Here is a 55,111-nt window from a genome sequence, read left to right as displayed (position 1 = left end):
CGCCATGTCCAGGCCCGCGATGATGGTGGCCGGGCAATCTGTGGTGGTGCAGCCCTTGACCTGTCCATGACCATTCCAGTCACCTACCACGAAGCCACCGAAGTTCATGCGGCCCTTGAGCACATCGGTGAGGTAATGCCGGTGCCCATGCATCTTTTCGCCGTTGACGCTGTTGAACGACGCCATCGCGGTCTGCGCGCCGGCGGCGATTGCCGGCGGATATCCGGCGGCGTGGATGCGCACCAGGTCTGACTCGCTGATGCGGGTGTCGCCCTGGTCCTTGCCGTCGGTGGTGCCCCCATCGCCCAGGAAGTGCTTCACCGAGGCGATCACATGGCGGCCATCGAGGAACTCCGGTGTTCCCACCCTGCCCTGCAACCCCTCCACCATGGCGGCGGCATAGCTGGCCACCACGTCCGGCGATTCGGAGTAGCCTTCGTAGGTGCGTCCCCAGCGATCATCCTGGGGTACGGCAACGGTCGGCGCGAACGTCCATTCCATGCCGGTAACGCGGGTCTCCAGCGCGGTGATGCCACCGATCTGCCGCAGCAGCTCCGGATTGCGCGTGGCGCCCAGCCCGATATTGTGCGGGAACAACGTGGCGCCAATGATGTTGCTCTGCCCGTGCACGGCATCGATGCCGAACAGCAGCGGAATGGCCTTGCCGCCTTTCGAGGTGTCCATGGAGGCGTCGTAGAAGGCGTCGGCCAGCGCCAGCCATTCGGCCGGCGAGGCGTCATAGCGGCCGCCGGGATCGGAGTTGCCTCCGGCCAGGATCGAGCCGAGCCGGTAGCGGCGCACATCATCGGGGGTGACGCTGGCGATGTCGCCCTGCACCAGCTGGCCGACCTTCTCCTCCACCGTCATGCCCGCCATCAGGTCGGTGATGCGCTTCTCCAGTGCCGGATCCGCAGCCAGCGGCCAGGTGACCTCCGGCCAGGGATCCTTGTCGGTGGTTGCGGCGGCGGCAGCCCGGTCCTGGCCGCGGCAGCCAAGCAATCCCAGCATCAGTGCGGCGACCAGCGCGCCGCTGCGGTTTACGAAGGTCTGCGATGTCATGGCGCTCATCCTTCCATCTGCTCCAGTTCCTTGCCCTTGGTCTCGTGCACATGCCGGACGACGAAGATCACCGAGATCACGGCAGCAACCAGGTAGATGCCGTAGGTGGCCGCCAGCCCTGCCGCGGCCAGCAGCATCGGGAACGTTACCGTGACCACGAAGTTGGAGGTCCATTGCGCTGCGCCAGCGACCGCCAATGCCGAACCGCGGATCTGGTTCGGGAACATCTCGCCCAGCATCACCCACATCACCGGCCCCCAGGACAGATTGAAGAACACGACGTAGGCGTTGGCCGCCACCAGCGCCAGCGTGCCCATGCGGCCGGGCAGCTGCAGATGCCCGTCGGCCAGCGAACCACTGGCGAAGGCCACCACCACCAGTGCAAGCGACAGCGACATCCCGGCCGAGCCGAACCACAGCAGGGGCTTGCGGCCGATCCGGTCAATCAGCAGTACGGTGACCACGCAGGCACCGATGCTCAGCGCGCCGGACAGCACGTTGATCAGCAGCGCGTCGTTTTCGGAAAAGCCGACCGCCTGCCACAACACGGCGCCGTAATAGAACACCACGTTGATGCCGACCAGCTGCTGGAAGCAGGCCAGCCCGACGCCGACCCAGACAATCGGGCGGATCCGCCCGGTCCCCCTGCTCTTCAGGTCGGACAGGCGCGGGCGATGGTGGTCGTTGGACAGCGAGGCATCGATCTCCTCGAGCGTGGTCCTGGCCTTGTCGCTGCCCAGCAGCCGGGTCAGCACCTGCAGGGCGTCGTCCTTGCGCCGTTTCACCACCAGGTAGCGCGGGCTCTCCGGAATGGTCAGCAACAGCAGCAGGAACAGCAGCGATGGCGCGGCCTGCATCCAGAACATCCAGCGCCAGGCGGCCTGCCCGCCCCACAGTGGCTCGGTCGACGCCCCCGCTGCGGCCGCCAGCAGGTAGTTGGACAGGAAGGCAGCGGTGAGCCCGGTGATGATGGCGATCTGCTGCACCGTGGCCAGGCGGCCGCGATAGCGGGCCGGAGCGACCTCGGCGATGTAGGCCGGCGAGATCACGCTCGCCGCGCCGACCGCGAATCCGCCCACCACCCGCGCCGCAATGAACCAGCCCGACGAGACCGCCGCCCCCGCACCGAGTGCCGACAGCAGGAACATCACCGCCGACAGGATCAGCACGTTGCGACGGCCGAGGCGGTCGGCCAGGCGGCCGGCACTGAACGCGCCCACCGCACAGCCCAGCAGCATCGACGCGATCTCGAACCCCTGCATCCATTCGCCGGACCGGAACGTCTGGTGCAGGCCGTCCTGGGTGCCATTGATCACGCCGCTGTCGAAGCCGAACAGAAAACCGCCAATCGTCGCTACCACGCTGATCAGTACGATCAGCCGGGTGTTCTCGCCGCTGCCTGCTGCCTGGTTCATCCCCGTCCCCTTGAGTGCACCGTTGCCGCCGTTGGCCTGCCTGCTGCGCTCAGCGCAGCAGGTACTGGTTGAGCAGGTTTTCGTAACGCTCCTGCTTGCCGCTGGCCTGGCGCGGTTCGCCGAGGCGGGCGGCCAGGCCCGCCAGGTCCGGCAGGCTGAGCGTGCCACGCTCGAAATCCTGTCCGGCGCCGGAATCGAAGCTTGCGTAGCGTTGCGCACGCCATTGCTCCCACGGCGACTCGGTCAGCAGTGCATGGGCAACCTCCAGCCCGCGTGCGAACGCATCCATGCCGCCGATATGGGCAATGAACAGATCCTCCAGGTCGGTCGACTCGCGGCGCACCTTGGCATCGAAGTTCAACCCGCCCTCCAGCCCGCCCTGGCGCAGCACGACCAGCATCGCACCCACGGTGTCGTACAGATCACTGGGGAACTGGTCGGTGTCCCAGCCGTTCTGCGCGTTGCCGCGGTTGGCATCGATGCTGCCGAGCAGGCCATGATCGGACGCGACCTGCAGATCGTGCTCGAAGGTGTGCCCGGACAACGTGGCGTGGTTGGCCTCGATGTTGAGCTTGAAGTCCTTGTCCAGCCCATGCTCCTTCAGGAAGCCCACCACCGTGGCACTGTCGAAGTCGTACTGGTGCTTCATCGGCTCCATCGGCTTGGGCTCGATCAGGAAGTTGCCCTTCAGCCCGATGCTGCGGCCATAGTCGCGTGCCATGGTCAGGAAGCGCGCGAAATGCTCGATCTCCCGCTTCATCTGGGTATTGGCCAGCGACGCATAGCCTTCGCGCCCGCCCCAGAACACGTAGTGCTCGCCACCGAGTTCGACCGTGGCCTCGAGGGCGGCCTTGACCTGCACGGCTGCACGCGCGACCACCGCGAAGTCGGGATTGGTCGATGCGCCGTTCATGTAGCGCGGGTGCGAGAACAGGTTGGCCGTGCCCCACAGCAGCTTGACGCCGGTGGCCTCCTGGCGCGCCTTGGCCAGGCCCACCATATGCGAGAGGTTCTTCTGGTACTGGCCGATGTCGTCGGCATCCGGCGCCAGGTCGATATCGTGGAAGCACCAGTACGGCACGCCCAGCTTGGTGAAGAACTCGAACGCTGCGTCCACCTTTGCTTCGGCCGTGGCCAGTGGCGAGGCGGCCTCCCACGGGAACTGCCGGGTGCCCGGGCCGAACGGATCGTGCCCGGCATTGCAGAAGGTGTGCCAGTAGCACACGGCGAAGCGCAGATGCTCCTGCATGGTCTTGCCACCGATGACCCGGTTGGCATCGTAGACCTTGAAGGCAAGCGGATTGTCCGAGCCCTTGCCCTCGAACGGAATGCGGCCGACGCCGGGGAAGTATTCCTTGGCGCCGATGAAGGGCTGCGTGCTCATGGTGCGTGCTCCTGTCGTGGTACGGGGTGTCGTGGAGGAGTCATCAGCCGCGCTGCAGCGGCGTGATGGCATCGAGATGACTGAGGAAGCGTGCGTAGGCCCGTGCATAGGCATCGCTGCGGGCCGGATCCGGCCGTGCGGACAGCGCGGGATCGACGGTGACGTGGCGCGCGGTGATGTCGCTGATCGAGGTGGCGTCTCCCTGCGCCCGGGCGAGCGCCCACAGCGCCTGCAGCGCTGCGCCGAACGCCGCACCTTCGGCCTGCACCGGGACGTCCACCGGCAGGCCGAACACATCAGCCACCAGCTGACGCCAGGCAGCGCTGTTGCTGCCACCGCCGGTGAGCACGATGCGATCGAACTGCATGCCCGCGCGGACGAAGGCGTCGTAGCCGTACTTCAGGCTGTAGGTCGCGCCCTCCATGGCGGCGCGGTAGATATGCGCGGGAGTGAAATTGGCAATGTCCAGGCCAGCCAGCACGCCCTTGCCCAGCGGCAGGTCAGGGGTACGTTCGCCATTGAGGAACGGCAGCATCACCAGGCCCCCTGCCCCCGGCGGCGTTGCGCGAAGATGCGCGTCACCGTCGCGGCTGCTGAAACCGAAGGCGGTGGCCACGCGTTCGGTGGCCACGGTGCAGTTCATGGTGCAGATCAGCGGCAGCCAGCCCCCCGTGGACGAGCAGAACGCCGCCCACGCGCCGTCCGGATCGATCACTGGCGAGCCGGAATAGGCAAACAGCGTTCCGGAGGTTCCCAGGCTCATCGCCAGCCGCCCTTCCGTGACGCAGCCGGTGCCGATTGCCGCCATCATGTTGTCGCCGCCACCCACGGCAATCTTCACGGCCGCCGGCAGCCCGAACTCGGCGGCTGCCTTCGGCGCGATATCGAACAGGGCATCGGGCGCAGCGATCGGCGGCAGGCAGGCAGCAAGATCACGATCAGGATCGGTTGCGCGCAGCAGTTCCTGCGACCATGTGCGTGTGCGCACGTCCAGCCAGCCGGTGCCGGACGCATCGCCAAGCTCGCAGAACCGCTGCCCGGTCAACACGAAATTCAGGTAGTCGTGTGGCAGCAGGATGGTCGCCAGCCGCGCATAGGCGTCGGCACGGTGGGTCCGGGTCCAGGGCAGCTTGGAGGCCGTGTAGCCGGCCAGGATCGGATTGCCCGCCAGCGCGATGGTCCGTTGGAACCCACCCACGGCGTCCATGATCTGGATGCATTCGGCCGAGGTGCTGGTGTCGCACCACAGCTTGGCCGGCGCCAGTACCTCGCCAGCATCATCGACCGGCACGAACCCATGCTGCTGGCCCGATACCGCCAGCGCGACGATGCGTGCGCGCAGCGAGGGATCGACCCGGGCAAAGCAGTCGCGCAGGGCCGACACCCAGTCGGCCGGCGCCTGTTCACGGCTGCCATCGGCACCGCTGTCCAGCGCGAGCGGCGCGCTGGCCGAGGCCACCACCGCCTGCTTCCGCGGGTCATAGACCAGCACCTTCAGGCTCTGCGTCCCTGCATCGATCCCTGCAACCAGACCCATCGAAACCGCCTCCGATCGACAAAAAGGTAGCGCTAACATTCCGTGGACTCAAAAAGGGGGCGTGGTGTCCGGCCCCCTCGTTGCCACCGCGCGCGTCATCGCCCGCGGTGTTGCCGCACTGTAACCAGCTGCAGCGGAAAAAGCGTGCTGCAACGCAAAACCCTGCTACGTGCTCGCCGTCGTCGAACGCCATACGTCCACGCCGGACCTGCAGTACTGCGCGATGAACTCCGCCTGCGCCGGCATCTGCGCGGCGGCCTGCTGCACAGGCCCTTGGATGCCCTTCAACAAGGTGCGCAGATCGACATCACTCACGGCCCGCGCCAGCGGGTGGGCAGGACCGGGCGCGATGCCCTGCCCGAGCAGCACGCTGGTCCAGGATTCGACACGGAACAGCTCGCCGGGGTCCTGCCACGCATGTGCACGCTCGCGCCACGCCTGCAGCCGCTGCTGCAGCGATTCCGGCACGCGCATCTCGCGACAGGCCTTCCACATCGGTTCGCTGCGCTGCGTGGCGTGGTAGTGCAGGATGATGAAGTCGCGCACGTGCTCCATTTCCTGCCGGCTGACATCGTTGTACAGCTGCACCAGCGACGCACTGATGCCGTCGAACGGGAACAACTGGATCAGGCGCACCACTGCGCTGATCGTCAGATGGATGCTGGTCGACTCCAGCGGTTCGATGAAACCGCTGGCCAGCCCGAGCGACACCACGTTCCTGTTCCACGCCTTCAGCCGGCGTCCACTGCGGAACGGCACCTTCCATGGATCGCGCAGGGGTGGAGCCCCGGCATCGCGCAGCAGTTTCGCGGCGGCCTCGTCATCGGACAGATGGCGGCTGTCATACACCAGCCCACAGCCGACACGGTGCTGCAGCGCGATGTGCCAGCGCCACCCCGCCTCGTGGGCGATCGCCCGGGTATAGGGCACCGGCGGTGCCACCGCCTCGGTCTGCACCGCCACGGCACGGTCGCACGGCAGCCATTCGTGCCAGTCCTCGTAGCCGGTGCCCAGCGCCTGCTCGATCAGCAGGCCGCGGAAGCCGGTGCAGTCGATGAACAGATCGCCCTCGATCACCTGGCCGTCGTCCAGCACCAGCGCCTGCACCGAGCCGTCGTGCGCGTGCTGCCTGACCTGGGCGATCCGGCCTTCGATCCGGCGCAGGCCGTGGGCCTCGGCCCTGCGGCGCAGGAACCGCGCATACAGCCCGGCATCGAAGTGATACGCATAGCTGGCTTGCGGCTGGGTGTGCAGCGAGAAGCGGTCGCCACGCGAGGCGATGCTCTCCAGGCAGAAGTCGCCCAGGTCGGAGGGCATGCCGCGGCGCAGGCTGTCCAGCCAGAAGTGATGGAAGGGGGCCGCCCAGGTGCCGTGGCCGATGGTGCCGAACGGATGGAAGAAGCGATCGCCCGGCAGGCGCCAGTTCTCGAACGAGATCGACAGCTTGAAGGTGCCGGCCACCGCGCGCAGGAACTCCTGCTCATCGATCTGCAGGAAGCGATGGAAGGTGCGGATCGGCGGCACGGTGGACTCACCGACGCCGACCGTGCCGATCTGCTCGGACTCGACCAGCGTGATCTGCAGCTGGTCACGGAACTGGTGCGCCAGCGCGCAGCCGGCCAGCCATCCCGCTGTACCGCCACCGGCAATGACCACCTTGCGGATGCGCCCTGCAGGCGCGCTCTGGGTATCCAACGCGGTGCCCTCTCTCAACGGTTGAGCCTGCCCAGCAGCATCGCGCGCATGCGGCGGGCGCGCTGCTCGTCGAACGGTGCCAGGTCCCCGCGCGCGGGGTCAGGCAGGTGCTGCGCCGCGCGCTCGCCAGGGCCGAATGCGTAGTAGCGGAAGAGTCCTTCCCAGGCCTGCTTTTCGCGCGCCGGCAGGTCACGCACGGCCCACATCGCGTGGTGCAGCGCCGCCAGCGCGGATCCCAGCCATGCCGGCGAGTTTCGCCACCAGTAGTTCACCAGCACGTTGAACGGCTCCAGGCTGCGTACATGGTGCCACCACATGCTGGGAATGAAGATCGCATCGCCGGGTCCAAGTACCGCGCTGCGTGCATGCGCCAGCGCCTCGCGGAAACGTGGATGCCGATCGAAGTCGGGGCGCTCGAAGTCCACCACGCTGACCACCTGTCCGCCCGGCGTGGGATCGAGCGGGCCCGGATAGAGGTTGTCGATCTGGGCGGGCGGGAACAGGGTGAACTCACGCCGCCCCACCGCGCAGCAGGCGAGATTGTCGGGTGTGTCGAAATGGCACGAGGCCGTCACCCGGTTGCCGATCCAGATGCTGGCGGTGGCGTCGATGCCCTGCTTCGCCAGACCGGCGTCGTTGGCCTGCGCGAATGCCGGCAGCAGTGCCCGCGCGATCGGCAGCGAGGCCACGTAGTAAGTTGGCGGTTGCGGTACATGCAGCGTCATGGCGATCTCTTCCAGCACCTGGGCCAGCACGCCGCGCCGCACTTCGAAATTCAACCGGGTGAAGTCCGCGCTGTAGAACGGGCGCCCCCCGATCTCGGGGCCGCCGAACGAGTACTGGATGGGCGCACCCGCATCGACGCTGCACAGGTACGCCATTGCGTCCTGCCCCCCGCCCAGTCCGGCCTGGACCAGCGGCCAACCGCTGGCGATGCCGCGCAGTACTACCGGCTCACCGGCCTCCACCAGGTCAGCCAATGGCAAGGCGGCAGGATCGATGCCTTCCAGGATCCGCATCGGCAGGCGAGCGTGCACCGGTCAGTTCCTGACCGCCTGCGCGGTGCCGTCCTGCACGCGAAGGCGGCGCTGCTTCTCGGCGATCAGGCGGCGCATGTTATGCAGCGAGGCAAGCATCAGGTACGCACCTTCCAGGTAACCGGCGCGGTTCAACGCAGCCAGGCGCGAACTGTCCAGCGCCGCCAGGCGCTCGCGGTCGACGCCGTGCAATCCGCTCACGCTCACCCGGTGGTGCGGCGCGACCTGCACGTCGAGCATGACCGGCTGGATGAGGCCGCAGTCGTCGAGCATCGTGAACATCCCGGTTGCGAAGGCACTGCCCTCGTGGATGCCGCGCAGCACGCCGGCGATGTGGTCCAGGTAAGGCGTGTTGCCGCCCTGCGGCAGGAACAGCGGCTCACCGACGCCGGCGGTGACGCGCGGATGGTCCAGGTCCACGTGCATCACTGCATCCTCGGTGAGCAGGCCATCCACGTAGTGCTCCTGGAAGCCGATCAGGAACGGCCCTTTGGCGGCCGCGCCAGGCAGGTAGGAGGCATTCCAGCGCCCGTCCAGCAGGAACAGGTTCTCGTGTTGTTCGAAACCCAGCAGGGCCACGGACTGCCACGCTCCCGTCCCGGTTTCCCTGCGCAGGAAGATCGGATACTCACGCTGCAGTTCGGCGAACTCGCTGGGATAGGCCGGCACCATGCCCACCGCATCGCCGAACTGCGGCCCGAATCCGGTGGCGACCTTCAGGTCCCGATGCGCGATGTTGTTGAGCATTTCATAGCGGGCCATCAGGGTATCCAGTCCAGTGCGGGGTGGCTGGCCGGCAGAGTAGCGCAGGCGCGACAGGTGCGGCGACACCGTCCCGGCGCGGCACCGCTGGCGGGCAGCGGTGCCGTGCCGGACGCATCGGCAACCAGGCTCAGAACTTGTAGCGTACGCCCAGCATGTAGCGCGGGCTCTGGTCTGCCAGCTTGACGATCATCTGCGAGGTGCGCGAGCGCCACCGCACATCCTCGCCGGTCAGGTTGATCGCCTCCAGGCTGAAGGACCAGTGGTCATCCAGCGCGTAGTTGACGCTGAGATCCCACTGCTCGTACGGCTCCACATAGTACGGATTGCGGCTGGAGCCCTGGTTGGCCAGGATCAGGTACTGGTCGCGCCAGTTCCATGCCAGGCGCACCGACCACCCGTACTTCTCGTACATCAGCATAGCGTTGGCAGTGTCGCTCAGGCCGGTGAGCGAGAACTGGTCGACGCCCGGATCGCCGCCATTGTTGTAGCCGACATCGCCTTTGACCACGGTGTAGTTGGCCAGCACGCCGAAGCCGGTGTCACCGAAGAAGTACTGGCCGCCCAGCTCCCAGCCATGCAGCTTGGATTTGTTCTGGTTGATCGGGCGATTGACGTTGAACTGGTACAACGGGTCGTTGGGCTGCCCATACAGATCGTAGGCCGCTTCGGTGGCCAGCACCTGCGCATCGGTGCCGTTGTAGGCGCCCAGCCCGGCGGGATTGTTGCGCAGCAACGCCAGTGCGGTGAACAGCGAGGTGTCGTTGGCCGAGCAGGCAGCGGCATTGGCCGGCCCGACCTGGGCGACGCAGGCGCCGCTGGTCAGGAAGTCCAACGCCGCCCGCGCATCCGGCCCGGAGGTCGGGTCGGTGAGGCCGTACAGGCTTTCCTGGACGACGGTATTGCCGATGAAGTTGCTGACCGACTTGTTCCAGTAGGTCAATGACACATAGCTGGCGTCGGCGAAGTACCACTCGAGCCCCAGGTCGAGGTTGTCCGATTCCAGCGGCTTCAGGCTCGGGTTCTGCGAGTTGCCGCTGGCGCGCGACGAGGGATCGATCAGCACCGAGCCGAACGGCTGCTGGGCCCCGGGTCCCGCATAGAGATTGCCGTACGGCGCGCGGGCGATGCTCTTGCCGAACGAAACGCGGCCCTTCAGCTCCTCGGTGAGGTCGATGCTGAAATCAAGGTTGGGCAGGATGTAGCTGTACCGCGCCTTTTCCGTGAAGGGCTGCTGCTCATCGGACAGCACGATGCGGAAATCGTTGTTGGCCTGCCACTCGATCGATTCGGGCACGGCAATGACCGAGGTCGACACCACATCGGTGGTCTCATAGCGCACGCCCAGGCGGGTGTTGGTGCGCATGCCGCCCAGCTCCCCGTCCAGCTCCACCTGGAAGTACGCCGCCTTGGTCTTCTCTTCCACGAAGTTGTCGGCCGCGCGTTGTGGGTTCACACCCAGGCCGACGCCGTACTCACCCGCTGCCCATTGCGCGAGCTGCCCGGCATTGCCGCGCCAGGCCGGCCAGCTGTTGGCGCTGTAGTCGTCGAACAGGCCGACGATGCTGACCGGCTGCAGCAGGTCCATCAGGCCTGCGGCAGTATCCCGGTCCACGTTGGCCACGCCCCAGTCGCCCAGGGTCGAGTAGGCCTCGGCGGCCTGGATGCGGTGGGTGGTGGACTTGTTGGTGTCCACGCCGAACTGGAAGCGGCCGTGGTCGAAGTTCCATTCGCCATCGACGCGCGCCTGCTTGATCTCGCTGATCTGGGTCTGCGCGTTGACGCGCAGCACCTGCGTGCCGACCTCGCCCTCCTGGAAGCCCGGGTTGACCACGCCATTGGTCCCGGCGATCGCATCGGCCGTGCTGGGATACCAGACCTGGGTGCCGACCGGCAGGCCATTGTTGAAGTTCAGCTCCTGCACCCAGGAGCCGCCACAATGCGGGCCACGGGTACAGTTGTTGGTGCCGGCGATGCTCATGAAGATCGAACCACCGCCGGTGAGCGGGTCGTTCGGGCGGCTCTCGTTCTTCGAGTTGTGCGCATCGAAGCTGAGCTTGAAGCGGTCGCTGACATTCCAGACGGCATTGAAGCCCAGCGAACCCAGCTTGTATTCCTGCATGCTGCGCTGCTGTTCCAGGCCGAAATCCTTGGTGCCGGCGATTTCACGGATGTACACCGGCGTCGCGACGGCGCCACTGGTGTCGAACTCGACGTTGGTGTAGTTGCTGTTCTGCAACCACATGCCCTGCTCGCCGCGATTCTCGGTGATCTCGTTGGTCGAGTAGGTGTAATCCACGGTCAGGGTCAGGCTGTCCGTCGGTGCGAACTGCAGCACGGCCTGGCCGTTGACGCGCTCGCGCTCGAATTCGGAGAACGCGTAGCGCAGGTCGTTGGGCCGCGCGTAAAGCTGGCCGACGGCCGGGGCATTGACCACGGTCGGATTGCCCGGCATCGACCCTGTCCACGGCTGCACGTTCCAGTAGTTCTCCGTGGCCTGCACCGAGCCACCCTTGCGCTTCTGCTGGCTTGCGCTGAGGCTGACGCCGAAGGTCTTTTCCGGATTGCTGTAACTGAAGATGCCTGACAGCTCCGGGGTCAGGTCATTGTCGAACGGCTGGCTCTGGTCGGACACCAGCTTCGCCCCGGCGTTGGCCACGATGCCGGCGTGATCGAGCGGACGCGAGGTCAGGATGTTGATCGTCGCGCCGATGCCGCCGCTGGGCACCTGTGCCTGGCTGGTCTTGTAGACCTCGATACCATTGATGGCCTCGGCGGCCAGCTGCGCGAAATTGAAGGCGCGGGTGCCGCCGTCGACACCGCCGATGGCGACCTGTCCAGAGGCACCGAATGCATCGGCGCCCGGCATCTGCCGACCGTTGAGCGTGACCATGTTGAACTGGGGGCCGAAGCCACGCGCGGTGACCTGCGCACCCTCGCCGTCACGGCGCTCGATGGAGATGCCGGTGATGCGCTGCAACGACTCGGCAAGATTGGTATCGGGGAACTTGCCGATGTCCTCGGCACTGATCGCGTCGACCACGCCCGCCGAGTCGCGCTTGATGTCCATGGCCTGGCTCAGGCTGTTGCGTATGCCCGTGACCTGCACTGCATCAAGCTGGGTGGGTTGCGACTGGCTCTGCGGCTGCTGCCCGGTCGCCGGTGCGGCGTCCTGCGCAAAGGCGGGATTGATGACCAGGGCACCACCCACGAAGGTGAACATGGCCCGGGACCGGAACTTCGCCAACGCGCGGCTCATGAACCGGCCCTCGGGGCCAGGGTGCCGCGGAAACTGCAAGTGCTCATGAAAGTCCCCTCTGACATACGATCGAATGGATGTACCGCCCCCTCCCAGGGGCACGCACGGGCGTGGCCCGCATTCCAAACCGAACAGCACGGGTGCTCGGGCACGCCGCGACTTACACTTGCTTTTCAAGCCTGCCAGGACAAACACGCGGCAAAGAAGGCAGCCCCTGGACCTTGGATCCCCGTCCAACTGGTAGCGCTACCATCGCGTTGCAGCGGAGAGTAATCACCGAGGTTCGCCGTTGTCACCATGCAGCGCAGCAAAACCGGCAGCGCGCGAAACAGCTGCTGACTCGGCCGTTGCTGCATCCGGTCACGCTCGCCCGCCGTAGGAAAGATGCCCGCGCTTGCGGGTCATCCAGAAAGGAACGCACCGTGAACGCTCTTCAGCGCATCGCCGCCGCAGTCGGCTTCGCCGTACTCGTTTCGTCCGTGCCCACTGTCCTCGCCGCCAACACCGTCATCGTGGGCGGGGCAGAAATGTATCCCACCAGGACCATCGTCGAGAACGCAGTCAATTCCAAGGACCACACCACTCTGGTCGCAGCGGTCAAAGCCGCCGGCCTGGTCGACACCCTCAACGGCGCCGGGCCCTTTACTGTTTTCGCGCCCACCAATGCGGCCTTCGAAAAGCTGCCTGCAGGCACTGTCGATACACTGGTGAAGCCTGAGAACAAGGCGCAGCTGACCCGGATCCTGACCTACCACGTCGTCCCGGGCAACTACAGTTCCGCCCAGCTTCTGGCCGATGCCCGCAAGCACGGCGGCAAGGCCACCCTGAAGACCGTGCAGGGTGAGCCTCTTACCGTGGCGCTCCACGATGGCAAGCTCTGGGTCATCGACGCAAAGGGTGGAAAGGCAGGTATCAGCGTTGCAGATGTCAGCCAGTCCAACGGCGTCATCCACGTGGTCGACACCGTGCTGATGCCCAAGTAGGCGGCCTCATGCAACGGGCATCCGGCGCGATGCCCGTTGCCCCGGCCGGTCATCCCGCCGTCACCATGCGGATCCCCGCCCGGCATGGCGTAGTGGCTACCACTCCGGTCCCAGCAACTTGGTCACTTCGGCCTCCAGCTTCTGCGCAGCCTCGTCCTGGGAGGCAACCTTGATGCACAGCCCCGACTGCGCCGGCCCCGGCACCAGCTGGTAGCGGTTGATGGTGCCGCCACCGTCGCCGTCCAGCGCTACCCGCGCCACTACCGTTCGGCCATTGGCGTGGAAGGTCCAGTTCTGATAATCAAACATGCTTCAGTTGGTGTGCGGCCAAGATGTCATCCCACTTTAGGCGCCACGACAGTGAAGAACGCTCCAGGAGGATGTTCAGAGCGCGTGGACATGATGACAATGGGGCCTATGGCAGTGTCCGCGCCAACTGCAGGACATCGGCGAAGAAGGAGGGATAGTCGTCCTGTGGAGCGCTGTGGGTGTCGCGCCGGTGGACCAGACGCACGGCGACCACCCGCTGTCCCGGGACGATCATCAGGTATTGGCCCAGGTAGCCGTTGGCGGCAAAACCGACGACCGGTCCCCGTGTGATGTCGTAGAGATCGGCGAGCTTCAGGCCGCGCGCGGAGATCTGGCTGGCGTAGCGCTGGGACCAATCCGCGCCCAGCTGATTGGCGAGGAAGGCGACCAGTGCGCTGCGGCTGTCGAATGCACGCCCTGCGCTGGCCTGCAGTGCGCGCTGTACGTCGTCGTCCACGCCCCTTTCCACCAGCAGATCCCGTAGCCGGGGCTTGAGCTGGTACCGTTCCCAGGCCGGTATCCGCCACCACAGCAGCCCAACCTCTGGCGCACGGGCGCTTTCGGTCGTCATCAACGCGACCGACTGCTCACTCAGGAGACGTTTGCCATCCGGCGCCACGCCACCGTCCAGCAACAGTTGCCCGATGGCGGCAAGATCGGTCGCGCGCAGGGACAGCCCGGCCATGCCCAGCGGAGTGCCTGCTTCATCCTTCATCCAGGTGTAGTGGGCGATGCCCAGGGGCTTGAACAGCCGCGCGTCCAGGTACGCATCCACAGGCTCGCCTGCCAGGCGCTCGACAATGCCGGGCAGCAGGTTGGTAGCCTTGTTGTTGTAGGAGAACACGTTACCCGGCTCATCGCTCAGCTCGGCAGCCAGTGCCAGCTTGACCAGGTCCGGGGCCCCTTCCAGCTCTTCGCCCGCGTTCGCCACGTTCTGCAGGCCCGAGGTATGGTCCAGCAGCATGCGCACGGTAATGGCGCTCTTCCTGCCCTGCTTCCATTCGGGATAGATCCGGCTGACCGGCGTATCGATCGAAGCCAGCTTTCCTTCGTCCAGCAGCAATGCAATGGCCAGCGCGACGACCGACTTGGTGGCCGACATCAGGTGAACGGATTCCTGCCCGACGGCGGGCTTCAGCTCAAGCAGCGTCTCCCGGTCGTGCATCACCAGGACCGCATCGGAATGCGCGGCGCGCGCGTTGCGCTCGATCGCGGCGAGGGCTTCGGCGCGCGTCGCCGCTTGGCTGGGCCCGGCGATGCCGAACACCAGGGCCAGGGCGCAGGACAACCAGCAGGATCTTGGCATCGCAATCTCGTCCAATGAGTGTGCGTGCAGTGTGACTACATGTGTAGTCACACTGCAGTGCCTGAAGTCATGGCGCGCTTGAGTGCTGAACGTGGGCTGGGCGCCGCCCCCGGCCCACCTGCAACGCGGTCGTCCGCAGCGGTCGCCATGCCGCGCCGCACGGTATGATGCGGCGACCCGGAACCTGCGATGATTGCAGCGGCCGCCCATCCGCTGATCGCGCGCGCCAGGCCCTCCTGCGCCGGGGTCGCTGCAGGTGCCGCTGAAGCCCCACTCCATGCTCGCCCCCCAAGCCCCCCTTGTGATCTGGGCAGCGGTCGCCGTTGCTACCATCGGCCTGCTGTTCCGTCCTTTGCGCATCCCCGAATATGTGTGGGCGTTGGGCGCTGCCGCCCTGTTGCCGTTGCTGGGCGCGGTGTCGCTGCATACCGCATGGGGCGCGGTGGCCGAAGGCCGCGACGTCTACCTGTTCCTGGTCGGCATGATGGTGCTGGCCGAACTGGCGCGGCGCGAAGGCCTGTTCGATTGGCTGGCGTTGTACGCGGTGCGGCATGCGGGCGGATCGGGGCGACGCCTGTTCGACCTGGTGTTCCTGGTCGGCACGCTGGTGACGGTGTTCCTGTCCAACGATGCAACGGCCGTAGTACTGACGCCGGCGGTCTACGCCGCCTGCAAGGCGGCGCGCGCCAATCCCCTGCCCTACCTGTTCGTCTGTGCCTTCATCGCCAATGCGGCCAGCTTCGTGCTGCCCATTTCCAATCCAGCCAACCTGGTGGTGTACGGCCAGCACATGCCGCCGCTGCTGCAGTGGCTGGCGCAGTTCGCGCTGCCGTCGGCGGCGGCGATCGGCGCCACCTATCTGGTCCTGCGCTGGGTGCACCGGCGCGAGATCGCCCAGCCGCTGGTGGCCGCGCCGGTGCATCGCCCGTTGACAGACGGCGGCCGACTGAGCGCACTGGGCGTGCTGTTCACCGGCACCGTGTTGCTGGTCACGTCCGCCTTGAACGGGCCATTGGGCCTGACCACGTTCTGCGCGGGCACGCTGAGTGTGGCGGTGGTGGCGATCCGCCAGCGGCGCAGCCCGCTGCCACTGCTGCGCCACGTGTCCTGGGGTGTGCTGCCGCTGGTGGCGGGACTGTTCGTGCTGGTGGAAGCGGTGGCGCAGACCGGTGTCATCCAGACCGCGGCCAGCGCGCTGCAGGCCGTGGCGCAGGCATCTCCCCGCCAGGCCAGCTGGCTGGCCGGTGGCGCGGCTGCGCTGCTGAGCAATGTGGCCAACAATCTGCCGGTCGGCCTGGCCGCCGGTTCGCTGGGGCAGATGGCCGACCTGCCGGCGCAGACCCGTGCCGCATTGCTGGTCGGCGTGGATCTGGGGCCCAACCTGTCGGTCACCGGTTCGCTGGCCACGATGCTGTGGCTGGTAGCGCTGCGCCGCGAGGGCGAGCATGTCAGCGCGCTCGACTTCCTGCGTGTCGGCGCGCTGGTGATGCCGCCGGCGTTGATCGGAGCACTGCTGCTGCTCTGATCGGCGCGCGAGCGGCATGCGCTGCTAGAAGGCCACCTGCAGGCGGGTGTTGAAGGTGGTGCCTTCATCCCTGCCCTGGCCGGTGCCGCTGCGGTTGCGGGTCTGCCAACGGATCGCCTCGAACATCACGCGGCTGAAGTCGTTGAGATACCAGTTCGCACCCAGCGTCCACGCGTGGCCGGTACCGCCACTGGGCAGCTCGGCATAGTCCACGTCCTCGTAGCGCCCTTTCAGTTCCCATGCCCCGGCGCCACCGCGGGTGACAGGATCGGCCACCTTGACCCGGCCCCAGGTGCCGGCCTTGCCCGAATAGGCCGGCCTTGCACCGGCCAGGAACCAGCCAGCCGAAATCGCCCAGGCCTCGTGGTCCAGATCGTAGCGCCCGCCGGCGTCGGCCCCGCGCAGGTTGCGCGTACCCCATTCGCCGGTCGCCCAGGCCGGCCCGAAGATGCCTGCCAGCTCCGCGCCATAGGCCGTGCTGCGCTCGGCGCCCGGCAGTGTGCCCGGCGCGATCTTTACCAGGTCATTGAAGTGCCCGGCGATGGCCGAACTGCGGACGACGCCGCTGGCGCCTGCGGCGATCTCCTCGTGGAAGGCCCAGCCCCCCAGGTGCACCGTGACCGCGTCGTTGGCCACCGGGTTCCAGTGCACGCGCGTGGCCCAGGTCTGGCTGTCGTTGTCGGTGCCGGCGTTGTTGAGATCGTTGCCGGCCACCGACAGGCTGGCATGCCAGTCCTTGCCGTACACGCGCTCGGTCAGGCCGACACCGAACAGGCCGCGCTGCGGCAGCATCAGCGTGCCGACCACGTTTCGGTCCTGGAAAGGCGTGTTGGAAGTGCTGCTGGAGCCGTCGATACCCCGGTCGTTGAGGCGGTTGCCCACGGTCAGGTCGGCCGGCAGCCCGAACAGGCGGTGTTCCACGGTGGCGTAGACCGACTTCCACGCCACCGCGTTGTCCGCGAAGTCACCTTCCACTGCCCAGCCGAGGATACCGTAGCGGCCTTCGGCGCCCAGCCGCACCGAGCGGATCTCGGTACCGGAGATATTGCGGTCACTCACTGAGGATCCGTCGGTGCTGGATGCGTCGACGAACAGGCGTCCGCGCGGACGGAACGCCACGGCGCCATCGGCACTGCTGAACTCCGGCGCACCCTTGGCCCAGGAGACCTTCGGCAGTCTGGACTGGCTGGTTTCCAGTGCGGCCACCCGCGTTTCCAGCGCAGGCGGGGGCGGCGTTGACGGTGCGCCCGCACTGCCCTGCCCGCCCTCCACGGCACGCAGGCGCGCCTCCAATTGCTGGATCTGCAGTGCCTGCTGCTGCACCAGGCGTGACAGCTCAGCCTGGCTCAGCGACGCGGGCAGCGAGGACGTGGACTGTGCGTCGGCATGGCCACTGGTCAACAGCAGGCCGAGCGCGACCGACAGCGCTGCCAGCGGCAGCACGGTGGAATGGTTCATGGGCTCTCTCTCCGGCCAGCCGGCCGCCTGGCCCGGCGCTGGCCTGTTGCGGTGGTGCGGGGGAAGATCGGGGGAGGAAGCGCGCGCCGCCGGATCGGCCCGGCGGCGCGGCAGGCGGGCTCAGCCCGGCCCGGTCAGCTGGTGGCCTGTGCCTGCGCGTTGGGACGCCAGGTGATCAGCTTGTTCTCGACCACGTCCAGCAGCGCGTCGATGACCAGCACGAAGGCGGCCAGGATGATGATGCCGGCGAACACACCCACGGCATTGAAGTTGCCCTCGGCCTGCGCGATCAGGTAGCCCAGGCCCGCCGAGGCGCCGAGGTACTCGCCGATGATCGCACCGACCACGGCAAAGCCGACCGAAGTACGCAGCGAAGACAGGATCCAGCTCGCCGCTGCGGGGAAGTAGACATGGCGCAGCAGGTCGCTGCGGCTCGCCCCCAGGATGCGGGCATTGGCCAGCACCACCGGATTCACCTCGCGCACGCCCTGCATGGCATTGAAGAACGTGGTGAAGAACACCAGCGTGACCGCCAGCGCCACCTTCGACCACAGCCCCAGGCCCAGCCACAGCACGAAAATCGGCGCCAGCACCACGCGCGGAATCGCGTTGAAGCCCTTGATGAAGGGATCGAGGATGCGTGCCGAGCGGCGGCTCAGGCCGAGCCAGACGCCGCCGGCCACACCCAGGCCGGTACCGATGATGTAGCCCAGCGCGGTTTCGGTCAGCGTGATGTAGACATGCTGATAGAACGAGGTATCGGACAGCCAGGTCCAGGCCTGCTGCACGATCGCTGTTGGCGAAGGGAAGAAGAACGGATCGATCACGCCCAGCGCGATACCGCCTTCCCAGCCGCCGAAAACGGCGACCACCAGCGCGAGCTGGATGAACTTGTCAGTCTTGGCGTGCATAGCTCTTCTCCACTTCGCCGCGCAGGCAGGCCCAGATGTCGCGGTACAGGTCGGTGAAACGGTCATCCAGCTTGATCTCGGCCACGTTCCTCGGCCGTTCCAGATCCACATCGAAACTGCGCACCACGCGGCTGGCCGGGCCGGAGGACAGCACCACCACGCGGTCGCCCAGGGCGATCGCTTCTTCCAGGTCGTGGGTGATCAGGATCACCGAGCGCCGGTCTTCCTGCCACAACCGCAGCAGCTCGTTCTGCATGAGGTGGCGGGTATGGATGTCCAGCGCCGAGAACGGCTCATCCATCAGGATCACCTTCGGCTCGACGATCAAGGCCTGGGCCATCTGCACGCGCTTGCGCTGGCCACCGGACAGCTGGTGCGGGTAGCGATGCTCGAAGCCGGCCAGGCCGACCTTGGCCAGCCAAGCGTTGGCCTTGGCCTTGCGTTCGGCCTCGGGCACACCACGGAAGCGCAGGCCGAGTTCAACATTCTGGTACGCGGTCTTCCACGGCAGCAGCGCGTCCTGCTGGAACAGGTAGCCGACCGACTCCTGCACGCCGCTGACGGCACGGCCATCGATGCTGACCTGGCCCGACGACGGCTTCAGCAGGCCCGCCACGGAATTGAGGATGGTGCTCTTGCCGCAGCCGGTCGGCCCGACGATGGCAAGGAACTCGCCGTCACCCACCTGGATGTCGACATCGCGTACGGCGGTGAATTCGCCGAAGGACATGGTCACCTTGTTGATAGCGACCATGGTCTGTGCAGGCTCCAGCTGCGGCGCGCCATTGAACTGGCGCACGGTGGCATTGAGGGCCATGGGTTACCTCCGCTTACGGTTGGGCAGCCGGCGCCGCAGCGTTGGCACGCTCGACGAAGGCATTGGTGTAGGTCCGGGACAGATCAATATCGGCCTTGGCGACATCCGTGTTGAACTCACGCAGCACCTTCAGCGGTGTTTCCAGATCGGCAGGCGTGAAGTGACCGTCCCGGGTGAAGATCGCGCGCGCGTTCTCCACCGCGCGGGCATAGGTGGCGCGGTCACCGGAGACGTAGCTGTCCGGCAGCGCCGCCACGATGTCTTCAGCACTGTTGTCGGCGATGAACTTCAAGGCCATCTGCTCGGCGCGGGCGATCTTCTCGGCCGCTTCGGGTCGCTTGTCAAGGAAGCTCTGGTTGGCGTACATCACCGAAGTCGGGTACAGGCCGCCATAGACCTGGCGGGCGCCGTCGTCGCTGCGCGCGTCGAGGATGATCCTGCCGACCTTGCGCTCGGTGATCAGGGTGGCGGCAGGATCATAGTTGACCAGCAGGTCGATCTTGCCCTGCTCCAGCGCGGCCACCGCTGCGGCGCCCGAGCCGACGCCGATCAACGAGATGCTGTCGGCCGGAATATCGTGCTGGGCGAGGAAGTGACGGACGAAGAAGTCGGACGAGGAGCCCGGCGCGGTGATCCCGACCTTCTGGCCCTTGATGGTCTCCGGGCGCGCCGGATCGAAGGTGGCATCCTCGCGGCCGGCCATCACCAGGCCGGAGTTGCGCGAGAGCAGTACGAAGGCCACCACGTCCTTGCCCTTGGCCTGCATCTGGATGGTGTGGTCGTAGAAGCCGACGGCCACGTCGGTGGAATTGGCCACCAGCGCCTGCAGCACCTTGGAGCCGCCCTGGGCGAAGTTCTCGGTCTTCACCTGCAGGCCGACGTCCTTGAAGTACCCCTTGGCGTCGGCGATGAAGAACGGCAGGTTGTTGAGGTTGTAGGAGCCGACGCTGATGCGTACCGGGGCATTGTCGCCACCGCCGGCGGATGCGCCTTCGGTGCGCCCGCTGTTGCTGCATCCGGCCGCGGCCAGACCGGCCGCGCACAGCGCGGCCAAGAAGAACTGCTTGTACATCATCCCTCCCAGGAGTGAAGCATCTACGTTGTAATGGAGGGCATGCGCGTCTACGCAGGCCCGTCCGGGTTCAGATCATGCCGCTGACGTCCATTGGCGGGCTTGGGTGGCAGTGGCCGTGGCGGGCGCGGGCGAAGTCGCGTACACGCGCCCCTCGAACAAGCGGCGTGCGGTGCGGACCACGCTGGCAATCACCGGCGAATCGCCCGAGCTGCGACTGAGGCCCACCTCCAGGGCCCCACTCGGATGTTCGAGGGTAATGCTGCCGGGAACGGACCGGCATCCGACCAAAGTGTGGGCCAGCGTGCCCGGCGTGACGGCGGCGGTGGCCAGGCCGACCGCACCGGTAATGGCCAGTGCGGTGTGGCATTGGTGCGGCATGAAATAGCGCACCTGCAGATCGCCGCCCTGTTGCGGCGCCGACAGCAGCACCGGCTTGGGAATGACCTTGTTGCCGGCGTCGGCGATGCCCATGCGGGCGCCCGCCTCGATGCGCAGCGCTTCCAGCCGGCGCATGAACGCCGCGTCCGCGTTCAGTTCGGCGGGCGAGGCATCACCGCGCACGCCCAGGTCTTCGGCACGCACCAGCATCATCGGCATGGCGCAGTCCACCAGGCTGGCCGGCACGCCATCGATGGTTTCCTGCGCATGCCCGCTGGGCAGCAGCTTGCCGGTGCGGGCGCCTGCCGCATCAAGGAAGGAGAGCCTGACCGGCGCGGCTGAGCCCGGCGCGCCGGCAATGCGCGTATCACCGCGGTAGGCCACATTGCCGCCCGGCGTTTCCACCGTCGCGATGATCAGCTTGCCGGTGTTGACGTTGTGGATGCGCACCTCGGTCTGCGGATCCTGCGCCTGCACCAGCCCACGCTCGATGGCATACGGGCCCACGGCCGCCAGCATGTTGCCGCAGTTGGGCGAGGTATCCACCACCTGCTGCTCCACCCGGACCTGGGCGAACAGGTAGTCCACGTCGGCGTCCGCCCGGCTCGAGCGGTCGATGATCGCCGCCTTGCTGGTCAGCGCGTTGCCACCGCCGATGCCATCGATCTGCAACGGATGGCCCGAGCCCATCACTTCCAGCAGCAGGCGATCCCGTTCGGCGGTGTCCGCCGGCAGGTCGCTGGCCAGGAAGAACGGGCCCTTGGAGGTGCCGCCGCGCATGAGCACGCAGGGAATGCTGAGCAGATCGTTGGACATACGTGTGCTAGATTGATGCGTATAGGGGATGAATGACCCCTCTGTGATTCGATACTGGCATGACCCTAATTGATCTGTGAATTGCTGATTTTTGGATGATTGATACCCAATGAGCATCAATTGCGAAATCCTGGATCTACGCGCGTTCCTGCTGGTATCGGAGACACGCAGCTTCCATCGCGCCGCGGAAATCCTGCACGTCTCCCAGCCAGCACTCAGCCGGCGGATCCAGAAACTGGAGCAGGCCGTGGGTTCGCCACTGCTGGAGCGCACCACGCGCAGCGTCAGCACTACGGCTGTCGGCGAGAACCTGCTGCCGCTGGTGCGCCGCATGCTGGAGGAATTCGATGGCTCGCTGTTCTCACTGCGCGGCCGCGAAGACACCCGCGGCGCTACCGTGACCATCGCGTGCCTGCCGACGGCGGCGTTCTACTTCCTGCCCAGCGTGATGGCGCGTTTCCACGAAGCGCACCCGAACGTGCGCTTCCGCATCCTGGATATCCCGGCGACGGAGGGTCTGCAGGCAGTGGAACGTGGCGAAGTCGAGTTCGGCATCAACTTCATGGGCGCCAACGATCCCAATCTCGACTTCGACGTACTGGCTGAGGACCCCTTCGTCCTCGCCTGCCGACGTGATCATCCGCTGGCCCGCAAGCGCAAGGTGGAATGGGCTGATCTGGCCGAGCACCAGCTGATCACCGTGCATCGCACCAGCGGCAACCGCACGCTGCTGGACGGCGCGCTGGCGCGCGAGAACCTCAAGTTGAGCTGGCACTATGAAGTGACGCACCTGTCGACGTCACTGGGCATGGTCGAGGCGGGCATCGGCGTGTCGGTGCTGCCGAAGATGGCCACGCCGGACGGGGATCACCCCACCCTGGTGACGCGCGCGATCGGCAACCCGGTGGTGTCACGCACGATCGGCATCGTCCGCCGCCGCGGCGCCCTGCTCTCGCCCACGGCGGAGCGATTCCTGCAGATGCTGATGAGCCAGTGGCGCGGGGAGGCGTGAGCAACTGCGCGGTTCACGCACCCATCCGTTCCGGCACACTGGGCGCTGACAAGGCCGCCCTTCATGACGAAGCCGCGAAGATCGACGCAATACCTGCAAGCGATCCCACGGCCACCCACGAGAGCGTGGCGAATGCAACCAGCAACACCTTCCGGTGGACGACCTGCGCTTCGTTTTGGGACTCCGGCCACCGCGCATAGGGCCTGGAGAAACCCAGGAGTTCGCCGGTGACTGTCAGCGCTCCCATGAGGATCAGTGCGGTCACGCAGAAGCCCAAAATGGAACCAATGAGGGCCACATGCTGGGCATCGCCAATAGCCGGCTGAGTGCCGGCCAAAGCCTTTACAAGCTGGCCCGTCCACCTTGCGGGCAGCCAGGCCAGGGCTGCGACAATACCGAAGTGACTGGCCACGTTGATCCAGAACCAGGATGTGGTCTTCATGACGTCAGCGTTTCCGGTGTTGGCCAGTGGCGGGCATCGTGACGCCTGCGTCAGCCCCGCACAACCCTGCATGGGGAAGCCGGCCAGCGGCCGGCACTACCCGGGCGATCAGCCTGCGGTTTCCAGCCCCTTGCCTGCCGCATCCATCCGCAGCGAGGCCAGGTACCGGGCGTACTTGCCGACGAAGATGCCGGTGAATCCGCCTGCCAGCAGCAGGTAGGCGGCAATGAAGCCGGCACTGGCGGACAGCGACGGCGACACCGCAAATGCGACTTCGAACCCGTACTTCACCAGGAAGGTGATCAGCAGCAGCGGCAGCAGGCTGAAATCCGCGCTGCGCCAGAGCCTGCCGGTGCTGCGGTCCAGCGTCAGCTTCAATCGACTCAGCAGCAGCCAGGCAAGCGTCGCGCCCGTGGCGATGCCGGCCAGCCATTCGCTCCAGGCGCTCAGCGACGCGCCGAAGCGATGACTGACCGACCACGCACCCCAGACGGCGAACAAGGCGGGTACGATCGCCAGCTTCTGCAGCGAGGTCTCGGCCGGCTTCATGGCGGCGATGCCACGGGTGATCAGGAAGGCCAGGAGCAGCCAGACCCAGATTGGCGTCTGCGAGGCGAGGTGCTGGAGCATGTTCATGAGCGGTCCCCTTGGTGAGTGGTGGCGAGGTGCCCTCGCCTTGGCGCTCACTATTCGCTTCCGCCCGGGTTGCAGCCAGTGACAGCTGTCAGCCATCGCGGGTTACGCTGCGGACACTTTAAATGCGCCGCCGGTACTGCTCCATCCACTCCAGCGACGGCGCAACACCACCGAACGGGAAGAAATGCGGGCTGACCTGGCCATGGGCGTCCGTCAGCCCCTTCACCAGGCGATCGACGAACACCTCCGGCCCTGCCGTGCCGAGCAGCCGGCCGATCGAGATGCCATACCGGGCCAGCATCGATGCACTGGCGCCCACGCCGCACATGGCGGCGTAGCGCAGCAGGCGAGAGATGCTTGCCGGGCCCGGCACGCCGACCAGCACCGGGACGCTGATGCCACGCGCGCGCAGTGCATCCAGCCAAGCCAGCACGGCATCGGCATCGAAGGCGAACTGGGTGACGATCAAGGGGGCCATGCCGCGCGCTTCGATGCTCTGGCATTTACGCTCAAGCGCCTGCCAGCGTTCGTCACTGCTCATTACCGGATGTCCTTCCGGGTGCCCGCCGATAGCAACGACCTTGATGCCGGATTGCTCCAGAACACCGGTCTGGATGATCGAAGCGCTGTCGGCAAACGGTCCGGCGGGCGTGGCCAGGTCGCCCGCGATCAGCAGGCAACGCGCGACCCCGGCTTCGCCGGCGGCACGCTCCAGGAAGCGTTCAAGCGCTGCGCGTGACCCGACGCGCCGCGCAGAGAGATGCGGCATCGGTTCGAATCCGAGCGCACGCACCGTGCGCGCGGCGGCCAGGCGGGCGTCGTCATCCTCGCTGGCCAGGTAGGGAATGGAGATGACGGTACCGCGCGGGATCCGATCCGCCTCGGCGCACAGCGCGGGCATGGCCTTCGCGCTGACTTCCAGTGAAAAAGCGCTGATGAAGGCGTCCGCCCGCAGTGACAGGCCGGCCGGCATCAACGTGCTCCGCCCACATTGCCGGCAAGCGGCGAGCTGTTGCGGGCCAGTTCGATGAAGGCCTGCAGGTAGTCGATACCGGTATCGGCCTCGCGCGCGCCCAGGTAGATCTGCTTGGGGATGCCCTTGGCGCCCAGCCGTACGGGCACCACGTCCATGCGCGTGGCGTACTCCTCCACCAGCCAGCGCGGCATGGCAGCCACGCCGCGGCCGCTGGCCACCATCTGCATCATGATGTCGGTGGTTTCAATGGCCTTGTGGCGCCGCGGGGTGATGCCGGCCGGCAGCAGGAACTGGTTGTAGATGTCCAGGCGCTCGAACGGCACCGGGTAGCTGATCAGCACTTCCTGGCTGAGCTGGCGCGGCTTTACGTGGTCCACCTTGGCCAGGGCGTGGTTGCTGGCCACCACCAGCACCTGCTCGTAGTCGAACACCGGGATGAACTTCAGGCCCGGCTTCAGCAGTGGATCAGGCGTGACCAGCAGGTCGATCTCGTAGCCGAACAGCGCGCCGATGCCGCCGAACTGGAACTTCTGCTTGACGTCCACATCCACGTCCGGCCACGCGGCCAGGTACGGCGAGACGATCTTCAGCAGCCACTGGTAACAGGGGTGGCATTCCATGCCGATGCGCAGCGCGCCGCGCTCGCCCTGGGCAAACTGGCGCAGGCGCTCCTCGGCCAGGTCCAGCTGCGGCAGCACCCGGTTGGCGACTGCCAGCAGATATTGCCCGGCCTGGGTCAGCCGCAGGCTGCGGCCTTCGCGCAGCCAGACATCGGTACCCAGCTGCTGCTCCAGCTTCTTCATGCTGTGGCTGAGCGCCGACTGGGTCAGGTTGAGCACGCCGGCCGCTGCGGTGAGCGAGCCCTGCTGCTCGACCTGCTGCACGATGCTGAGGTGGATCCGCTCCAACATAAAGATGAATCTCACTCATGGATAGGTGAAGTAATACCATTTTACGTCATGGAAAGGCATGACTAGGATCGGGTCATGCCTTCATCCCAACGCCCCCTCCGTATCGTCGCCGTTTCCGGTGGACTGCAGCGCCCCTCCCGGGCCGCCACCCTCGCCGAGCACCTGCTGGGCCTGATCGGCGAGAACATGCGCAGCGAACAACAGCTGATCGAACTCGGCGAGCTGGCGCCGCAGCTGGCCGGTGCGCTTTGGCGTTCGCAGCTCCCGGAGGTTGTCGAGCGCCAGCTGGTGGCCGTCGAACGGGCCGATGTCCTCGTGGTGAGCACGCCGGTCTATCGCGGCTCCTACACAGGGCTGTTCAAGCACTTCTTCGACTTCATCGACCAGGACGCGCTGGTCGATACCCCCATCCTGCTGGCCGCGACCGGCGGCAGTGACCGCCATGCACTGGTGATCGATCACCAGCTGCGGCCGCTGTTCAGCTTCTTCCAGGCCCGCACCCTGCCCCTGGGCGTGTATGCCACCGACCGCGATTTCACCGAGGGGCACGTGCACAACGAAGCGCTGATCCAGCGCGCACGACTGGCGGTGCAGCGCGCAATGCCGCTGCTTGCGCTGTCCCATCGCGGCGCACCAGTCGCCGCCGCCGAGGCCATCGAAGCCCTTTGAAGCCAGATGCCGCCGACCTGCATCTGGATGTCACCCCGCAAACGGAACGCCGCCCATGACGAACGACGCCTTCACCTTCAGCATCACGCGCATCCCTTTCAACGAGGATTACCAGCCGGCCGAAGGCACGCGCATCACCACCAACTTCGCCAACCTGGCGCGCGGTGCGTCCCGGCAGGAAAACCTGCGCAACACCATCCGCATGATCAACAACCGCTTCAATGATCTGGCGCATTGGGACAACCCAAGCGCCGATCGCTACGCGGTCGAGCTGGACATCATCTCGGTGGAGATGCACATCGATGGCAACGCGGGCAGCGACCCCTTTCCCTTGATAGAAGTGCTGCGCCCGACCATTGTCGACACGCACACCGGCGCACGCACCGAAGGCATCGTCGGCAACAACTTCTCGTCCTATGTCCGTGACTACGACTTCAGCGTGGTGCTTCCGGCCAGCAACGAAGGCAAGGACACCTTCGGCATTCCGGAGGGCTTTGGCGACCTGCATGGCAAGCTGTTCAAGCACTTCCTGGAGTCTGACGCCTACCGCGCCAACTTCAGCAAGGGGCCGGTGATCTGCATCAGTGTTTCCAGCAGCAAGACCTACCACCGCTCCGAGAACCATCACCCGATCCTGGGCGTGGAATACCGCCAGGGTGAGTTCTCCCCCACTGACCAGTACTTCGACAAGATGGGCCTGCGGGTACGCTATTTCATGCCGCCGGGCAGCGTCGCACCGCTGGCGTTCTACTTCCAGGGCGACCTGCTGGGCGATTACTCGAACCTGGAGCTGATCGGCACCATCAGCACGATGGAGGCCTTCCAGAAGATCTACCGCCCGGAGATCTACAACGCCAATTCCGTGGCCGGCAAGGTCTACCAGCCCAGCCTGAAGCACCAGGATTACTCCTCCACCCGCATCGTCTACGACCGCGAAGAGCGCAGCCAGCTGGCGGTCAAGCAGGGCCGGTTCACCGAAGAACACTTCATCAAGCCGTACCGCGCCGTGCTTGAGCAGTGGGCCGCCCGCTGATCCATCGATTTCCCATTCGCCCCCAGGACACACCACACGATGCCGACGAAGACGCTGCTCCCCACCTCCACCGCAGGCAGCCTGCCCAAACCCTCCTGGCTGGCAGAGCCCGAGAAGCTCTGGTCACCCTGGAAGCTGCAGGACGAAGGCCTGATCGAGGGCAAGCAGGACGCCCTGCGCCTGTCCCTGCAGGAACAGCAGCATGCCGGCATTGATATCGTCAGTGACGGCGAGCAGACCCGCCAGCACTTCGTCACCACCTTCATCGAGCATCTCAGCGGCGTCGACTTCGAGAAGCGCGAAACCGTGCGCATCCGCAACCGCTACGATGCCAGCGTGCCGACCGTGGTTGGCGCCGTGAGCCGCCCCAGGCCGGTATTCGTCGAGGATGCGAAGTTCCTGCGCCGCCAGACCACGCAGCCGATCAAGTGGGCGCTGCCCGGCCCGATGACGATGATCGACACGCTGTACGACGCGCACTACAAGAGCCGCGAAAAGCTGGCCTGGGAGTTCGCGAAGATCCTCAACGAGGAAGCGAAGGAGCTGGAGGCCGCCGGCGTCGACATCATCCAGTTCGATGAGCCGGCCTTCAATGTGTTCTTCGACGAAGTGAATGATTGGGGCGTAGCCGCACTGGAGCGCGCGATCGAAGGGCTGAAGTGCGAGACGGCGGTACACATCTGCTACGGCTACGGCATCAAGGCCAACACCGACTGGAAGCAGACCCTGGGGTCGGAATGGCGCCAGTACGAGGAGTCGTTCCCGAAGCTACAGACCTCCAACCTCGACATCATCTCGCTGGAATGCCACAACTCCCACGTGCCGATCGACCTGATCGAGCTGGTGCGCGGCAAGAAAGTGATGGTGGGTGCCATCGACGTGGCCTCCAGCACGGTGGAAACCCCGGAGGACGTGGCCAACACCCTGCGCAGGGCGCTGCAGTTCGTGGACGCCGACAAGCTCTACCCGAGCACCAACTGTGGCATGGCGCCACTGGCGCGCGACGTGGCAAGGGGCAAGCTGCGCGCACTCAGCGCGGGGGCGAGGATCGTGCGCGAAGAACTCTCGGCATAACCCTGGCTGGGGAGGCATTGCCGTTCGAATGTCGGTTTGACGGAGCCTGGCCCGGTATCGACCAGGCTCCACCCCGCCCCTGCACTTCCGGCCGGGTCTTCATCGCGGGCTGTCGCGGCGCCAGTGCCAGCTTGATCCGTACCACCTCCCCCGCCCCGGCCTCGGCCAGGCGGCGGGCCTGCTGCCGTTGTTCCCGCGAAAGCGCGGGCGACGGCGCAGCGCCTGTTTCCGGCGCTACGTCCACCAGGCGTGCCACTGCCTCACGCAGCCGCAGCTGTGGGCAGAGCCGCGCGGCACACCAGCGCTCGGCGTAGCGCCTGGCCTGTCGCACATTCGTGGCGGCCACCACCTTGGTCTGGGACATCTTGCGTGCGTCCAGGTACACCCGGAACCCGAGCACGGCATGCGGCACGATGTTGGCCACGGAACGCCCGTTCCACCACAGGTCCCAACGCTCGCCGCTCTGCACCCAGCCGGAGGGCCGGGTGACCGTCATGAACTCTGGAAGATCGAAGGGAGAACTCATGCCGGGAAGGATACGAGCGCCCGTCGCACCGGCTGAGATCCGCGCCGTGTGCTTGTTCTTGACCATGAATCGTTAAGGCGCGCTTCCCTCCGCTACGCCTGCTCCGCGCCGTCGCGCCAGGGGAACAAGAACTGAAGTTTCGCGTCACGCATCGATGATGCTTTCGATCCAATCGATGTAGCGGGACACGCGCACGTTGTAGACCACCTGCCCGTAGAAACCCGCCTCCAGCGCATGCTCGGGAACGGCGGTGATCCAGGAACCGAGGCCCACCAGCTGCCAGGTCCCATCTTTCCTGATCACCAGCGGGCCACCGCTATCGCCGTTGCCGAGCACGCCTTCAAGGGGAAGGCCCTGCGGAGGCGGATCGAAACGGTACCAGAGATAACGCGCGTTGCCGCCAGTGATCGCGTTGCAGGCCCGACGCAGGGTCGTACGATGTGACCCGCCGGGTACCAGTCCAGTCGCACCGTTGCCAGTGGCGCCCTTCCCTATCAGGGCGGCGACCTGCGTGACCTCATCGGCGCCACGGTAGAGTGCGACCGGCGGAATATCGCTCACCGGTGCGGCAAGTTTGATCAATGCAATGTCATCGGACGCCGCCAGAAACGCGTGGATTTTCGACGCACTCCCCGTTGCCATGGCTTCCTCGCCCAGCGCCTCGGGCATCCTGCGGTAGCCGGGATGCAGGAAGACACGCTCGACGCCGTAGCCCTTCCCATCGAGGGTGATGGTCGCGCCCATCCCCTCCATCGGTGCGGCATGCGCTGCGGTCAGCACCCAGCGCGGTGCGATCAGGACGCCGTGCCCCTCGCCTGGCATGTCCGCCAGTGCCGGGAACACCGATGCGTCGATCTGGTACCTGGCATCGTCAACATCATCGCGGATGACCACGGCACCGGCAGCGAACGGGAGCGTGGCCAATGCCAGGAGAATCCAGCGGTTCATGATTGCTTTCATCCCTGCAGTTCAATCACAACAGCCTAGGGCATGGCCCTGCCATACCGGGACATCGTGCGACCAATCCCGGCGATGGCCGACGAACGCGGGGAAACGGGAGTTGAAGCCAGGCAGGCCATGCCCTACCTGCGGCCCCGATAGGGTTCGCAGCCCACGCCGTCATTGTCACGATCGAGGTGCGGGCCATACCCCGGATCACCACGCCGTACCGGCGCCGCCCCGGCGGCGCGGGCCTCCGCGCAGTTGGCAAACACCCGGGAACTGCGCGCGGGGGCGGGGGCGAAACTGCTGCGCGGAGTGTCGACGTATCGAGGGGCGGTTGGAGCGCCTCGATGGCAGTGATACTCACCCGTTTTCCGGTTGGTGTGGCACCCCTGCTTGTCGAGCCCGCCCGGATGCGCGAGCGCATTGGCGGACAGTGCCAGTGCGAGCATGCCGGATGCAGTCAATACGCTGGAAACGCGGCGTCGGGTGTCCATGCCTTCCCCCTGTCAGGCAATCCTGCCAAGGGGAAGGCTAGCATGGTGTCTCGACCGCCAGGTTTGACGCTGCAGCGGCTGCCACTCAACGCAGGTAGTCCTTCAGGAACAGCCAGGTGATCAGCGTCGGCAAGATCAACAAGAAGAAGCTGCGGGGCCTGCACGACCCGGAGGCAGGCGCCGGCAGTCGCTGATCCCTGAGCGGCCACGGGCTCTGCGCCAACGCGGGGAAATCAATGCACCCGCGCTCCTGTTCCGTCGGTTCCGCCGCATACATCGTGGCTGGCGCCGATCCTCCCTCGCCCCTCGCTCCTACAGTGGATTCGCGGCGACGCACGGCCTGCACCCCCGATGGCAACGCCGCCGCCCCCACTTTTCGAGCCCACAGGAGCGAGACATGGCATGCCTTTCCCGGACTATCGCTGACACAGCGGCAATGCGCCCAGCCCCCTCCACGCAGGTTGAACGGGGGGGTGCACCATGAACCAGGTCTACGTCGCAGTCTGGGATGGAGCCCACTATCTGGTCGTCCGCAAACGGGTGCTCAACAGCTGGTGGGGCAGCAATTCCGTTGTCGTACTTTCTGCCGAGGCGATTGCCGCTGTGCTGGCCATCCGCAACGCGTCCGGCGGTGGCACAGAGCAGGACTGGGATCTGGTGAAGAAGCTGCTTTCCGGCGCCTGGCGCGCCGCAGGGTCAGTCGCCTACCGCGGCGAACGCACGCTGCCCCGCACCATGGACGCACTGGACCGGGCGCTTGAAAGCGCCGAACGCACGCATCCGCAAACCGATGACATCGCCATGGAGACGCTGGCCGCTCTGCAGAGCCTGTTCCGCGAGGACGCAAGAACCCCTCCCACGTTCAGCGCTGCGCGTGCAACCTTGCGGGAGCTCTCCATCGCGTTGCCGCCGCCCACCCGGGGTGCGCCGAACTGGGCCGCTGCGTTGATACTGGCACAACGCCTGGTGGCGGAAGTCGGAGCGTGGTCGGATGCCCTGCCCCCGGCGCTGGTGAACCAGGCGGGCCAATGGGCCCTGCCCGGCGGCGGCCGCCTGAACAACGAACGCAAAGAGCGCGCCGCGCGCCGCGAGTTCGAGGAGGAGCTCGGCATCTGGCTTGGGCAGGGACGCGCCGCATGCGATCTGCGTGCCCGGCTGTTTCCGGATGGGGGAGGCAGCTTCTCCCTGGTTCGCTTCCGCACCACGGCCGAGGGGCTTCTGCGGATGGCGCAGGAGGCCGAGAACAACGTCCAGGCCAGTGCCAGCAGCCCTGCGCGCCCCCAGTCCTGCCTGGTGACCGACTGGGAAGTGGCGAGCATCGGACGGGTGCCGGTGGCCAATCTGCGCAATGTCCTCGGGGCACGTGTGGAGGTTCCGGGCGAAGGAACACTGGAGGTTGACGAGGCCCTGGCCGGCGCCAGGCCCGGTTGCCAGGAGATCGACTGGTACCGGGAGATCGCCGCTCTGCTGTCACCCGCCTGAGCCTCCAGCGCGCACCCGTGTGATCCCCTGCAACCCTAGCGAGGCCCCTCCATGAAAGAGAGCACGCCCGAACGCGAGGCCCGGCGCCACATCAGCAAGCAGCTCACCGCGCAGATCAACAACGCGCAGGTGTATCCCGACGTCCGCTCGGTCGTGGTGAAGGCCCTGGCCGACATCAAGGACCAGCTGCGCAGCCTGTCCAGCAAGGTACGGCGGGATTACAGCCTGAAACCCGGTGAGCCGTTGATGTTCTTCTACGTCAAGGGCGGCAATGCGCTGGACGCACTGCTTGAACGCCCGGTAGACCCGCCGCCGACGCTGTTCGATTTCGGCAGGTCCGACTGGGACACGCAGGTGGTGATCAACCCCTGGATCCCGATCCCGGCACAGGACGCCCTGCACGGCGGTGTTGAAGACATCGTGATCGACGTGATGCAGGGTGCCGGCCTCAACATCGCGCTGGAGATCAGCGTCTTCCCACCCAACCAGAATCCGCTGGCCGGCCAGGTGGTGGATCTTGCATCGGTGGACATCCATGTGCCGCCCGGCCAGCAGTGCCTGGTGACATGTGACAACCCGCAGACGTTCCGGAAGGTGTACGAACGTGACCGTGCGGGCCTGCATCTGTTCACCAGCGAGCCATTGAAGGGCATAGGCACCTCCACGGCCGTCGCCAGCACGTCCGTGCTGCCACCGCCGCAGCCGCCGCAGCCCGTCCAGCCGCCGCCTGTCCCTCCGCCGCCACCCGGCATCATCCTCAACGACGGCATCAAACCGTTCGTGCTGTACCGCATGGGCTATACCTGGCACGCGCGATGGGTGAAGGACCCGAAGGCGCCTGCCGGCGATGACCCGGTGACGCCGCGGCCGATCCTGATGGAACTGATCGATGTCACCACGCCGCGCCGCGATACCGTGGAGGCCATGACAGTGTGGTCGGACATCCTCCGCAACCACCTGGTGATTGCCGAGGATGCCGGCGCGGAAGAGCGCTGGCGGCTGCCCCTGCCCAGCATGGAGTACCACCTGTGGGAAGGCCTGACCGTGCTGTGCGAGATCGCTGCCTATCCCGGCTGGCCAGGCGCGGACAAACTGCAGAAACGTCGCCGCAACGTGCAGCGCATCCACGACTGGTACCGCGACCAGCAGGGCGACCTCGCGACGTTCGGCCGGGTCATCGATGGCATCGCGGCGGCGCCGGTGTTCTCCGATGACACGGACTGCATGCAGCAGGTCGATGCCTGCATGCGTGAGGTCAAGGCGCGCATGCAGGCGTCAGCCTCGGGATTCGATCACGGCGCGCTGTCGGCCACCCACGCGCAGCGTCTGGCGCACGGGCGGCAATGGGGCGTGCAACGGGTCGCAGCGCTGCTGCAACGCCTGGGTGCACCTGCCGCTTCGTGCGGCTACAGCGACGATCTCGCCTTGATCGGGACACTGGCACAGAACCCGTACCTGGATGTCACCCAGGTGCCGATCTCCGGCGTCGACTGCGCGATGATCATCCGCACCGACCCCGCAACGCTGCGCAAGGCGACGGCGGCCAACTGCTTCCTTGCGCTTGCCCAGGATCTCGGCGCGCACATGACCATCGAGGATTCCCTGCACTCGACCGTACGCGCCACAGGTGTCAGCTACGAGCGGACGCTGGTGATCTTCGATGCGCCGCATTCGCCGTCGGCGCGCGTGGCCAAGGCAATTCTGACGTTGACCACTGCAGGTCCGATCGATTGCCCATTCCACGACAGCCCCCATGGTTCCGGGCAGGCCATCGCACCGTTGCTGGACATGGACAACCAGCGCAAGGTGGCGGCCTCGATCATCCAGGGATTCGTGCAACGGGCGAACCTGTCCAGGCAGCACGAAATGATCCGAGTGTTGCTGCCGTAGGGGGAGTGAGCCGCGCCACCCTGCCCTGCACCTGGATCGCATCAATCGCGCAAACTCCGCCGCAGCACGGGTGCGGAGCAACTGATCCACCGGGAAACGCCTTCGCCCGGCATGGCGTCGAGCGAAGGCCGTGTGGCTTTGAATCAATGCAGCGGCACCTTCAGCACCGAAGGCGCGTTGGCCGGCGAGCTGAAGGTCACCGCCCCCCCCAGCTGGCTGATGCCCGCATAGCGCAGGTCCACGGTATCGACCACCAGGGTCAGCCGGCTGCCGGTCGGGAGGTTCCAGCTGCTGGCTTCCAGGCGAAGATCGATGGTTCTCGGCTGGCCGGGCGTGGCACCGCGCAGGGTGTACGGCTTGTGGCTGATCAGCTGGCCGTTGCCCAGCATATCCTCGGCATACAGGTAGGCATACAGCGTGGTGTTGGCGCGCGTGGGCGTCACCGTCAACCGCACTTCCGGTGCGCCATCCAGGCGGCGTGCACTCCAGTAGATCGGGCCCTGCCAGACGCCTGCGGCGTTGCGGCCAACGAATGGTACATAGGCACCGGGCGGCAGGTTGAACATCTGCAGCGCGCCGGACGCCATCACCACGCCGGAGTTGGCGGCAGTCAGCAGGCCGCTGCCGATCCGGTAGTTCCAACCGGTGCCGCCACCGCTCTCGGCCAGCCCTCCGGTGGGCAGCAGAAGCCCGGTCGGCGCGGTCAGCCCGTAGCTTACGGCGCCGGTAGAGGTGGCCTGCCAGTCCGGATAACGGCTCCAGTTGCCCTTCTGCGACTTCAACTGCACCGCCGGCTGGCGATCGATGCCATTGGCGACGCCCTTGAGGTAGTGGTCGAACCAGTCGCCCACCGTGGCATAGACCTCATTGGGAATGCCGAGCGCACCGAAGGCTTCGTTGAGGGCGTGGTCGCCGTGGCGCAGCTGCAACTGCTTGGGTCCCTTCAGGCGGGTGAAGAAGTCGACCAGCTGGCCCGGCGGAAACAGGCTGTCGTTGAAGGCGTTGGCGAGGAATACCGCGGGTTGGTTGGCATTGATCTCATCAAGGCTGCTGGCCGGGCTGCGCTGTGCCGCTACCGGCAGCAGCGAGTCCACCGCCCCCTGGTAGTTGCCGACCAGCACATTGCCGTTGATGGTGGCCAGCTCCGCCCCGGGGCGGCCAGTGGCCAGTCCGGCTGCCACCAGCAGGGCGATGCCCTGTGCGCTGGGCGTGTCATGGCTGTAGAGCGACGCCTGCAGGTCGGCCCAGCCGCTCAGCGCGGCAACGGCCTTGATGCGGGGGTCGCGTGCCGCCGCCAGCAGGCTGGTGCCGGCCCCATAGGAGATGCCCGATACACCGATTCGTGAGGGGTCGGCACGGGTGTTGTCCAGCGCCCAGTCAATCAGTGCACTGACGTCCTCGACCGTGGCCGGCCCGGCGATGTCGATGCTGCCGCCCGACTCCCAGAAGCCGCGCGAGCTGTAGCTGATGACCACATAGCCGCGCTGCGCCAGCGACTGTGCCACGCCCACGTACTCCACGCTGGGCACTGCCCAGCTGCTGGGCATCACCAGCAGCGGATAGCGGCCATTGCCGGCATCCTGGGGTTCGATGACGAAGGCCCCGAGGGGCGTGCCATCCCAGCTGGGGATGGTGCGATGGGTGGTCTTGACCGTGGCCGCCAGGGCCGCGGGCGCCAGCCCGGTCAGCAGGATCAACAGCAGCAGAACCTTGCGCATCGTTGTCTCTCCCCGTCGGTGGTGGTGCAACGGATCGGACCGTACCAGTGCGAATGGTGGCTGGCACCTTGCGACGCAACATGCCGCCAAGCGCGCCTTGCTATGCTTCGAGGCACTGCGGGCCCTCCGCAGTCTCCCATCAAAGCAAGGACGCCCCCGATGCACAGGATGCTCGTCGCAGGCACGCTCTCCAGTGTCGCCTGCCTGTTCGCCCCTTCAGTGTTGGCGGAAGATGCCCCCGAACCGACCAACGACTGCGCGGAGATTGCGCGGCTGATGGCCAACGACGACTTTGCGGCACTCGACGCGATGGCCGCGCGTTTCCGCAAGGGCGAGCTCAACGCCGCCGGCCAATCCCGGCTCGGCCGTTTCTACATCTGCATGTCGCGTGCAATCGGCACGTCGCGGCAGGAGGTTCAAGCCTGGAACGACTGGTCTGCATGGGCGGCGCGCTGGGTTCAGTACGCGCCGAAGTCTGCGGCGGCCCACCTGATCACCGCACGGATTCCACTCAACCTGGCCTGGAGCTACCGCGGCAACGGATACGCCAACACCGTCAACGCCGACGACTGGGCACAGTTCCATGAGTACAACGCGGTTTCGCGGGCCTACCTGCAATCGCATGAGGATGTTGCCGGCGGCGACCCGTTCTGGCACGAGATGAACGTGCTGATCGCGCTGCGCGAAAGCGCGGATGACGACGAAATGCTGGCGCTCGTTGATCGCGCAGCGAAGGCCTTCCCCGACTACGAACCACTGCACCTCATTGCCATGGAGTACTTCACGCCGGCCTGGGGCGGCAGCGCGCAGAAGATGGAAGCCTTCGCGCGGCACTCGATGGCCAGCGCACCAAAGAAGAAGCGGGCCATGCGCTACGCACGGCTGTACTGGTCGGCCACCGAGTATTCGCCCGATCACTTCCGCGCGGCGAAGCCCGATTGGCCGCTGATGCGCCAGGGACTGGACGAAATCGCTCAGCAGTACCCGACCATCGACAACCTGGAATCGATCGTCCGCTATGCCTGCCTGGCACGCGACCGCGACGCACTGGTCCGCTGGAATCGTTTGTGGTTGAGCCGCAGCGGTTTCGACGAGGCGGCCATTGCGAGCTCGACCGAGCAAAGCAAGGCCGCATGCCTGGCGCCGGACGAAGAACAGGAAGCATTCCTGTAGCGCCCGCCGCCGCAGGCCCAGGCGCGCAGCTGGCAGGCCTGCCAGGCGCCTAGCACGCGCGCGTGTCATCCACGCGCCGCGTGATCTGACATATCACCAGTGCTTGCGCATGATCACAGCTTCGCCCTTTCGTCATTGACCACAAGGCGCCAGCTTGTGACGCTTATGACACCGCAGGGCTGATGGCCCAACAACGCGGCCAGGCTCCACCGCAATCCGCAGCATCCGTCTCCGCAGCATCTCCGCATGTCCTCGCCCCGGCCAGGTCGTGACGGGCGGCTGCGCCCTGAATCTTCTGCTGGAGAATCGAAATGCGCCTTGCAGGCTTTGTCTTTGCCATCGTACTCAGTGCTTTTGCCGGTGCTGCACAGGCCCAGGTGGTCACCCTCAACAAGGGCGGCTTCGTGCTGACCTACGACTGCAGCATCCACAGCGCCACCCGCTACGAGTACACGCTTACCGCCGATACCGGTTCGGCCGCACGGCCGTCCAGCTTCTACAAGGACCCGGACCTGCCGGCCGGCTGCCTGGGCCAGACCAGCACCGCGTCCTACGCCAGCATCAGATCCGGCTATGACCGTGGCCATCTGGTCACGTCCAACCACATGGACTACGACGCGACCTACATCCGCCGCGCCAACTACATGACCAACATCGTCCCGCAGGTGTCCAGCTTCAACCAGGGCATCTGGGTGAAGGCCGAAAACGTGGCCGAGTGCTACCGCGACATCGCACCGGTGGACGTCTACGGTGGTGTGGTCTACGGCGACGCCGCCAACGATTACTTCCTCGCCAGCCATGGCATCCCGACCCCGGAGTTCTTCTGGAAGACGATCATCACCCGTGACCCGAACACCGGAACCGCCAAGGCGATCAGCTGGATCATTCCCAACGAGGCCAACCTCGGCAGCCTGGACAACTACCTGGTGACGATTGCCGATCTGGAGGAGCTGCTGGGCGCCAGCTATGTGGCGATCAACGCACCGGCCTCGCTGAAAAGCATGCTGCCGGCCACCACCTGGCCACAGCCTGCAGGGTGTGACCTGGGCTGAGCGGCGGACAGAGGAACGTCACGATGCCTGTACACGCAGCCATCGTGACGCCAGCACTCTGGCAAACAGGAACTGCACTACGGCGCCGACGACGGTAGCAGCGACAAGCCCGTGCCCTGTCGTTGGCGTCCCACTGGACAGCGTTCGCATCAGGTAGGCCGTGCTGGCCAGGCTGATCAGCAGCGTCGTGGCAAGCAGGATCAGCGACACCACCATCCTGCGCGCCGTCGATACGGGTTCTGGCGACGGCGCGCTGGCCCATAGGCCGGCAAACGTGGCCAGTGCGCAGGCCGCCAGCAGGAGCAGCCCCGCACTCCGCAACTGCGCGGCGCCGTCGGCAACGGGCAAGATGAACTCGCCTGGCGAGAATCCCGCAGGCAGCAGCAACACCAGGACCGGGAGCAGGCAGCTGCCGGCCAGCGTCACCGCGCCGGCGATGCCGGCACTGATGAGGTGATGGTGCCGGGCCTGGGATCGCACTCGGTTCAAGGGGTATTCCCGTGCAGGCGCTGGGTGGGGTGGCCCGGCAGTCTAGCGTTCCTGTGGCCGGCGTGCCCTGCCCGTCCCGCTATGGGAAAATGGCGGGCGCTTCGCCCTTTTGGCTGTTCCCGGAGTAGTAGATGTCCCGTTTCCCCTTCGATGCCGTACTGTTCGACTGCGACGGCGTACTGGTCGATTCCGAGCCGCTGGTGGCCCGCGTGCTCTCGGAAATGCTGACCGCACGCGGCTGGCCGCTGACGCCTGCGCAGGCGGGCGAGGTCTTCCTGGGCCAATCCGTGGCCCATCTGGCCGGGCTGATCGCAGAGCGCACCGGCAAGCCGTTCACCGAGCAGTGGCTGGAGGAATTCCGCCAGCAGCGCAATCGTGCGCTGGAGCAGGACCTTGAGGCGATCCAGGGGGCGCCCGAGGCCGTGCGTGCGATCGCCATAGCGACCGGTGGCCGCATTGCCTGCGCGTCCGGTGCCGACCTGTTCAAGGTGAAGCTGCAGTTGAGCAAGGTCGGCATCCTCGATGCCTTCGGTGACCACGTCTTCAGCGGCCAGGACATGCCGCAGACCAAACCCCACCCGGACGTGTACCTGGCCGCTGCCGCTTCGCTGGGTGTGGACCCGGCCCGCTGTGCGGTGATCGAAGACACCGTGACCGGCGCGACCGCCGGCGTGGCGGCGGGTGCGACCGTTTTTGGCTTCAGCGAGGGCGGCCCGCACCACAGCACGCCGGAGGCCCTGCGCGCTGCGGGTGCGAAAGTGATCTTCCAGCGCATGGACCAGCTGCCGGCATTGCTGGAGGCCTACGCCGCCGACGCTGCCGCCTGAGTCGGCCTCAGCCCGCGGCGTCCAGTGCGGCGCTGCGGCGCTTCCCGGCGTAATGCAGCACGAACAGGTACAGGCCGGTGAACAGCTGCAGGAACAATGGCGGCAGCGGCGAATAGGTGATCCACGCTGCCGGCTCGCCCTGTCCCAGCCCGCGGACGGCGAAATTGGCGATCACCGCCAGGGTGAAGACGATCGACGTCCAGCGATGCACGGGCCGTGCCCAGCCCCCCCGGCTCATTGGCGGCGCCTCGCTTCGGAGCGGGCTTCGATCATCTTCCAGCCATTGCCGGACGGGTCACGGAATCCGGCATCGATGGCGCCATAGCGTTCGACCGGCTCCTGGGTGAACTCCACGCCCTGCGCCCGCCATCGCGTATAGCACGCCTGACAGTCATCGACGGCCAGCACCAGCGGCGGCATTGCGCCTTTCGCCACCAGCTGCTGCAGTGCCTGCGCGGTGGCCGCGTCGTGTGTGGGCGGACCGGGCACGAACAGCCCCAGCTGGAATCCGTCCTGGCCGGGGCTGCGTACCGTCAGCCAACGGTAGCTGCCATTGCGCACGTCGGTGTGCACTTCGAAACCGAGCATGCCGACGTAGAACGCGAGTGCCTCATCCTGGTCGCGCACATACAGGCCGACCGTGTTCACAGTGTTTGTCATGGGACCTCCCTCAGGTGGGGTCCACGTTAGCAACCGCCTGGCGACGGCGCTTCTCCAAAACTGCGATGTTCAGGTCCGGTCGCTGCGCGGCACGCGCATGGCATTCCGGCACGCTGGCCGGAGTCACCTGGCCAGCACGCTCGCGCTCGCGCACGTTGCCGGGGCTGTCGCCGGTGATGTCACGGAAGATGCGGCCGAAGGTGCCCAGGCTGCTCCACCCGGTCTGCGCGGCGATCTCGGTGACCGGCAGGTCCGTGTCACGCAACATCGCCACGGCCCGTTCGATGCGGCGGCTCAGCAGGTAGCGGTGCGGCGGCAGCCCGAATGCCTGCTTGAACGAACGCGCGAAATGCGCCGCGGATACGGCACTCACTTCGGCCAGGCGGGCCACCGGCCACTCCTCGTGGCTGGCATGGTCCATCCGGTCCTTGGCACGCAGCAGGCGTCGCAGCAGTTCGGGGCTCTGGCTCATGCCGCCACCATGCGCGCCAGATGATGTCGCGCCGCATGCCTGGCCTGCGCGGCCTGCTCGCCCAGCCAGTCACCGAACGCAATGACCTTGGCGCACCGGCTGCGCGCCGTCGGTGCGACGAACCAGAAACCCCGCCCGTCGCTGGCCACACCGGGATGTGCCTGCACCAGGCGCCCGCTGTCCAGTTCGGCCTGGAACAGGATTGGCGAAGCAATGGCGATGCCCTGCCCGGCAATGGCCGCGCCGACGTCCAGATGCTCTACCGCAAAGGGGGTGATGAAGCTCTCTGCGGCCGGCGGCGGGACGGCACCATGTGCGGAGAACCACAGTGCCCACCAGTCGGGCCTGCCGAGCAGCGGAACGTCCAACGCCCGGCGACCGAGCCCGTCTGCCGCCGGCAGCAGCGCTGGCGCGCACAACGGGGTGAAAATGCTGGGGAACAGGGGCGTGGCCTGCAGCCCGGGCCACCCGCCATGCCCATTGCGGATGGCGGCATCGAAACGCCCGGCGGCCAGGTCCTGGGGCTCTGCCGACAGGTCCAGTTCCAGCACGATGTTCCGATGGCGGGCACGGAAGCTGCCCAGCCGCGGCGTCAACCAGCTGGTGCCCAGCGTGGGCAATACGGACAGGCGCAATCGCGCCGCATCCATGTCAGCGGCACGCATGAAACTGGCACGAAGCGCGTCGAAGGCCCGGGTGGCCTCCTGCGCGACGCTGGCACCCGCTGCCGTCAGTTCCACATGCTGTGCATGGCGCAGGAACAGGCAGGTACCGGTCTGGGCCTCCAGCCGGCGCACGTGGTAACTCACCGATGCCGCACTGGTATCGAGCTCCTCGGCGGCACGGGCGAAACTGCCCAGCCGCGCCGCCGCTTCGAAGGCGCGGATGGCGACAAGCGATGGAAGCTGGCGTTGGGTCACCATAAGTGTGGCTTAGCCTGAGCCCCGATATCTGCGTGGTCAATCCCCCTCGCACCCGCAACGATGGAGGCACGTTCGGCAAGGGATCACGCACATGGATCGACGGCAGTTCCTGGCCACCTTGGCCGCGGCGGCAGCCTCGAGCGCCCTGCCCTCGGGGCGGCCCCTGGCCAGCCACAGCGAAGACTGGAAATGGTTACAGGGCAACTGGCGGGTCCGGCACCAACGGCTGAAGGAGCGCCTGGTGGGTGACACCCGCTGGGAAGCCTTCACCGGCGCCAGCGCGGTCTGGCTCACCCTGGGCGGGCTCGGCACCATCGATGACAACGTCATGGCGCTGCCTTCGGGCCCGTACAGAGGCCTGGGCGTGCGTGCCTTTGATCCGGTGTCTTCCACGTGGTCGATCTGGTGGATCGATGGACGCAACCCTGCCCATATCGAAGCGCCCGTGCGCGGCGTCCTCGAAGGCGATGGCGGCAGCTTCCGTGGTCGTGATCACTTCAAGGGACGCCCCATCGACGTCTGGTTCCGCTGGCATGACATCCATGGCGAGGAGCCGTGGTGGGAGCAGGCGTTCTCCGACGATGCCGGCGCGCACTGGGAAGTGAACTGGCGCAACTGGTTCCGCCGCACTGCGGCAGCCCCCTCTCCGCTTCCGAAGCTGCCGGATGCACCGCGCGATTTTGATTTCCTGGTGGGCCATTGGAACGTGCGCCATCGTCGCCTGCGCGCTCGGCTGGCAGGCAGTGATGCGTGGGACGCGTTCAACGGCACCCTGCACAACTGGCCGGTACTGGGAGGATTCGGCAACGTGGGCGACAACCTGATGGACGTGCCTGGAGCACCGGTGCGCGGCATGGGTATCCGCGCCTGGAACGCGGCGGAACAGCACTGGCTGAGCTGGTGGCTGGATGGCCGGGAGCCGACCCGGATCGGCGCGCCGCTGCGCGGTGGTTTCGAGGATGGTGTCGGCCGCTTCTTCGGCGAAGACCAGCTCGACGGTCGAACAATCCAGACGCGGGTGATCTGGTCACGCATCACCCCGCGTTCGGCGCGCTGGGAACAGGCGGCCTCAGCCGATGGTGGCCGCAGCTGGGAAACCAACTGGGTCAGCGACTTCGAGCGGCAGGCATGAAAGCGCGGCTGGCCGTGATGCTGCTGGTTGCTGCGTCGCCCCCCGCGACTCCCTCAAGCGTGCTGCAGATCGTCGGCTCCGCTGAACGCTTTGCGCCGGGCGTTGCATCCACGCAGTACGACGAGATTCGACTGACCTTGAGCCCGGACGGAAACACCGCACTATGGTTCAGCCGCAACCGTCCCGGCGGTCCGGGCGGGTATGACATCTGGGTCTCCCGCCACGATGGGCAGCGCTGGCGGCCGGCGACGCCGGTACCGTTCAACACGGCTGGGCGCGACTTCGATCCCGCGTTCTCCGCAGATGGGCGCGTCGTGTATTTCTGCTCGGACCGCGCAGGCGGCCAGGGCGGCGACGATCTGTACCGGGTCAGCATTGGACGCGACGGTCGATTCGGCGAACCGGAGAATCTGGGCCCCGCGGTGAACAGTGCGGCCGACGAGTTCGCACCGATGCTCTCCCCGGACGGTCGTACGCTGTTGTTCTCCAGCGATCGCGCGGGCGGTGCCGGCGGCCATGACCTCTACAGCGCCACGATGATCGGCGGCGTGGCGCAGCTGGCGCGGCCGCTGGCCGGTGGCATCAATACCGCCGCGCAGGAGTTCGATGCCACTTTCCTCGGCGACGGCCGAACGGTGGTGTTTGCCCGCGCCCTGGACTTCGGCAGTGCACCGGTCCGCCAGTTCATTGGCTACGAGCGTGGAGGCCGTTATGACGCGGGCCATGCGTTGCCCTCTCCGGTGAACCAAGCCTCCGGCGACAGCTACGGTGCGATGCTGGATGGCTCGCAACCTGACACTTTGACCTATTCGGCGCGGCGCGCAGACGGTGCGGGGTTGGACCTGTACCGCATCCGCTACCGTTCGGGCGAACCATGATCCGCGCTCAGCGCTGCGCCGGCAGCTCCAGCCGATGCTTCCGGCACAACCGGTACACGGTCACCCGCGAGATCTGCATCTGCCGTGCGCTCTCGGAGACGTTGTAGCCGGTCTGGCGCAGGGTCTGCAGCAGCACATCGCGCTCGGCCTGGCCGCGGGCATCGTGCAGCATCGCCCCCGGCGGCGCATGCTCGCTCCCCCCCAGTTCGAGGTCACGCTCGCTGATCAGCTCGCCTTCGGCCATGATCGCCGCCCGCTGCACCCGGTTGAGCAGTTCACGCACGTTGCCGGGCCAACCGAAGCGTCGCATCGCCTGCAGCGCGGCGGGCGCAAAGCCACGTGCACGCACGCTGTGGCGCAGACGGAAGCAGCGCAGGATGTGCTCGGCCAGCAGCTGCACATCGGCGCCACGCTCGCGCAAGGGCGGCATCAGCAGGCGCAGCACATTGAGCCGATAGTAGAGATCGCTGCGGAACCGCCCCTGCGCCACCGCGTGCTCCAGTTCGACGTGGGTGGCCGCGAGTACACGCACGTCGGCCCGCAGCGGCTGGCTGCTGCCGACGCGCTCGAAGGTGCCTTCCTGCAGCACGCGCAGCAGGCTGGTCTGCGCCTCCGCCGGCAGGTCGCCCACCTCGTCGAGGAACACGGTGCCGCCGTGTGCGGCTTCGAATACGCCTATCTGGCGCTTGTCGGCGCCGGTGAACGAGCCGCGCTCGTGGCCAAACAGCTCCGACTGCACCAGATTGGCCGGAATGGCACCGCAGTTGACCGCGATGAACGGCTTGCCCGCACGGCCGGACAACGCATGCAGCGCGTGAGCCGCCAGCTCCTTTCCGGTACCGGTTTCGCCGGTGACCAGCACCGGCAGTTCGACCGGCGCGAACTTGTGCAGCACGGTGCGCACCGCATGCAACGCAGGACTCTCGCCGATCAGTGCGCGCGGCCCCTGGCCGCCGCATACCTCGCTGGCAGAAGGATCATCCGCGTCGAACTGCTGGCGCATCGCCGCCACCAGATCCTGCAGGCCGAAAGGCAGCGTGAACCGCGAGATGCAACGCTGCAGCAAGGGCAGCCACGCTGCAGGCGTGGGCCCTGCGCCGGGTGGCAGCACTGCAAGCCAGGGCAGATGCACGTGCTGTTCGATCCATGGCGCCAGCAACTGCAGCGCGGGCGTATCCAGATGGCGAAGATCCAGCACAGCGAGCAGCCGATCACGCCCGCGCAGCCCGATCGCCATCGCCGGGTCGGGATGGATGCGGCGCACGTACCAGCCTGCGGCCGCCAGCGCGCTGCGCTCGTTCGCCAGCGGCTCGCCGAACCAGAGCACGCAACGCGATGTAGAAGCCTCCGGGACCGCCGCCATGCTTCCCCCAGCATCCGGACACCGTCGGCGGACTGTCAGGCAATCACCGGCGTGCCGCCCTCCGCCGGGACCTCTACAGCCGCCGCAGCGGCCTTTGATGGGCGGATCCTAGCGCTGCGCTAAACGGCGGCGCAATGAGCGCCGCGTCAAGAGAGCACCGGCTGAAGCGGCATCGTTACAGTCCGCGACGGCACCTGTAACACCCGTGTGACAGTCGGGCGCCCGCCTTGCCCTGCGGCGCTTGGTACAGCGCAATCCCAACATTTTTCCGACGCCGCTGTAACAGCGCGGCAGCAGACCCCCTGCGTCTGCCACCACCTGGCGCCATGGCAGCCAAGCCTTGCAGGGTTGGCACGGTTGATGCGTGGTTCCGCCGCACCCACCACGGGAGATCGGCATGGACGGCATCACCCCCATTCGCGGCCTGCTGGCAACGCTGGCCGTGGCCCTGCTGTCGGTTGGCGCGAGCGCCTCTGCCTCCGGTGCACGCCAGGGCGTGAAGGCTCAACCGGGCGAAATCGTCCTGTTGCGTGATGTGTCCGCACGCCCGGCCTATCGCATGGCACCGCCCGGCATGGCGCTGATCGCCGACCCGAAACCCCAGCGCGAGATCGCGGCGGCCCTCGGTGCGGGTGCCCCGGCAAACGGGATGGACGAGCTGAGCGATGAGGACTACGCAGGCATGGGGGCAGGTCACGCCGCCACAGCCACCACACCCGCAGGCACCACGGTCGAACGTGTGACGCAGCAGGCATTGGGCGGCACGCTCGGCCGCAGCGGTGACGGCATGGTCGGCAGCAGCCTCGGTGGCGCCATGAACGGCCCGCTCGGCGCGGTCGGCAACAGTACCCGCGGCATCGGCGATACCGTGCGCGGCGCTCTCGGCCAGTTCCCGCTGCAGGGCATGGCCCCGGCAGGTGGCAAGTGAGGCGGGCGCACTGGCTGCTGCTGATCCTGCCTGCCACGCCGTTGATCGCGCAGGCCGATGACTACAGCGGCATGCTCGCCTACCTCGACGTTGCCCGCATCGACGGCCATGCACTGGCCGGCGCGAACGGCGCCATCGCGGTCAACCAGGCGGCCGGCGACCTCAATCTGCAGGCCAACCTGCGCGGCATCGCCACTGGCGAACATGCCGACGTCTCGATCGGCAACCGACAACTGCGCGGTGGCGACCGCGTGCTGGGTGCACCGGTTCACGCCACCGCCGTCATCGATGGCAAGGCGCTGGCCGGTGCCAGCGGTATCGCATCCATCAACCAGGCCAGCGGCATCGCCAACACGACGCTCAACGTCGTCAGCGCGACACTGGCCCGACAGGGCATACGCGAAACCGACGATACGGCCTTGGCCGCCGAGGGTTCCGCGTTGGCAGGGGGGCGGGACGACGCCGGTCGCGGCGTCGCGACGGGCACCCGCAGCGCCGGTGTCACCAGCACCGCGCTGCGGGGATTCGACGGGGTCCTGCAACTCAATCAGATCGCGGGCAGCGGCAATGACACGGCCAATGTGCTGGGCCTGGTCGTGCAGGACCGCCCGTGACAACCACCCAACCGATGCACCACCTGATGAGAGAGAGGGCACCATGAAAGCGACCGTCAAACGGACCATGCTCGCCATGGCGATTGCCACTGCCTCGACCGCCGCTGCGGCCAATGGCTGGGACAACCAGAACGCCAACGCGAACATCAACCACACCCACACCGTCAGCGAAACCCGCAACGAGACGCACAACCACACCGACAACGACGTGCGCAACCGCACCGTCAACGTCAATGTGCAGAAGCACAGCACCATCCAGGCCGACGAACGCAAGGAAAAGAACAACCACGGCGTCGACGTGAACCTGGAGAAGGACCTGCGACTGAGCACCGACATCAATTTCTCCGGCGACCCGAACATCACCGGCGACATCGACCTCGACTCGGCGGCCATCGCCGTGATCGACAACCGCCAGTCGATCAGCAACAACGCCACCAGCAACAGCCTGGTCACCAACAGTGCCTCCATCGGTGACAGCGTGGGCGCAGGTGCCTCCGGCAACCTCGGCTTCAACGTGGTATCGGGCGACAACAACGCCCAGGACAATGCCGCATCATTGTCCGCCGCCGACGCGTCCTTCAGCTTCGGCATGGCCGACGCCGAGGTGTTCGTCAACCAGGCCGGCTTCGACAACGCCACCATGAACTCCGGCGTCACCAATGCCGCGGGTCTCAGTGGCAATGCCTTCGGCGGTGCGTCCGGCAACATCGGCGTGAACATCGCCTCGGGCAACAACAACGAGCAGAAGAATGCGCTCGCCGCCTCGGTCGCGACCACCGCAGTGGCGCAGTCGAGCATCAGCTCCAACCAGGTCTCCACCGGCAACACGGTCAGCAACGCCGGCTTCGTGCAGTCCTACACCGATACCGTGCAGGTCGGCATGCGTGGCGGCGTCAGCGGCCTGACCCTGGCCTATGGCGCCGGCACCTACCGCGGTACCGGCAACGCCTACCAGATGGCCAACTACTATCTGGATACCTGGAGTGGCGAGCTGCCACACCCGGGTGGCAGCAGCACCGGCCACATCGACCTGGACGACGAAATCCAGAACGCCACGATGAACCCCAACCGGCCGGGGGTGGGTGGCCTGGGCTTCGATACGCGTGAGAGTGGCACCAGCCAGTTCGTCGAGCTGGGCGTGGCAGACCTGTATGCCAGCCTCAGCGGCACGGTCAGCACCACGCGCTGGGTGAACGTCAACGCGACCAACACCTCGGCCTTGTCGGGCAGCGCCTTCTCCGGCGCCTCGGGCAACATCGGCGTGAACGTGGCCGCGGGCACCGGCAACCTGCAGGCCAACAGCCTGGCCCTGGCAGTCGCCCAGCCCAGCACCGGCGGCGGTGGTGGCAGCGGCGAGTAAGTGCACCAACCCCGGCCGTCCGCCAATGGCCGGGTCCCCGGGAGCCCCTGTTCCTCCTCCCCCTTGGAACAGGGGCTCCCCCTTGCTGCCGGAGAACGCGATGATCGGCCACCGTCTCTCGATACGCCTGCTGGCCTGCCTGCTGTTGCTGGGCGGCGCGTCTGCGCGGGCGGGCGACGTCGGCTTCGCCGGCGTGCTGCCCAATGGCGCACTGCTGCACCAGAAGGTGGAGAGCATGCAGGAACGGCGCTACCGCAACGTGGTACGCCAGCACACCGACTACAGCTGCGGTGCCGCGGCCCTGGCAACCCTCCTGCGCCATGCCTACCACCTGGAGACCGACGAGACCACGGTGATCGAAGGGATGATGAGGGTCTCCGATCCGGCGCTGGTGGCCGAGCGCGGTTTTTCGCTGCTCGACATCAAGCGCTATGTGGAATCGCTGGGCATGCGTGGGCGCGGCTATCGCATCGATGAGGCACGCCTGCGCACGCTTCGCGTTCCCGGCCTTGTGCTGATGGACGTGCGCGGATTCCGCCACTTCGTGGTGCTCAAGCAGGTACGCGACGGCGTGGTCGAGGTGGCCGATCCCATCCTTGGCAACCGCAGCCTGGCGCTGCCTGAATTTCTCGCTGCGTGGCCATCGCGCGCCGTATTCGTGGTGATCGGCAGCGATTTCGATCGCAACACAGTACTGCTGCAACCCAGCGAACGACCCAGTGCCCGCGCGCTCTACGCGCGACAGGGGCCGATCACCGATGCCGAACTGGTCGACTTCGGCTTCAGCCACGCCGACCTGTTCTGAAGGAGGCTCCGCCATGTTCCGCCACCGATTGTTGATGGCCCTGCTGCTGGCCTGCCCCGCCCTGCCCTTGCAGGCAGCGGACGCGGCGCCCGGGCGTGGCCCGAAGGAAATTCCGGATCCCGAACTGAACCTGATGCGCGGCCGCTACACCGTAGGTGGCAATACCGTCGCGTGGTTCGGGGTGACGATGGTCTCGCAGTGGCAGGCCGGCAACGGAAACGTATTGCAGGGTGCGTTGACTCTGGGCATGGACTTCCGCGGCGGCGGCAGCCCGAAATTGAGCTTCCAGCCCAGCGTGCACGTGACCGCCGCAGATGCGCCGCTGCCTGACACGCAGGGTCGCCACATCGACAGCAGTGGCCTGGCCAACGCCAGCGGCCTGGTGCAGAGCGTGCAGGTGGCCGGCGATGGCAACGTCGCCCGCAATGCGACCAAGCTGGTGGTGCGCAACGGCACGGTGCCGGCCCCTTCGGATGACGGTGCCCATTCGCTCAGTGCGCAGGGTGCAGGCGTCTCGGCCTCCGCGGTGCTGGATGGCAACCAGGCACGCCTGCAGTTGCAGGTGGATGGCCAGGGCCTGGTCCAGCAATGGATACGCAACGGCAGCGTCGGCCAGGGCATCGCCCTGAACGGTGACGGCCAGACCGCCAGCAACCAGCTGCGGCTGGAGCTGGTGCGGGATACCGCGGGCGGCAACCTGCCGTTGAGCCAGAACGTGGCCCAGGCGATTGCGATGAACCGCGGCATGGGGCCGGGCCGGTAGCACCACGGCACGGCGTTGGGGGAAGCGTTGCACAACGCAGGACACGAACATGCACACCCTGATGAGGATCACACCGTTGGCGCTGGCGGCGCTGGCGGGCACCGCCTTCGCCGCGCCACCCGCGGCGGACGATGGCGCCGACGTGCAGGCACTGGCCAACCAGCTGGAGCAGCTCAAATCCAACTATGCGCAGGAAGTGCGGCGGCTGCGCGAACTGGACATGCAGGTGCAGGCCATGCAGGCGCGGTTGAGTGGGAAGGTTGGCCCGATGGCCCTGTCTACGGCTACGGCAGTCGAGCGTGGCGCGACTCTACAGACTTCGTCGGGTGGCGAAGGCTACGCCAGTACCGCCGCCGAGGCACAGCAGGCGAAGCAGGAATCGCGGCGCAGCGTGGATGATGTGAAACAGCAGCAGTCGGCGCTGTTCTCGCGCCGTTTCACCGTCGAGAACAGCCTCACCTACGCCCGCTACGACCGCAAGCAGCTCACCCTCAACGGCTTCCTCGCACTGGACGCGATCTTCCTCGGCAACATCGCCATCGAGAACGTGGAGTCCGATTCGCTCACCTACAACCTGGCCGCGCGTTGGGGTGTCAGCCCGAACCTGACGCTCAACCTGGACGTGCCTTACCTGGCGCGGCGCACGGTCTACCAGAAGGGCGGCGCCGGCGGTGCGGCGGCCGCGATCGCGCAGGAAGAAACCAATGGCAACGGGCTGGGCGATATCGGCCTGAGTGCGAATTACCGCTTGTTCGGCGAACGCGGCTGGCGCCCGGAGACCGTTCTCACTGCCGGCGTGACCGCCCCTACCGGGCGCGCACCTTACGGTCTGGACTGGAAGGTGATCGAGCGAGACGACGATGACTACATCCGCTTCGCCGTACCCAGGGAACAGCCCACCGGCAATGGCGTGTGGCAGGCCAATGTGGGCCTGTCGATGGTCAAGACCGCCGATCCGGCGATCCTGTTCGCCAACGTCGGCTATGTGCATTCGTTCCCGCGTGGTTTCAGCGACATCGACAGCAACCCCGACACGGTCAACCCGGGTGACGTGAAGCTCGGCGGCGCGGTCTACTTCGGCGCTGGCGTGGCCTTTGCGTTCAACGAGCGCACCAGTCTCAGCCTGTCCTTCAGCGACCGGATCAGCGCCCGCGCTTCCACCCGTTTCCAGGGCGGAAAGTGGATGAAAGTGATTGGCAGCGACGCCAACGCGGCGTCACTGAATCTGGGTGTGACGTATGCGCTCAACCAGCACACCACGCTGGTGACCCTGCTGGGCATCGGGCTGACCCCGGATGCACCGGACTTCACGCTGGCGTTCAAGATCCCTTACATGCTCTGACCCGCCCGATCCGGCGACGCTGTGGCCGACAGCCCCTCGCCGCCGGATCGCGCTACCCACGCGCCGGCCCTGTGTGTGCTCCAGGGCAACGCGCCAGCGCTGGCGACGACGGCGATGATCATCAGTTCCGCCGTATTCACGCCGCACCTTCACGGTGATCCCACCGCATTCTCCGTCGATTCCGCCAATCCGGCGGCGGCGCCATTTCCTACTCTGGCCACACGGTGAAGCCCAGGCCGCTGCAGGCAACGCACCGTGACACTGGATACCACGCACTTCCACCCTTTCGCAGGAGCAGGACATGGCATTTCCAACCGCGGTAAACGACCAGATCACCGATTCGGTCACCCAGGCCAACACCAAGGTGCTGGGCGACGCGCCCGCCGTGGCAGTGGGCAATCTGTACCAGGCCACCGCACAGGCGCTGGCCAATGCCGCCCACAACGCCACCAACGCGCAGCAGCAGTCCTACGTCACCGCGCAGTCGGCCACCACCATGGGCGTGGCCACTCTGTACTCGATCGATACCGCCACCACGGCGGTAGCGAGCAAGGAAATCCTCAGCACCCGCGTCCGCGGCCTGGGCTCCTGATCTGTCGTTCCATCGCTGACCCGCCAACCTCAAGGAGATCGACATGGCATTCCCGACCGCTGTAAACGACCAGATCACCGATTCGGTCACCCAGGCCAACACCAAAGTGCTGGGCGACGCGCCCGCCGTGGCCATGGGCAATCTGTACCAGGCCACTGCGCAGGCGCTGGCCAACGCCGCCCACAACGCCACCAATGCGCAGCAGCAGTCCTATGTGACGGCGCAGGCGGCCACCACCATGGGCGTGGCCACGCTGTATTCGATCGACACCGCCACCACAGGCGTGGCCACCAAGCAGATCCTCGGCGCGTGATGCGCCGGCAGGCAAGGAGCTGAGCCATGGCATTTCCCACGGCCGTCAACGACCAGATCACCGACTCGGTCAGCCAGGCCAACCTGCAGGTGCTGGGCGTGGCGCCTGCCACGGCAATGGGCACGCTGTACCAGGCCACCGCGCAGGCACTGGCCAATGCCGCCCACAACGCGACGCTCGCCCAGCAGCAGATGTATGTCACGGCGCAGGCCGCGACCACGATGGGCGTCGCGCTGCTCTACGCCGTCGATACCGGCGCCACCGGCGCCGCCACCCGGAAGATTCTCGGCTGATTCCATTGAGTGCCGGCAATCTCCGTTCCTGTAGTGCTGTCCACCCTAGGAGCTTCCACCATGGCATTTCCCACCGCCGTCAACAGCCAGATCACCGATTCGGTCTCGCAGGTCAACACCAAGGTGCTTGGTGATGCGCCGGCTATCGCAATGGGCAACCTGTTCGTGGCCACCAGCCAGGCGCTGTCCAACGCCGCGCACAACGCCACCAACAACCAGCAGCAGTCCTACGTGACCATGCAGGCGTCGACCACCCAGGGGGTGTCCACGCTGTATGCGATCGATACCGCCTCCAACGGCGTGGCCACCCGCGAAATCCTGGGTCTGCGCTGACGTGTCGGCCCGGCGTGACGCCAACCACCGCGCCCCCGCTCAGGGCGGCGTCACGTCGGGCCCCTGATCGATGGCCGCATCGCCCGCCACCGGCTACCTGCTGGCAGCCACCAGCGCCGGATCCGGTGTGGCGATCGCCCTCGCCCCCTCGTTCGCGATGTCCGCCACGTACCTGGCGATGGCCGACAGCCTCGGCCTGGCAATGCAGAACGCGGTGGCCAACCAGCAACGCGGCCAGGTGACCGCCGGCGCAAGCCTGGCCCAGGTCCTGGCCCTGATCATCCAGAAGGGAGCCGTTCCGTCATGAGCAGTGAGAACACCGTCAACAGCCAGATCGTCGACAGCGTCAGTGCCGCCTCGACCCTGCTGGTGGCCCAGGGGCCGGCGCAGTCCTTCAGCATGCTGGACATGGTGATGCTGGAGACGCTGGGCACCGCCATGCACAACGCCGTCGCGCGCCAGCAGGGTGCGGGCATGGTCAGCAACGCAGCGGTCACCGCGACCTGCGCGAAGATGATCAACGCTCCCTGGCCGGTGCCGCCACCCGCTCCGGAACCCCCTCCGCCGCCACCGCCGCAGGTCATCCCCCTGCCCGGCCCGGTGCCGGCGCCCCCTTCGCCTGCGGCCGTGATCGCCGCGGCCACCGCAGAAGGAAAGACCGCCATCAGCGTCCTGCAGGCACAGACCCACGGTGCCACTGCCGACGCTGCGGCCGCCACCAGCAGCCTGCATGCACTCCAAACGCTTGCAGGCAATGCGGCAGCGCCTGCGCCCGGTCCTGCGCCCGACGCCGCGTCCGGTCCGGATCCGGACGCAGGTCCCGCCCAGGATCCCGCGCCAGATTCTCCTTCTTCTTCCCCGGCAGCCGACGCTGACGCCGGGGCCTGACACCCTGCAGGCCGCCTGCGGCCCCACCCGCCCATCAAGGAGCCCGTATGGACCCGAGCAACGTCAACGCCCAGGTCATCGATGTGATCAACCAGGTGCAGACGGCCACCATGTCCGCATCCGTGGTGAAGACCAGTGGCGCCGGCAAGGCCTACCAGTCGGTGGCCCAGTCTGCCGCGATCGCCGTGCAGGATGCCGCCGACGCCCTGCGCAATGTCTCAACCATCGCGACCACCGCGGCCGGCGTGGCCATGGCCCAGTACCTGGCGACGGGGGACGAAAAGTATGCAAGGGTGCTCACGCAGGCGCAGAACATGATGCAGGGGGCCACCGACGACTTCAATCGCGTCGGCAATGCCGCTGCGACCGTCCTAAAGGAATTTCCGGCCCAGTGAGGCCGCCAGGAGAGCCACGCATGAGCGTTTTCATTGCCGGTCGTTCCATCCCCCAGGCCAACCAGATCAGCCAACCCTGCAGGCATGTCCTTCAGTTCATCGACGGTGGCGAGCAATGGCTGAAGTGGGCCATGGAATCGCATGAGCACCGTTACGCTTTCTCCGACGAGGGCACGATGCTCGATGGGGTGCAGCAGGGTCTGCACGGTTCGCGCATGACATGGTTGCCACGCCTCGGGTTGCAGGTCGGCCCGATCAAGCTGCTCAGCCTTGGCGCCAGCGACCTCGGTGCCCTGCGCAACATGGAGTTTGACGAAGAAACACGCCTGTCGCACAACGAGGCGCGGCGGGTACTGGACAAACACCAGCTGCTGACCAACACCGACCTCGGGGCCTCGCGCGCGTTCCTGGCGGCGATCGGTGCGGCCGCTGCTCCCTTGCTGCAGCAACTGGATTTTCGTGAGTCGCTGGCGCTCCACCAACTGGCCGGTGAGGTCGGCATGCCTGCCACAGGGCGCGATGACCTGGCCGACGCTGCCCACTTCGCGCTGCTGCACGCGCGCAGGCCCATCGAGTTTGCCGACTACTTCCGTTTCTACCAGCGGGTGAGCGCAGGTGGCGGCAGTCGCGAGCATCGGCTGGCGCGTGCCACCCGCGCGTTGCAGCAGGTGCTGCCGATCCTGTTCGGCTTCCTGGACGGGCCGCAACTGCCACAGTTGCCGTCGCCAGAGCAGGTGCGTGAGGCGATCGACGCAAGCCTGGCCGCGAACCGGCAGATCGGCTACGCCCGCATCTCGCTGGCCGCCCAGCAGATGGCAGCCTGCTTCGACAACGATCCCGACCTGCTGCAGGATGACAGCCGGCTGCGCGAGGCCGTGCGGTGGCAGCTGCGCGATGCGCAGGAATTCCTCAACGAACATCCGGTTTCCCGTGGCCGCCTCGGCCAGGATGGTGCCAGCGTGCAGTTCCCGATCGATGGCTCCAGAGCGCAGGCGCTGGTGCAGGTGGAGGACAATGTGATCACCCTGCAGGACTACCGCCGAACCCGCGGCTACTTGGGCGAAGAAGCGCAGGTGGGCTACCAGGCGGATGCGGTGTGAACCCGGCTCCGGCGCCAGGTGGCGATGGCGTGCAGGCAGCAACGGAGGCTCTCGCGTCGGCAGCCGGCGCGGCCGTTGCTGCCGGACGCCTGGCGGCCCGGCAACAGGCGCAGAAGATCCTGGCCGATGCCCAGGCGGCATTGCGCCACATCCTGGGGGAACGCAGCGACGGTGTTCCCCCCTCATCCCCAGCAGGAGCACCGACGATGACCTTCCCGACCCCGCTTCCCGGCAAGCCCACTCCCGCCCATCCGGCGGGCAAATCCCCGATGCAGATCGCCCAGGAGCTGGCGGACGCCGCGATGGCCGCCAGTGAAGACGGCATCCGCGCCGCGATGGAGGTCTCGCAACGCGCGGTCGACGCTGCCGCCGAGGCGGCACGGCGCGCCGACGAAGCCGCCGAGCAGGCCGTGCAGCGCGCTGCAGAAGCAAACGCACGGTAACGCTGGATCTGCCACCCCAGCGCCCCGGGCAGGCCCGCGCCTGCGCCGGGGCGTTGGTTTTACTGGTGCGGGGTTCGCCGGTAGCTGCGCGGGCTGACCCCTACCGCGCGCCGGAAGCTCTTCTCGAAGTGGCTCAGGTCACCGAAGCCGACCTGCAGCGCGACATCGGTAATGCGCAGGCGCTGCCCATCCCGCAGCAGCTGCTTGGCATGCTCGATGCGAAGTTGCTGCAGCAGCAGCTTGAACGTCGTGCCCAGCTCGCTGCGGAACAGGAACCCCAGGTGCGACTGGCTCACATGGGCCTGGCGAGCGAGGTCGCCCAGGGTGAGCGGCTCCGCAGCATGGTCCTTCAGATAGGCCAGCGCACGTTTCAGGCCGTCGTGCAGGCCCTCATGCGCTGCCCGCACCGTATCCGGCTGCACGGGCTCAGGAGCGACGA

General features: G+C 66.8%; 58 protein-coding genes (2 of these 58 cut by a window edge). 28 read left to right on the top strand and 30 right to left on the bottom strand.

Annotated features, from left to right (window positions below):
- The 8 genes from AC10QF_RS05325 to AC10QF_RS05290 all read right to left on the bottom strand — a co-directional run.
- On the bottom strand, window positions 1-1,068 hold the start of the coding sequence (locus tag AC10QF_RS05325) for a glycoside hydrolase family 3 protein (protein WP_494541887.1). 1,491 nt of this gene lie to the left of the window's left edge; the window shows 1,068 of its 2,559 coding nt (coding positions 1-1,068); its start codon is at window positions 1,066-1,068; its stop codon lies off the left edge, out of view.
- On the bottom strand, window positions 1,065-2,474 hold the full coding sequence (locus AC10QF_RS05320; RefSeq protein ID WP_494541886.1) for a sugar porter family MFS transporter: 1,410 nt from the start codon (window positions 2,472-2,474) through the stop codon (window positions 1,065-1,067). Before AC10QF_RS05320 ends, AC10QF_RS05325 begins: the two co-directional genes overlap by 4 nt.
- Window positions 2,475-2,523: 49 nt before the next feature.
- Entirely contained in the window at window positions 2,524-3,858 is a 1,335-nt protein-coding gene (gene xylA, locus AC10QF_RS05315) for a xylose isomerase (RefSeq protein WP_099495891.1), read from the bottom strand.
- A gap of 43 nt (window positions 3,859-3,901) precedes the next feature.
- Window positions 3,902-5,395 carry a xylulokinase gene (gene xylB / locus AC10QF_RS05310; protein WP_111096263.1) on the bottom strand — a complete coding sequence of 498 codons (1,494 nt, stop codon included), beginning with the start codon at window positions 5,393-5,395 and terminating at the stop codon, window positions 3,902-3,904.
- Between the two features lie 165 nt (window positions 5,396-5,560).
- Window positions 5,561-7,090, bottom strand: coding sequence for a tryptophan halogenase family protein (locus AC10QF_RS05305; protein ID WP_099495893.1), 1,530 nt, complete (start codon window positions 7,088-7,090; stop codon window positions 5,561-5,563).
- Between the two features lie 14 nt (window positions 7,091-7,104).
- The gene (locus AC10QF_RS05300) at window positions 7,105-8,127 is read right to left on the bottom strand and encodes a cupin-like domain-containing protein (protein WP_494541885.1); all 1,023 of its coding nucleotides are present in this window, start codon (window positions 8,125-8,127) and stop codon (window positions 7,105-7,107) included.
- Between the two features lie 3 nt (window positions 8,128-8,130).
- Window positions 8,131-8,889 (bottom strand): SapC family protein, encoded by a 759-nt coding sequence (locus tag AC10QF_RS05295; RefSeq protein WP_111191389.1) that lies wholly within the window; start codon window positions 8,887-8,889, stop codon window positions 8,131-8,133.
- Between the two features lie 130 nt (window positions 8,890-9,019).
- A complete protein-coding gene (locus AC10QF_RS05290; protein ID WP_100478160.1) occupies window positions 9,020-12,148 on the bottom strand; it encodes a TonB-dependent receptor in 3,129 nt (1,042 codons plus the stop codon).
- Window positions 12,149-12,570: 422 nt separating this feature from the next.
- On the opposite strand from AC10QF_RS05290, the gene AC10QF_RS05285 reads away from it, so the two are divergent.
- Complete coding sequence (locus AC10QF_RS05285; protein WP_049441251.1) at window positions 12,571-13,131, top strand: fasciclin domain-containing protein; 561 nt, start codon at window positions 12,571-12,573, stop codon at window positions 13,129-13,131.
- Window positions 13,132-13,227: 96 nt separating this feature from the next.
- Here AC10QF_RS05285 and AC10QF_RS05280 read toward each other — a convergent pair whose 3' ends face one another.
- Together AC10QF_RS05280 and AC10QF_RS05275 are read right to left on the bottom strand one after the other, a co-directional pair.
- Window positions 13,228-13,440 (bottom strand): hypothetical protein, encoded by a 213-nt coding sequence (locus AC10QF_RS05280; protein ID WP_494541884.1) that lies wholly within the window; start codon window positions 13,438-13,440, stop codon window positions 13,228-13,230.
- Window positions 13,441-13,546: 106 nt separating this feature from the next.
- On the bottom strand, window positions 13,547-14,728 hold the full coding sequence (locus AC10QF_RS05275; RefSeq protein ID WP_111096264.1) for a serine hydrolase domain-containing protein: 1,182 nt from the start codon (window positions 14,726-14,728) through the stop codon (window positions 13,547-13,549).
- A gap of 295 nt (window positions 14,729-15,023) precedes the next feature.
- On the opposite strand from AC10QF_RS05275, the gene AC10QF_RS05270 reads away from it, so the two are divergent.
- Complete coding sequence (locus tag AC10QF_RS05270; protein WP_099487185.1) at window positions 15,024-16,271, top strand: arsenic transporter; 1,248 nt, start codon at window positions 15,024-15,026, stop codon at window positions 16,269-16,271.
- Window positions 16,272-16,295: 24 nt separating this feature from the next.
- Here AC10QF_RS05270 and AC10QF_RS05265 read toward each other — a convergent pair whose 3' ends face one another.
- The 5 genes from AC10QF_RS05265 to AC10QF_RS05245 form a co-directional block, all read right to left on the bottom strand.
- Window positions 16,296-17,729: an OprO/OprP family phosphate-selective porin gene (locus tag AC10QF_RS05265; RefSeq protein WP_494541883.1), complete on the bottom strand. Its 1,434-nt coding sequence runs from the start codon at window positions 17,727-17,729 to the stop codon at window positions 16,296-16,298.
- Window positions 17,730-17,863: 134 nt separating this feature from the next.
- Window positions 17,864-18,640, bottom strand: coding sequence for an ABC transporter permease (locus AC10QF_RS05260; RefSeq protein ID WP_005409726.1), 777 nt, complete (start codon window positions 18,638-18,640; stop codon window positions 17,864-17,866).
- Window positions 18,624-19,457, bottom strand: coding sequence for an ABC transporter ATP-binding protein (locus tag AC10QF_RS05255; protein WP_014647218.1), 834 nt, complete (start codon window positions 19,455-19,457; stop codon window positions 18,624-18,626). Before AC10QF_RS05255 ends, AC10QF_RS05260 begins: the two co-directional genes overlap by 17 nt.
- Before the next feature lie 13 nt (window positions 19,458-19,470).
- On the bottom strand, window positions 19,471-20,529 hold the full coding sequence (locus AC10QF_RS05250; protein ID WP_049410922.1) for an ABC transporter substrate-binding protein: 1,059 nt from the start codon (window positions 20,527-20,529) through the stop codon (window positions 19,471-19,473).
- Window positions 20,530-20,604: 75 nt separating this feature from the next.
- Window positions 20,605-21,726 carry a 4-oxalomesaconate tautomerase gene (locus AC10QF_RS05245; protein WP_164284105.1) on the bottom strand — a complete coding sequence of 374 codons (1,122 nt, stop codon included), beginning with the start codon at window positions 21,724-21,726 and terminating at the stop codon, window positions 20,605-20,607.
- Between the two features lie 109 nt (window positions 21,727-21,835).
- Between AC10QF_RS05245 and AC10QF_RS05240 the strand changes: the two genes are divergently transcribed.
- Window positions 21,836-22,738, top strand: coding sequence for a LysR family transcriptional regulator (locus AC10QF_RS05240; RefSeq protein WP_010485668.1), 903 nt, complete (start codon window positions 21,836-21,838; stop codon window positions 22,736-22,738).
- A 61-nt stretch (window positions 22,739-22,799) separates the two neighbouring features.
- Here the strand turns inward: AC10QF_RS05240 and AC10QF_RS05235 are convergent, their stop codons facing one another.
- From AC10QF_RS05235 to AC10QF_RS05220, 4 genes are all read right to left on the bottom strand, one after another.
- Window positions 22,800-23,180 carry a hypothetical protein gene (locus tag AC10QF_RS05235; RefSeq protein WP_494541882.1) on the bottom strand — a complete coding sequence of 127 codons (381 nt, stop codon included), beginning with the start codon at window positions 23,178-23,180 and terminating at the stop codon, window positions 22,800-22,802.
- 108 nt (window positions 23,181-23,288) lie between these two features.
- On the bottom strand, window positions 23,289-23,816 hold the full coding sequence (locus tag AC10QF_RS05230; RefSeq protein ID WP_111176392.1) for a DUF6622 family protein: 528 nt from the start codon (window positions 23,814-23,816) through the stop codon (window positions 23,289-23,291).
- Between the two features lie 118 nt (window positions 23,817-23,934).
- The gene (locus AC10QF_RS05225; RefSeq protein WP_494541881.1) at window positions 23,935-24,789 is read right to left on the bottom strand and encodes a methylenetetrahydrofolate reductase; all 855 of its coding nucleotides are present in this window, start codon (window positions 24,787-24,789) and stop codon (window positions 23,935-23,937) included.
- On the bottom strand, window positions 24,789-25,703 hold the full coding sequence (locus tag AC10QF_RS05220) for a LysR family transcriptional regulator (protein ID WP_005416621.1): 915 nt from the start codon (window positions 25,701-25,703) through the stop codon (window positions 24,789-24,791). Before AC10QF_RS05220 ends, AC10QF_RS05225 begins: the two co-directional genes overlap by 1 nt.
- A 75-nt stretch (window positions 25,704-25,778) precedes the next feature.
- On the opposite strand from AC10QF_RS05220, the gene msuE reads away from it, so the two are divergent.
- The 3 genes from msuE to AC10QF_RS05205 are packed head-to-tail and all read left to right on the top strand — an operon-like array spanning window position 25,779 to window position 28,479.
- The gene (gene msuE / locus AC10QF_RS05215; protein WP_065177785.1) at window positions 25,779-26,372 is read left to right on the top strand and encodes an FMN reductase; all 594 of its coding nucleotides are present in this window, start codon (window positions 25,779-25,781) and stop codon (window positions 26,370-26,372) included.
- Window positions 26,373-26,427: 55 nt separating this feature from the next.
- Window positions 26,428-27,405 (top strand): DUF1852 domain-containing protein, encoded by a 978-nt coding sequence (locus tag AC10QF_RS05210; protein ID WP_494541880.1) that lies wholly within the window; start codon window positions 26,428-26,430, stop codon window positions 27,403-27,405.
- Window positions 27,406-27,444: 39 nt separating this feature from the next.
- A complete protein-coding gene (locus AC10QF_RS05205; protein WP_494541879.1) occupies window positions 27,445-28,479 on the top strand; it encodes a methionine synthase in 1,035 nt (344 codons plus the stop codon).
- Here AC10QF_RS05205 and AC10QF_RS05200 read toward each other — a convergent pair.
- From AC10QF_RS05200 to AC10QF_RS05190, 3 genes are all read right to left on the bottom strand, one after another.
- On the bottom strand, window positions 28,436-29,071 hold the full coding sequence (locus AC10QF_RS05200) for a hypothetical protein (RefSeq protein ID WP_494541878.1): 636 nt from the start codon (window positions 29,069-29,071) through the stop codon (window positions 28,436-28,438). The genes AC10QF_RS05205 and AC10QF_RS05200 overlap by 44 nt on opposite strands.
- A gap of 78 nt (window positions 29,072-29,149) precedes the next feature.
- Window positions 29,150-29,953, bottom strand: a complete 804-nt coding sequence (locus AC10QF_RS05195; RefSeq protein ID WP_494541877.1) for a S1 family peptidase — start codon at window positions 29,951-29,953, stop codon at window positions 29,150-29,152.
- Between the two features lie 134 nt (window positions 29,954-30,087).
- Window positions 30,088-30,399 (bottom strand): excalibur calcium-binding domain-containing protein, encoded by a 312-nt coding sequence (locus tag AC10QF_RS05190; protein WP_005416627.1) that lies wholly within the window; start codon window positions 30,397-30,399, stop codon window positions 30,088-30,090.
- Window positions 30,400-30,924: 525 nt separating this feature from the next.
- Here AC10QF_RS05190 and AC10QF_RS05185 point away from each other — a divergent pair.
- Entirely contained in the window at window positions 30,925-31,926 is a 1,002-nt protein-coding gene (locus AC10QF_RS05185) for an NUDIX hydrolase (protein ID WP_111176397.1), read from the top strand.
- Window positions 31,927-31,977: 51 nt separating this feature from the next.
- Entirely contained in the window at window positions 31,978-33,816 is a 1,839-nt protein-coding gene (locus tag AC10QF_RS05180) for a hypothetical protein (protein WP_494541876.1), read from the top strand.
- A 143-nt stretch (window positions 33,817-33,959) separates the two neighbouring features.
- On the opposite strand, the gene AC10QF_RS05175 is transcribed toward AC10QF_RS05180, so the two are convergent.
- The gene (locus AC10QF_RS05175; RefSeq protein WP_494541875.1) at window positions 33,960-35,534 is read right to left on the bottom strand and encodes a S15 peptidase family protein; all 1,575 of its coding nucleotides are present in this window, start codon (window positions 35,532-35,534) and stop codon (window positions 33,960-33,962) included.
- A gap of 159 nt (window positions 35,535-35,693) precedes the next feature.
- Between AC10QF_RS05175 and AC10QF_RS05170 the strand changes: the two genes are divergently transcribed.
- Entirely contained in the window at window positions 35,694-36,707 is a 1,014-nt protein-coding gene (locus AC10QF_RS05170) for a hypothetical protein (protein ID WP_494541874.1), read from the top strand.
- A gap of 311 nt (window positions 36,708-37,018) precedes the next feature.
- Window positions 37,019-37,759 (top strand): DNA/RNA non-specific endonuclease, encoded by a 741-nt coding sequence (locus AC10QF_RS05165; RefSeq protein ID WP_065177776.1) that lies wholly within the window; start codon window positions 37,019-37,021, stop codon window positions 37,757-37,759.
- Window positions 37,760-37,777: 18 nt separating this feature from the next.
- Here AC10QF_RS05165 and AC10QF_RS05160 read toward each other — a convergent pair whose 3' ends face one another.
- Window positions 37,778-38,248 (bottom strand): hypothetical protein, encoded by a 471-nt coding sequence (locus AC10QF_RS05160; RefSeq protein ID WP_494541873.1) that lies wholly within the window; start codon window positions 38,246-38,248, stop codon window positions 37,778-37,780.
- Between the two features lie 131 nt (window positions 38,249-38,379).
- Here AC10QF_RS05160 and AC10QF_RS05155 point away from each other — a divergent pair, with 131 nt between their 5' ends.
- Window positions 38,380-39,075, top strand: a complete 696-nt coding sequence (locus tag AC10QF_RS05155; protein WP_494541872.1) for an HAD family hydrolase — start codon at window positions 38,380-38,382, stop codon at window positions 39,073-39,075.
- A 7-nt stretch (window positions 39,076-39,082) separates the two neighbouring features.
- Here the strand turns inward: AC10QF_RS05155 and AC10QF_RS05150 are convergent, their stop codons facing one another.
- From AC10QF_RS05150 to AC10QF_RS05135, 4 genes are read right to left on the bottom strand one after another with little or no spacing between them, the layout of a single operon-like run.
- On the bottom strand, window positions 39,083-39,313 hold the full coding sequence (locus tag AC10QF_RS05150; protein WP_005416635.1) for a hypothetical protein: 231 nt from the start codon (window positions 39,311-39,313) through the stop codon (window positions 39,083-39,085).
- The gene (locus AC10QF_RS05145; protein WP_065186428.1) at window positions 39,310-39,735 is read right to left on the bottom strand and encodes a VOC family protein; all 426 of its coding nucleotides are present in this window, start codon (window positions 39,733-39,735) and stop codon (window positions 39,310-39,312) included. Before AC10QF_RS05145 ends, AC10QF_RS05150 begins: the two co-directional genes overlap by 4 nt.
- A gap of 10 nt (window positions 39,736-39,745) precedes the next feature.
- Entirely contained in the window at window positions 39,746-40,207 is a 462-nt protein-coding gene (locus tag AC10QF_RS05140) for a helix-turn-helix domain-containing protein (RefSeq protein ID WP_069138478.1), read from the bottom strand.
- Complete coding sequence (locus AC10QF_RS05135) at window positions 40,204-41,130, bottom strand: LysR substrate-binding domain-containing protein (protein WP_069138477.1); 927 nt, start codon at window positions 41,128-41,130, stop codon at window positions 40,204-40,206. Before AC10QF_RS05135 ends, AC10QF_RS05140 begins: the two co-directional genes overlap by 4 nt.
- Window positions 41,131-41,221: 91 nt before the next feature.
- On the opposite strand from AC10QF_RS05135, the gene AC10QF_RS05130 reads away from it, so the two are divergent.
- Together AC10QF_RS05130 and AC10QF_RS05125 are read left to right on the top strand one after the other, a co-directional pair.
- Complete coding sequence (locus AC10QF_RS05130) at window positions 41,222-42,262, top strand: hypothetical protein (protein ID WP_494541871.1); 1,041 nt, start codon at window positions 41,222-41,224, stop codon at window positions 42,260-42,262.
- Window positions 42,259-43,140, top strand: a complete 882-nt coding sequence (locus AC10QF_RS05125) for a TolB family protein (RefSeq protein WP_494541870.1) — start codon at window positions 42,259-42,261, stop codon at window positions 43,138-43,140. Before AC10QF_RS05130 ends, AC10QF_RS05125 begins: the two co-directional genes overlap by 4 nt.
- Before the next feature lie 7 nt (window positions 43,141-43,147).
- On the opposite strand, the gene AC10QF_RS05120 is transcribed toward AC10QF_RS05125, so the two are convergent.
- The gene (locus AC10QF_RS05120; protein WP_494541869.1) at window positions 43,148-44,503 is read right to left on the bottom strand and encodes a sigma-54 interaction domain-containing protein; all 1,356 of its coding nucleotides are present in this window, start codon (window positions 44,501-44,503) and stop codon (window positions 43,148-43,150) included.
- A 397-nt stretch (window positions 44,504-44,900) separates the two neighbouring features.
- On the opposite strand from AC10QF_RS05120, the gene AC10QF_RS05115 reads away from it, so the two are divergent.
- From AC10QF_RS05115 to AC10QF_RS05045, 15 genes are all read left to right on the top strand, one after another.
- A complete protein-coding gene (locus tag AC10QF_RS05115; protein WP_049438401.1) occupies window positions 44,901-45,431 on the top strand; it encodes a FapA family amyloid fibril periplasmic chaperone in 531 nt (176 codons plus the stop codon).
- Window positions 45,428-46,045, top strand: a complete 618-nt coding sequence (locus tag AC10QF_RS05110; RefSeq protein WP_049438400.1) for a FapB/FapC family functional amyloid domain-containing protein — start codon at window positions 45,428-45,430, stop codon at window positions 46,043-46,045. Before AC10QF_RS05115 ends, AC10QF_RS05110 begins: the two co-directional genes overlap by 4 nt.
- Window positions 46,046-46,088: 43 nt before the next feature.
- On the top strand, window positions 46,089-47,405 hold the full coding sequence (locus tag AC10QF_RS05105) for a FapB/FapC family functional amyloid domain-containing protein (RefSeq protein ID WP_111176413.1): 1,317 nt from the start codon (window positions 46,089-46,091) through the stop codon (window positions 47,403-47,405).
- A gap of 100 nt (window positions 47,406-47,505) precedes the next feature.
- Window positions 47,506-48,210 (top strand): C39 family peptidase, encoded by a 705-nt coding sequence (locus AC10QF_RS05100; protein ID WP_111176414.1) that lies wholly within the window; start codon window positions 47,506-47,508, stop codon window positions 48,208-48,210.
- 13 nt (window positions 48,211-48,223) lie between these two features.
- Complete coding sequence (locus tag AC10QF_RS05095; RefSeq protein WP_111176415.1) at window positions 48,224-48,973, top strand: hypothetical protein; 750 nt, start codon at window positions 48,224-48,226, stop codon at window positions 48,971-48,973.
- A gap of 49 nt (window positions 48,974-49,022) precedes the next feature.
- Window positions 49,023-50,315, top strand: a complete 1,293-nt coding sequence (locus tag AC10QF_RS05090) for a transporter (protein ID WP_065196332.1) — start codon at window positions 49,023-49,025, stop codon at window positions 50,313-50,315.
- Between the two features lie 301 nt (window positions 50,316-50,616).
- Entirely contained in the window at window positions 50,617-50,907 is a 291-nt protein-coding gene (locus AC10QF_RS05085) for a RebB family R body protein (RefSeq protein WP_005416648.1), read from the top strand.
- A 43-nt stretch (window positions 50,908-50,950) separates the two neighbouring features.
- Complete coding sequence (locus tag AC10QF_RS05080) at window positions 50,951-51,220, top strand: RebB family R body protein (protein WP_005416649.1); 270 nt, start codon at window positions 50,951-50,953, stop codon at window positions 51,218-51,220.
- A gap of 26 nt (window positions 51,221-51,246) precedes the next feature.
- Window positions 51,247-51,513: a RebB family R body protein gene (locus tag AC10QF_RS05075; RefSeq protein ID WP_006446865.1), complete on the top strand. Its 267-nt coding sequence runs from the start codon at window positions 51,247-51,249 to the stop codon at window positions 51,511-51,513.
- A gap of 60 nt (window positions 51,514-51,573) precedes the next feature.
- Window positions 51,574-51,846, top strand: coding sequence for a RebB family R body protein (locus tag AC10QF_RS05070; RefSeq protein ID WP_005416651.1), 273 nt, complete (start codon window positions 51,574-51,576; stop codon window positions 51,844-51,846).
- A 70-nt stretch (window positions 51,847-51,916) separates the two neighbouring features.
- Window positions 51,917-52,153 carry a RebB family R body protein gene (locus AC10QF_RS05065; protein ID WP_005416652.1) on the top strand — a complete coding sequence of 79 codons (237 nt, stop codon included), beginning with the start codon at window positions 51,917-51,919 and terminating at the stop codon, window positions 52,151-52,153.
- Window positions 52,150-52,734 carry a RebB family R body protein gene (locus AC10QF_RS05060; protein WP_065177764.1) on the top strand — a complete coding sequence of 195 codons (585 nt, stop codon included), beginning with the start codon at window positions 52,150-52,152 and terminating at the stop codon, window positions 52,732-52,734. The genes AC10QF_RS05065 and AC10QF_RS05060 overlap by 4 nt, the downstream gene beginning before the upstream one ends.
- A gap of 47 nt (window positions 52,735-52,781) precedes the next feature.
- A complete protein-coding gene (locus AC10QF_RS05055) occupies window positions 52,782-53,129 on the top strand; it encodes a hypothetical protein (protein ID WP_005416654.1) in 348 nt (115 codons plus the stop codon).
- A 20-nt stretch (window positions 53,130-53,149) separates the two neighbouring features.
- Entirely contained in the window at window positions 53,150-54,229 is a 1,080-nt protein-coding gene (locus tag AC10QF_RS05050) for a hypothetical protein (RefSeq protein WP_111176416.1), read from the top strand.
- Between the two features lie 206 nt (window positions 54,230-54,435).
- Window positions 54,436-54,672, top strand: coding sequence for a hypothetical protein (locus AC10QF_RS05045; protein ID WP_065177762.1), 237 nt, complete (start codon window positions 54,436-54,438; stop codon window positions 54,670-54,672).
- A gap of 59 nt (window positions 54,673-54,731) precedes the next feature.
- On the opposite strand, the gene AC10QF_RS05040 is transcribed toward AC10QF_RS05045, so the two are convergent.
- Window positions 54,732-55,111 carry the 3' end of an AraC family transcriptional regulator gene (locus tag AC10QF_RS05040; RefSeq protein ID WP_065196335.1) on the bottom strand. The gene runs 1,114 nt beyond the window's last position, so 380 of the gene's 1,494 nt are visible here — the last part of the coding sequence; its start codon lies beyond the right edge, outside the window; it ends in the stop codon at window positions 54,732-54,734.

Source organism: Stenotrophomonas maltophilia complex sp. Om-AH-Sm3 (genome assembly GCF_059337855.1).
Note: the sequence above shows the minus strand (reverse complement) of the source record. Positions and strands in the feature narration are given on the sequence as shown.

Excerpts from the sequence above, each read along its gene's own strand:
- AC10QF_RS05320 (WP_494541886.1), bottom strand. The coding sequence starts at position 2,474 with ATGAACCAGGCAGCAGGCAGCGGCGAGAACACCCGGCTGATCGTACTG.
- xylA (WP_099495891.1), bottom strand. The coding sequence starts at position 3,858 with ATGAGCACGCAGCCCTTCATCGGCGCCAAGGAATACTTCCCCGGCGTC.
- xylB (WP_111096263.1), bottom strand. The coding sequence starts at position 5,395 with ATGGGTCTGGTTGCAGGGATCGATGCAGGGACGCAGAGCCTGAAGGTG.
- AC10QF_RS05295 (WP_111191389.1), bottom strand. The coding sequence starts at position 8,889 with ATGGCCCGCTATGAAATGCTCAACAACATCGCGCATCGGGACCTGAAG.
- AC10QF_RS05290 (WP_100478160.1), bottom strand. The coding sequence starts at position 12,148 with ATGAGCCGCGCGTTGGCGAAGTTCCGGTCCCGGGCCATGTTCACCTTC.
- AC10QF_RS05280 (WP_494541884.1), bottom strand. The coding sequence starts at position 13,440 with ATGTTTGATTATCAGAACTGGACCTTCCACGCCAATGGCCGAACGGTA.
- AC10QF_RS05270 (WP_099487185.1), top strand. The coding sequence starts at position 15,024 with ATGCTCGCCCCCCAAGCCCCCCTTGTGATCTGGGCAGCGGTCGCCGTT.
- AC10QF_RS05265 (WP_494541883.1), bottom strand. The coding sequence starts at position 17,729 with ATGAACCATTCCACCGTGCTGCCGCTGGCAGCGCTGTCGGTCGCGCTC.
- AC10QF_RS05260 (WP_005409726.1), bottom strand. The coding sequence starts at position 18,640 with ATGCACGCCAAGACTGACAAGTTCATCCAGCTCGCGCTGGTGGTCGCC.
- AC10QF_RS05255 (WP_014647218.1), bottom strand. The coding sequence starts at position 19,457 with ATGGCCCTCAATGCCACCGTGCGCCAGTTCAATGGCGCGCCGCAGCTG.
- AC10QF_RS05250 (WP_049410922.1), bottom strand. The coding sequence starts at position 20,529 with ATGTACAAGCAGTTCTTCTTGGCCGCGCTGTGCGCGGCCGGTCTGGCC.
- AC10QF_RS05245 (WP_164284105.1), bottom strand. The coding sequence starts at position 21,726 with ATGTCCAACGATCTGCTCAGCATTCCCTGCGTGCTCATGCGCGGCGGC.
- AC10QF_RS05240 (WP_010485668.1), top strand. The coding sequence starts at position 21,836 with ATGAGCATCAATTGCGAAATCCTGGATCTACGCGCGTTCCTGCTGGTA.
- AC10QF_RS05235 (WP_494541882.1), bottom strand. The coding sequence starts at position 23,180 with ATGAAGACCACATCCTGGTTCTGGATCAACGTGGCCAGTCACTTCGGT.
- AC10QF_RS05230 (WP_111176392.1), bottom strand. The coding sequence starts at position 23,816 with ATGAACATGCTCCAGCACCTCGCCTCGCAGACGCCAATCTGGGTCTGG.
- AC10QF_RS05225 (WP_494541881.1), bottom strand. The coding sequence starts at position 24,789 with ATGCCGGCCGGCCTGTCACTGCGGGCGGACGCCTTCATCAGCGCTTTT.
- AC10QF_RS05220 (WP_005416621.1), bottom strand. The coding sequence starts at position 25,703 with ATGTTGGAGCGGATCCACCTCAGCATCGTGCAGCAGGTCGAGCAGCAG.
- msuE (WP_065177785.1), top strand. The coding sequence starts at position 25,779 with ATGCCTTCATCCCAACGCCCCCTCCGTATCGTCGCCGTTTCCGGTGGA.
- AC10QF_RS05210 (WP_494541880.1), top strand. The coding sequence starts at position 26,428 with ATGACGAACGACGCCTTCACCTTCAGCATCACGCGCATCCCTTTCAAC.
- AC10QF_RS05205 (WP_494541879.1), top strand. The coding sequence starts at position 27,445 with ATGCCGACGAAGACGCTGCTCCCCACCTCCACCGCAGGCAGCCTGCCC.
- AC10QF_RS05200 (WP_494541878.1), bottom strand. The coding sequence starts at position 29,071 with ATGGTCAAGAACAAGCACACGGCGCGGATCTCAGCCGGTGCGACGGGC.
- AC10QF_RS05195 (WP_494541877.1), bottom strand. The coding sequence starts at position 29,953 with ATGAACCGCTGGATTCTCCTGGCATTGGCCACGCTCCCGTTCGCTGCC.
- AC10QF_RS05190 (WP_005416627.1), bottom strand. The coding sequence starts at position 30,399 with ATGCTCGCACTGGCACTGTCCGCCAATGCGCTCGCGCATCCGGGCGGG.
- AC10QF_RS05185 (WP_111176397.1), top strand. The coding sequence starts at position 30,925 with ATGAACCAGGTCTACGTCGCAGTCTGGGATGGAGCCCACTATCTGGTC.
- AC10QF_RS05180 (WP_494541876.1), top strand. The coding sequence starts at position 31,978 with ATGAAAGAGAGCACGCCCGAACGCGAGGCCCGGCGCCACATCAGCAAG.
- AC10QF_RS05175 (WP_494541875.1), bottom strand. The coding sequence starts at position 35,534 with ATGCGCAAGGTTCTGCTGCTGTTGATCCTGCTGACCGGGCTGGCGCCC.
- AC10QF_RS05170 (WP_494541874.1), top strand. The coding sequence starts at position 35,694 with ATGCACAGGATGCTCGTCGCAGGCACGCTCTCCAGTGTCGCCTGCCTG.
- AC10QF_RS05165 (WP_065177776.1), top strand. The coding sequence starts at position 37,019 with ATGCGCCTTGCAGGCTTTGTCTTTGCCATCGTACTCAGTGCTTTTGCC.
- AC10QF_RS05155 (WP_494541872.1), top strand. The coding sequence starts at position 38,380 with ATGTCCCGTTTCCCCTTCGATGCCGTACTGTTCGACTGCGACGGCGTA.
- AC10QF_RS05150 (WP_005416635.1), bottom strand. The coding sequence starts at position 39,313 with ATGAGCCGGGGGGGCTGGGCACGGCCCGTGCATCGCTGGACGTCGATC.
- AC10QF_RS05145 (WP_065186428.1), bottom strand. The coding sequence starts at position 39,735 with ATGACAAACACTGTGAACACGGTCGGCCTGTATGTGCGCGACCAGGAT.
- AC10QF_RS05140 (WP_069138478.1), bottom strand. The coding sequence starts at position 40,207 with ATGAGCCAGAGCCCCGAACTGCTGCGACGCCTGCTGCGTGCCAAGGAC.
- AC10QF_RS05135 (WP_069138477.1), bottom strand. The coding sequence starts at position 41,130 with ATGGTGACCCAACGCCAGCTTCCATCGCTTGTCGCCATCCGCGCCTTC.
- AC10QF_RS05130 (WP_494541871.1), top strand. The coding sequence starts at position 41,222 with ATGGATCGACGGCAGTTCCTGGCCACCTTGGCCGCGGCGGCAGCCTCG.
- AC10QF_RS05125 (WP_494541870.1), top strand. The coding sequence starts at position 42,259 with ATGAAAGCGCGGCTGGCCGTGATGCTGCTGGTTGCTGCGTCGCCCCCC.
- AC10QF_RS05120 (WP_494541869.1), bottom strand. The coding sequence starts at position 44,503 with ATGGCGGCGGTCCCGGAGGCTTCTACATCGCGTTGCGTGCTCTGGTTC.
- AC10QF_RS05115 (WP_049438401.1), top strand. The coding sequence starts at position 44,901 with ATGGACGGCATCACCCCCATTCGCGGCCTGCTGGCAACGCTGGCCGTG.
- AC10QF_RS05105 (WP_111176413.1), top strand. The coding sequence starts at position 46,089 with ATGAAAGCGACCGTCAAACGGACCATGCTCGCCATGGCGATTGCCACT.
- AC10QF_RS05100 (WP_111176414.1), top strand. The coding sequence starts at position 47,506 with ATGATCGGCCACCGTCTCTCGATACGCCTGCTGGCCTGCCTGCTGTTG.
- AC10QF_RS05095 (WP_111176415.1), top strand. The coding sequence starts at position 48,224 with ATGTTCCGCCACCGATTGTTGATGGCCCTGCTGCTGGCCTGCCCCGCC.
- AC10QF_RS05090 (WP_065196332.1), top strand. The coding sequence starts at position 49,023 with ATGCACACCCTGATGAGGATCACACCGTTGGCGCTGGCGGCGCTGGCG.
- AC10QF_RS05085 (WP_005416648.1), top strand. The coding sequence starts at position 50,617 with ATGGCATTTCCAACCGCGGTAAACGACCAGATCACCGATTCGGTCACC.
- AC10QF_RS05080 (WP_005416649.1), top strand. The coding sequence starts at position 50,951 with ATGGCATTCCCGACCGCTGTAAACGACCAGATCACCGATTCGGTCACC.
- AC10QF_RS05075 (WP_006446865.1), top strand. The coding sequence starts at position 51,247 with ATGGCATTTCCCACGGCCGTCAACGACCAGATCACCGACTCGGTCAGC.
- AC10QF_RS05070 (WP_005416651.1), top strand. The coding sequence starts at position 51,574 with ATGGCATTTCCCACCGCCGTCAACAGCCAGATCACCGATTCGGTCTCG.
- AC10QF_RS05065 (WP_005416652.1), top strand. The coding sequence starts at position 51,917 with ATGGCCGCATCGCCCGCCACCGGCTACCTGCTGGCAGCCACCAGCGCC.
- AC10QF_RS05060 (WP_065177764.1), top strand. The coding sequence starts at position 52,150 with ATGAGCAGTGAGAACACCGTCAACAGCCAGATCGTCGACAGCGTCAGT.
- AC10QF_RS05055 (WP_005416654.1), top strand. The coding sequence starts at position 52,782 with ATGGACCCGAGCAACGTCAACGCCCAGGTCATCGATGTGATCAACCAG.
- AC10QF_RS05050 (WP_111176416.1), top strand. The coding sequence starts at position 53,150 with ATGAGCGTTTTCATTGCCGGTCGTTCCATCCCCCAGGCCAACCAGATC.
- AC10QF_RS05045 (WP_065177762.1), top strand. The coding sequence starts at position 54,436 with ATGACCTTCCCGACCCCGCTTCCCGGCAAGCCCACTCCCGCCCATCCG.